Source organism: Vibrio sp. FF145 (assembly GCF_041439075.1).
GTDB classification, from domain to species: Bacteria; Pseudomonadota; Gammaproteobacteria; order Enterobacterales; family Vibrionaceae; genus Vibrio; species Vibrio tasmaniensis_A.
Genome location: NZ_JBGONH010000040.1, coordinates 1 through 48,125 on the forward strand (window position 1 = coordinate 1; position 48,125 = coordinate 48,125).

Here is a 48,125-nt window from a genome sequence, read left to right on the forward strand (position 1 = left end):
GGGGATTATCTGCTAACTGCAAGATCGTTCAAGTCTTCTTAAACGATCGGCATTAACTCGATTGAGTGGCCTTTTGTTTATTGGTTCGCAGTGCTTATAAGCGGTTATAAACGGTTAAGACTTATAGACCTTGAAGCTGAACGCTCTTTGCTTTAGAAGCTATAAGCCGTGCAGCCTATAAATCTATAGACCTACAATCCTTGAACCCTATAGACCTTGCACCCTATAAACCTTGAACGTACTGAGCATTAGTTCGAACTTCAACCATCTGTTCTAGGTTCTGTTGTGAACCATCAACACCGTTAATCAAACCTTGGAAATGTTTAATCAGCTCTGCTTTGTCTTGTACTTCTTTCGAACCCGCGCCGATGTTGGTCAGGTCAATGAAGAATTCGTCGAACAGACCTGAGAAATCCGTTACAGCGTCATGGTTTAAGAACTGTTCGTGGTTGTAAATGCTTGGGTAGCCACCCTTCTGTTTATCAACCGCGAAAGAGATGCCTTTCACGTTGGTAATCGTGGTCGCTTTCTCACACTTCAACATACAACCCGCTTCGATGCTTGGCTTGTTACAACCCACGGTTCTTTGGAAGAAACACTGGCGGCTGGTCATCATCAAGATTGGGTGGTAGATGCTGTAGAACAGTTTGAAGTTCTCTGGGCGGCGAATATGACGAATCTGACCTTTGTTGATCTCGTTCGAAATGAAAGCACCGGCACAGTTCAGCTCTTCTTTCAGCGTAACCAGTGCGTGAGAGTTTGTGGTGTTCATGAACGGGCCTGCAACCCACTCAATTCCCATCTCGTAAGCTTTGTAAGCAATACCCGTGTTGTTGGTCACGATGCGAGCTGGCTTGATCTCTTCAAGAATACGAACCGCTTCGTCGTAATCTTTACCGATCAATACTGCTGGGAACCAAGGAATCAAACGTGGGTTTGCTGCCAAGATGTCGATGTACTTGTTACAACGCTTCTTGAAGCTTTCCGGCAGTTTGAAGTAAACATCCGCGTCAGTTACGTCACACAGGTGCAAGTCTTCCACATCAGCGATAAGCATCGACATGGTTGGCTTCTCGTTAACCTTTGGTTGCTGAGGCAGTGCTGGCACTTCAACGTGCTTAATCACTTTCACAGAACCATTTAAGATGAAATCGATTTCGTCTTTTAAGACCGACACTTCTTTCAAAGGAAGAATCAGACCTTCATCTAAGTTGTCGTAGTTACAGTTTTCAAGCGTATGAACCGCACTCTTCACTGATTTGAAACGCTTCTCAAGTAACGCCTGAGTAATCGAAGTCTCTTTAGCTGTTGCCAATAAGGATTGAGATTGAACCGTAAAGTTTTCTTTTGGTGTGTTCACTGTCACCGTAAATGGTTGACCCACCTTAGCGCTAAACGACAATGACACGGGTGTTTTACGAATATCAAGGAACTCGATCTTGTCGCGCATTTCACTGCCTAGGGCATTTTTCGCTTCATAAAGATCGCTGGTCACTTCTTGAATTTGTACCACTGAGATTTCATTGTTCTCTTTCGTCGCTTTATCAACGGCGTAGTTCATGCTGTTGTCACGAGGATTATCAATGAACATGTCTTTCGTTAGGTTGCCCTTAAGGAAAGAGTTAGTGAAATCACGGTTGAATACTTTGTGCAGGTTTGAATCGTCTTCGATCAACAAACCACTTTCTACAAAGCTATCAATTTGTTTGCGCCACGTATCAACAACTGTGTATACGTAGTGTGCGCCTTTGATACGGCCTTCAACTTTCAATGAGTCGACTTTCGCGTCAACCAATTCAGGTAGGTCGTAGTACGCTGAATTATCTTTCAGGTTCAGTGGAAACTTGTTTCCTGCATCAGTGATTTCGTATTCATCACGACATGCTTGGCTACAACGACCACGGTTACCTGAGTTACCCACACTTACTGAGCTCGAGTAACATTGGCCAGAGAATGCAATACACAAAGCGCCATGTACAAACACTTCGGTTAGAACATCGTGATCGTGTGCCACTTCCGTCAGCATTTTAATTTCTGGCAGGTTCAATTCACGAGACAAGTTAACGCGTGTTGCGCCAATTTTAGACAAGAACTTAATCTGGCCTTCGTTGTGTGTCGTTAACTGAGTCGATGCGTGAACATCTAACGATGGGAAATGCTTTTTCACCAAATCGAACAAACCAAGATCTTGGACGATGATGCCATCAAGCTTAGTGTTCACAAGCTGGTTCAACAGTTTAGTGATGCTCTTAATTTCATGCTCCAGCAGCACAACGTTAAGAGTCAGAAACACTTCACAACCGTATTCATGAGCAAGGCGAATCACACCATTCAACTCATCTAACGATAGGTTAGAGGCTCTGTTACGAGCGTTGAAGGTGTCTAAACCGCAATAAACCGCATTAGCACCCGCTACGATAGCGGCTTTAATCGCCTCTACATCGCCACCTGGGGCTAATAACTCAATCTTTCTGCTCATTTTTGAAGTCGCTCACTTACTTATAATTTTTAAGCCGCGTATTCTACCTACATCACGATCTCTTTACCACCTAACAACACTTTTCAAACCAAATGACCTCAATAATGCCAAACGAATCCGATTTACCTATCCTTTATTCTTTACGTCGCTGCCCTTACGCCATGCGCGGACGAATAGGCATCGCACTATCACAGCAAAAAGTGTTACTTCGAGAAATCGTTACCAAAGACAAGCCTAGTGAACTATTGGCCAGTTCGCCAAAAGGTACCGTTCCGGTATTGGTGTTGCCAGATGGACAAATCATTGAGCAGAGCTTGGATGTGATGAACTGGGCACTTCAGCAAAACGATCCTCAAGATCTTCTGCGTTCAAGTAATCCAACACTGAGCCAACAAGTCCACCAGCTCATCAAAACCAACGATGAAGATTTTATTGCCCACTTAGAAAAGTACAGAGCGTCTGTTCGTTACCGAAACATCGATGTTGAACTACGTCGACAAGCCTGCGAAGCGTTCATTAGTCAGTTAGAAGCGCTACTCACCGATCAGCCCTACTTTTTCGGAGAAACCCCAAGCTTAGCCGACTTTGCCGTGATGCCTTTTGTCAGCCAGTTTGTGCGGGTCGAAAAGAAGTGGTTTGTGCAATCTGAATACCAAAACGTAGGACGTTGGTTAAGAGCGCACTTGGAAAGTAAGCTCTACACCCAAGTCATGAAGCAATACCCTTTGTGGAATGAAACCAAGCAAGATTGTGTTTTTGGGTAGCATTAAGTCGCTATGAATTACACGAGATAACTTCAAATTGCTGAAGATAACTCCAAATTGCTGAAGATAACTCTAAATTGCTGAAGATAACTCTAGATTCCTGGAGATGACTGTAAACAGTTCTAAATAAGCTTGATTACCTCGAGATTGTTATGAAAATCGTGACACTGAATTGCAGGTGGCGCCATTGATGGCATATTAGATATCAACGAAAATAGCCTTTCACTCAACCTCAACGTTAGTTTGAAATGCGTTATGCCAAAAAACAAAGTGAATACGTTCAACACACCTAGTCCCGATTTTAAAGGGTTCGCGAAAGTTTCACTGTTAGTGGCCGTCTCGCTTGCCCTTTCAGGCTGTAGCGCGAAAAACAAAGCAACCAACACAGGCCAATCTGCCGCGCAGCAGAATCACGCCTACACGGCGAAGAGCTTCAATAAACCCAATAGCAAAGTCACGTTAATCCTCTCTTTTTCTGGTGGCGGCACACGTGCGGCAGCGCTTTCATATGGCGTGTTGCAAGCATTGCGCGACACCAACATCCAAATCGATGGTGAAACGGTCAATCTGTTAGATGAAGTCGATATGATCAGCTCGGTATCCGGTGGCAGCTTTACCGCCGCCTATTATGGTATCTATGGCGACCAGATATTCGAAGATTACGAAGAAACGTTCCTTTATCACGAAGTCTCGAAAGATCTGTTTTCCATCCTTTTATCTCCTACTTATTGGTTCTCGTACGCCACCAGAACAGACAAAGCCACCGACTATTACAAAGCCAACATCTTCGGCGAAAGCACGTTTGCCGACATGCACCGAGAAAATGCGCCCTACATTGTGATTAACGCAACCGACATTTCAACGGGTTCGCGTTTTTCATTCACACAAGAGTACTTTGACCTGATTTGTTCAGACTTAAACAGCTATTCCGTCTCTAGCTCGGTGGCCGCCTCTTCTGCTGTCCCTTTTGTATTTACTCCTGTCGTGCTTGAGAACAAAAATAACTGCAACAAAACAGAACACATACAACCCTCATTCGACCCCACCAGTTACCGCAACCGAAATCTGATCAAGTCGTTAGAGTCATATAGCAATAAGGATGACGTGAGTTATCTCCACCTTGTGGATGGCGGGATTACTGACAACCTCGGTTTGCTGTCGGTGTATGAGATGTCTGAATACTTGCGTTACAACGACAATGAAGAGCTGAAAAACTTGTACGACACCCAGCACGCGCGTCCTATTGTCATCATTTCGGTTGATGCATCGACGAACCCAGAATCTGGCATTGGAGAGTCGATTGAAGCGCCTTCCATGAAACAAACGGTGGACGTCATCACCGATATCCAGCTGCATCGCTATAACGACACAACAAAAGATTTGATCGTCGACGAGTTGCAGTCTTGGTCGGATCTGGCCTCTCATCAAGGTCGTAAGGTTTCTCCCCACTTCATTGAGATAAGCTTGAATAAATCAGACAACAGTGCCAAGCGATACTTACTCAATCAAATTCCGACGGACTTTATGATAGACAAAGAAAACGTCGACCTATTGATTGAAGAAGGTAACAAACAACTTGTTGCCGATCCGGAATTTCAAAACTTCTTATCATTTGAATATAACAAATAATGCTAATCTAGTTGCTTATTAAAGCCCAATCTGGCAATCAAAAATCACGTCATAATTTCACCTTTACAAGGATCACTATGGAATTTGAAAACAACATCTTACATCTCGGGTCATTCTTTGCAGTGACCATGGGGATCGTGGTTCTATTTATCGGTCGGAGGCTCAATCAGGTCATCGGTTTTTTGAAAGAGTTCAGTATTCCAGAACCTGTCTCTGGCGGGATTTTGGCATCGCTTCTGTTCGCGGCTCTTTACACGACGACCTCAATTGAAGTGCAGTTTGATCTGTTTGCTCGCGATGTATTGTTGGTCTACTTCTTTACCACGATTGGTATTAACTCAAGTTTGAAAGACCTGTTCAAAGGCGGAAAGCCCTTGGTCATTTTGCTAGCAATCACTATCTTCTTCATGATCATGCAGAACATCGTCGGTATTTCTGTCGCATCAATGTTTGGCCTAGAGCCTGTCTTTGGTCTACTCAGCGGAAGTATTTCACTGATTGGCGGACATGGCACCGCGATTGCTTGGGCACCCAAGGTTGCAGAAGAATTCGGCCTAGAAAGCGCAATGGAAATTGGTATCGCCAGTGCAACGTTCGGGCTGATTTTAGCCAGCCTTATGGGCGGTCCTATTGCAAAGTTTCTCATCAAGCGTCATAACCTCAAACCTACCGATGAGCAATCAGGCTCAATCGATTCAAAGGCCAAAAAGCAACAACAAGCTCTCACATCATTTCAATTTTTGGACGCCGTATTAGCGATCCATATTTGTGTCATTGTCGGCGCGTTGCTTAATGAATTGATCAGTCAAACAGGATTACAACTTCCACTGTTCGTATCGTGTTTGTTTGCGGGTATCGTGATCACCAACGTAATGCCAGACTCCTACCCAAGAATCTCGGGCGCAAAATGGCCGACACGCTCGCCCGCTATCGACCTAATTGCTGAAATCTCCCTGGGTACATTTTTGGCGATGTCACTAATGAGCATGCAGCTTTGGACGCTCATTGACTTGGCGGGTCCTATCTTCGCGATATTGGCAATGCAGCTGCTACTCGCGGTGATAATCAATATCTTCATCGTGTTCCCATCAATGGGTAAAACCTATGATGCGGCTGTTGTATGTGCTGGGTTCGGAGGGATTTCGTTAGGTTCAACACCGACAGCCATGGCAAACATGTCGGCAGTAAGTCAGAAGTATGGGCATTCAGCACAAGCCTTCATCATCGTGCCATTGGTATGCGCGTTCTTCATTGATTTAGCGAACGCCCTGATTATTCCTTACTTCATGAGAATGATGTAGCTGACCTTTGTTAAGACGGTAGACCACAATTTGTTAAAGCGGTGTACCGCAATTTATTTAGACGGTGTACCCCAATTCATTAAAGCGGTGTACCCCAATAAAAGGAGCCGCTCGTACAGAGCGGCTCTTTTGCTAATGACTAAATTTGACTATCACTAACGACAACCCAAAGCTTATTGAATCGCTATCGAAATCTCGACTTCAGTTTCGCCTTTGTAAAATTCAAAGTCTGTCGTGTAAGTTCGAACATGTGGGCAATCTGCTGCGTTGAAGTACGCCCACACTTCGCCCCATAAATCGATGACCGCTTGAGGAAGTTCACCTTCAGCAGAAAACGTCAGATATTTACCTGCTTCAATTTCGGTTTCAACTAGCGCATCTAAATTGTTATCGGTGAGTGCGCTAGTACAAGCGACGACATCAAATTCACCCGTAAAGTCAGACTCGTAATTGGTGTAGACACCATACACTTTTGAATCTGGTGTCAGCTTAGGAAAAGCTTGATCGAAAAAACCTTGCCATAATTGACCTATCTTTGCTTTTGTTGGATCAATCTCATCGGTATTAGTGGTTCTTACTGAAAACCCGTACGCCTTTACGGCTTCAATCGTTTCTACTTTCATTCGTTTTATTCCTAAGCCAATCGACGTTTTAACTATGTAAAATCTTAACTAATCTTGTATCTCTTTGTGGCCACACTTTTCACAGACAAGATGACGAGAAAACTCATCCATTGACGCGATAAACGGGCCAAGGAACCAACCTTTTATCATGCCTGCCCAAAACTCGCTTCGCTTTTGGTTAGGTTTGTCTGCAAACGCACTGGTCTTTCTGACCAACACAACAACGTGTTGTGTGTCTTCTCTGCACGCGGTGCAATAGCATTGTTCTATGGTGTTATTCATTTGAAAGCCTATGACGTTTTGAATGAAATTTGCTGAAAATGAGGATTGTTGACACAGACTTCTAGTGTGGAAAGATCAGTGAGTACGACAAGTTGTTCTACACCTTGAATACTGACCTTAATGCACTCTTCACGGCTATCATTGCGTTGAGTATCTAATCCGACACATTCAATCTGCTCGCCAGACTTCAGCGTTAATTTGATTGGGTATCGGTGCATACACACAATCTCAATATAATCGTAATCGTTGCAACTAATCATAATACCCCTCCAATTCATCCACCACGCTAATGCGACACGCCATACTATGCAATATGCATATAATCAATCATTTACCCAAATCACATTGATGTTCGTCCGAAACTAAACTTGCTTCTAAACCTACTTCTAAACTTAGCTTAATCCAGCTTAACCCATTCACGTTTCTTCTACTCACGCCTGCTTATTCTTTCATTGTTAAATAATAATCGAGAACAAAACAATGAAAACCATGAACCATTTACACGTGTTAGCTTTTTTAGGCTTAGTCGCTTCAATGATGACGTTTAATGCAAGTGCAGCCTCAGAAATCGATGCGAGGCACTTTGCCAATGGCAAAGCCAAATACACGCAGCTTTGTCGGGTGTGTCATGGCGACAAAGGACACGGTGATGGCCCCACTGCCGCTTCATTGCCACACAAGCCCGCCAATATCGCTAATAAACTAGGCGGCTTTTTTACCAGTCCAAGTTCTTTGGCGGATGACATTTTAGAAGGTAACGTAGAACAAGGTATGCCAGCATGGCAAGGTGTTATCACAAAGCAAGACGCGTTAGATGTCTTGTCATATATAGATTCAATTCAGTAAATTTTCACTTGTTTGAGCATTCTTGTATAAACACCATGAGGGGCTACATTGTCACGCGTGGCTATATCGGGGACTGCGATTACTTGATCGCTTTCCAATAATGATAAAGCCCGTTGATATCTGAAGAGCACATCAACGACATCGCGCCTTTGATCTGTTCTTCGCTCCACTCCCACCATTTCATTTCTAACAACTGAGCAATCTCAGTGTCATCGAATCGATAACGGATATGACGTGCAGGGTTTGAACCGACAATCGAGTATGGCGCTACATCTTTGGTCACAACCGCTCTACTCGCGATAATCGCCCCGTCACCAACCTTAACACCACTCATGATCATCGCTTCTGTACCGATCCACACATCATTACCAATCACAGTATCGCCAGAGCGTTCAAAGCCGTCGATCGCACCTTCAAACTTCTCGTCGTCTTGATAGAAAAACGGGAAAGTGCTGACCCACTGATTTTGGTGGCCTTGGTTTCCCGCCATCATAAATACGGCACCTGAACCAATCGAGCAATAACTGCCGATGATCAACTTGTCGATGTCTGTTCTATCAGGTAGCAGATAACGCGCACAATCATCAAAGCTGTGATTGTGGTAATAACCTGAATAGTAGCTATGTTCGCCCACGATGATGTTTGGGTTGGTCACTTGTTCTTTCAGTGACTTTCCGACAAACGGGCTCTCAAAATAGTTTTTCATGTTTGTACTCTTAGTTTCGTTCTTTTAGTTAGGTACTTGTGTTGCGTGTTGATGGTATTAACTTGTTTATCTTAGTGCAAAGGCCAACGTGCCCTACCGACCGCCTGCAATATCAATAAACGAGCCGGTGACATACGAAGCCTCGTCCGATAATAACCACGCGATAGAGTTAGCGACTTCTTCTGGTGTGCCACCTCGTTGTAATGGTAACTGCGAAGCGAGTCTGTCTACGCGATCAGGCTCTCCGCCGTCTGCGTGCATCTCAGTATAAATACAGCCTGGCCTTACGCCATTCACTCGGATATTGCGTGAAGCCAATTCAAGCGATAAGCCTTTGGTGAGTGAATCCATCGCACCTTTCGATGCTGCGTAATCCACGTACTCAAACGGTGCGCCCGTTCGCGAAGCAGCAGATGATACATTCACAATAGAACCCGCACCGTCAGCTTGTTTAATAAAGGCTTTACTGCAAAGGAAGCAGCTTGATACGTTCGATTTCATCACCTTTTCAAAGCGATCCAATTCGATGTCAACCAAAGGTGACTGGGTAAACAAGATCCCGGCATTATTGACCAAGTGAGTCACTGGGCCTAGCTTATTACGTGCAATCTCGAATAAGGATTTCACGTCCGATTCAACAGACACATCCGCCCGAACACTGATAGCGGTTCCGCCTTGTTCACGAATATCATTAACTAGCTCTTCCGCTCGCGATTCATTGTGTATGAAGTTAACGCATACGGCATAACCTTTACTGGCCAACAATTTAGATGTCGCCGCGCCAATGCCTCGGCTCCCGCCTGTTACAATCACTACCTTGTTCAATGAAACCTCCTAATGCCACTTGTTTGTTATAACCTGATTATTCGATACGACCTGGTTTTTCGTTACAAACTGATCGTATCGACACAAACTAATTGTTCGATACAACCTGAATCCACTGCGATCGCCAAGCCGGCGCTTCGAATGGGTCTGGCCAAAACTCAGTTTGCTTTTGAATTAAGCCATCAACAACCGTGTGAAAGGTGATCACTCGGTCTTTCAATACACTGTCTGTAACCGAAACGTCCGTTACTACCGTATCACCTTCACAGACAATTGAATTGAGCGTGAACTCCCAAACACCATTGGCTGGGTATTCAGCATTGATTGCCGTGAAGTTGTCGCGCCCTACCGTCAATTCAGACGACTGAGGCCAATAACCTTTAAAATCTGTGGCTAGCCATTCACTTGCCTTTGCAAAATCGTTGGTGCGCATTGCATCCCAAAATCCTAATACCACGTCTTTTGGTGTCATTATTCTTCCTTAAAGTCATTTACGTGTGGTGATTTTTAAACGTCGGCTTCGTTATGTGTACGTTAGCTTTCTATACGTACTTAGTTTTCTATGCGTACTTACCGATGATCGTTAAAAGATCATCGACACTGTTAGCAATGTAGTCCGGCTTGGTTTGCCAATTTTCAGGTTCAGAACGGCTATAACCCGCAGCTACCGCGATCACTTTTGCGTTCTTACCCAGTGCTACTTCAATATTGCGAGCAAACTGTGTATCCGCTTCATGGTCACCGATATACATCAAACACAGTTCTTTAGAGTGAGCTTCACCAAATATGTTCTCAACACACTTCATGCCGCCAAACGGATGCGGTTTTTGATTACCATTCGATACATCGTCATAGCCAACAACTGACTTAAACACCCCACCGATACCGTAGCTATCGAGTACAGTTCGAATATTCAATTGAGAGTTTTGCGAGCAAACCCCATGAGGAAGGTGCGCGAACTGACTGATCACGGTTTCCATTCCCTCAAACAAGGCTACGGGAGTTTGATTTTGCTCTTGATGCTCTGCCCACATACCACCAGCGATCAACATTTCATCATGAGACATCCCATAATAGTCGACATACAAGGCTTGCCAGTTTTTAGCACCGTGGTTGGCTTCGTGATAGAGTGCTTCACTCAACAAATATTTGGGTAAATTATCACCTGATAAGTGTGGCGCGACCACAGAGATAATGTCTTTGGTTATTGCGATGTTTTTTGGAACTGAATTGACTAAGGTTCCATCGTAATCCCACAGGATGGCATCTAGCTTCATGGTGTATCTCGTTGTTTAAATTGACGATTTCAATTTATCACTTGAAGCCCTGTTGAGGGAAACCTTATTGTCTTGAATTTGAAAATTAGTCCAATCCGAACAATGCTAGAGAGCAAACCGTTACTAGCAAACAAAAACCAAACAGCGTTTGCTCACATCACTGCTTTATCAATTGCAATATATGCGTATAATCCCCGCTCCATTGCGCTATCGCCATTAAAAATAGCGCCATTCAACATTTTTAATGAGTACCCAATGTCGAAACTATTTTTCAAAGGCCGTATCGAAACAAGACAGAACCACGTTCTTGCTGGCTACAACGTAAACCGCGATGTAAAAGCGGGTACTGAAGAATCTCCAATCGCTGTAATGGTTCAAACTGAAGCGCGCAAAGCAGAAGTTGAAGCACTAGCCGCTGAAAATACTATCTTCGTTACTGTTACAGTCGACGCAGACAAAGAAGAGAACACCATCGAGCTTGATACTCTACTGAACAAGCCAAAAACGATGACATTTGAAAAGACCCCTAACCGTAACGACCCATGTTCTTGCGGCAGCGGTAAGAAATACAAGAAGTGTTGCGCATAAGGCTTCTCACTCAAAACTGCCAATAGCACGATGAGTTAAGTAATATCTAACGGGAAGATCATTGAGGTCTTCCCGTTTTTATTTGCCTAAGCCAAACTCACAAACTCAGTCGAGGTTGTCTGGTGTATTCAAATATGTTCCACATTGGGTACATTTGTAATCACCTGTCGCGCCCGAACCTGTAACACCAAAAGATAGAAACTCCGATAAAATTCGTTGGAGTAAACTCGGTTCTTTATCTTCAGCTTGTGGTGCCTTTTGCACTTGGCTACTGAACATCGTGTACCTATGCAGTGTAAGTTTCTTACAGTTACAGCAGAACGCTCTCGTCTTCTCACTTCCATACATAATATCTATAGCCTTAACTCAAAGCACAAATTCAACACATGGCAAATATGCCACATGTTGAGTTAAATCTATATATTTTCATAAAGTTATGAGCAAATTAGCTCGCTACTCTAAAGTAACACTATGAATTCCCGGGTTTAATTTAAACGTTGTTAGGTGAAACTTGTTTGCCATTACTTGGCAAGATAGCTAACTTTTACTTTAATAGCCCTTTGTCCGCAGCACCTTCAAGTTGCACTTCTAGTTCTTTCCATAGAGCACGACTGCCTTTAGAGATACGCTCGCCATTAAAGGTCAGTACTTTGTCTTTGGATATGTTGTAAATGATGGTGTCTCCGGCATCGATTTCCCCAAGGTCATGTATCAGTAACATCTTCATCACTCGCGTAATATCGATTTGTTCATTGGCATAGTCTTTCAACATAAGAGCGCTCAAACAGACGTGCCAACTGTGTTCGGCGGAGTTTTCATATCGATCCAATCCAACTGGTTTTGTCTGTCGATGAACATCCTTTAATTGTTCAATTTCGACCATGAATTTTAGAATGCCTTTGATTTCTTCCACGATGAGCTTCCTTTAATTGAGCTTGAGCAACACACGAATGAGCCTTAGCTTATCTACCTGTTAGCCATAGGGTGTTCAGGGTTTAACTGAAGCAGATCCCACAAGTTACCGTAAAGATCTTCAAACACAGCAACGGTACCGTAACCTTGCTCTTTAGGCTCTCGGACAAAGTTAATGCCCAAAGACGTCATGCGTTCGTAATCACGCCAGAAGTCATCGGTGTTTAAGAATAGGAATACGCGTCCACCAGCTTGGTTACCGATGAAATCGTGTTGCTCTGGCTTGGAAGCTCTAGCAAGTAACAGGCTCACACCGGTTGAATTTGGTGGAGCAACAACAACCCAGCGTTTATCTTCTTCTGGTAAATACGTGTCTTCGATGAGATCAAACTTAAGCTTGTTTACATAAAAATCAAGCGCTTCATCGTAGTCTTTTACCACGAGTGCAATGTGGACAATATTCTGTTTCATAACATACCTTGTTGGGGTTTTAGCTACGTGGAATGATGCCATGAAGCAGGCAAAGACACTAGGTGTTAACACTTAGTTTGGTGTTATGGTTAAAACAGTCCTAAGAGTACTCATGTTTTAGTTGCTAGCAAAGCACCGCAAGTCGCCAAAAAACCACCTGATAACCTGTTCAATAGCATCTTTGCTGAGCGCCCTTGAAATACAAAACGAGCTTTAGAGGCAGTGCAAGCATAGAGACTCAATACTCCACCTACAGCTACAGTTGAAATCACCAAAATCATCATCACATCTGTTGTGGTAAATGTTTTTAGGTCTATGAATGCGGGAAAGAAACCCATGTAAAACAAAATCGCCTTTGGGTTTGAAACTGTCATCAATAAGCCGATAGTCACGCTTGAGGCTTTCGTTCCTTGCTCCGAAGATGTACTCGATGATTCACTAACATCTGACGTCCATGTTGTGTAAGCCAACCAAAACAAATAGGTAACGCCTACATATTTAATTACCGTAGCAAATTCACCCATTGCGCTAGCTAAAGCTGATAAACCAGACAAAGCTAAGAATATAAAAATGTAATCCGCGATTAGTACGCCAAGCACCACTAACAAGCCTTGTTTCCAACCAAAGCTTAGAGACCTCGACAGAACTGCGAGAACGCTGGGTCCCGGTATGGCTGCAGATAGTAACATCGCAACAAATAGAGCTATTCCTGATGTAATTGACATGTTCCCTCCCTAGATCGTTTGTCGTTCGACAATTAACCTATTTATGTGACTAAACGATTTGACCGCGCATGATAAATTGCGGGCCTGCTGCGCCACCTAAATACTGTTCATTGGTATCTTCGAAGCTGCCTTTCTTATAACAGTTGAATGCTGCGGGATTTTTGCAATTCACGGTTAAGTAAATCAACTCATACGCTGAGTAATTCGCTTTTAAATATGGAAACAAAGCTTTGACCGTGCCCGTTCCTAAACCTTTACCTTGCTGGTTTTTATCAAGCACAAAAGCTCTTAAGCCAATACTTCCTTCAGGGCAGAATTCGTAGTGCTCTGCGTAAGCGATATCCAGCTTAAAGAAACCAACAACTTCGTTATCAGACTTAATCACGTGCAAGTGCGTCGTTTCACTGCCGTCTAATAAAAACTCTGCAGCTGTACCAGCGAACTTAACCTGTTCATCGGCGAGTTGGATGGCCTGAACTAACGCCACATGTGATTCTTGAAGCCTTTCAATAGTTATCATTGTTGTTCCTTCTGTATAACACGCACGAAAAACCGACTAGAGCTCATCGCTAGTGTCTCGAGAACCGTAGTTTGGGAAGTTGATATTAAGAACGTTATCATCCTCAAGTGTGAATAGAACGCTTCCATTCTCGACACCAGTTTCGTTCCTATCTGAACAACCTAGAAACAGCTCCCAATCAAACGAATATTGAAGGCGGTATTGATTCGCATTGATGTGTAGAACGTCTTTGATTTTGATACCGTTCACCACATGTGCCATATCATCGATGTATGACAGATCAGGGATTAACTTTTCTTCGAAATCACTCTTATGCTCGGTTAAGAAATTGAGCAGCTCAGAACATAACTCGGAGCCTTGAATCAATGGTTTAGACAGACTAAAAAACAACATTTCTAAATACTCCAAGGATTGTTTTGATATTGGGAAGATGCGCGCGAACCTGTTACAAATTAACGCTCAGCCAACACTAACCTTTAAGGCTAAACGTTACTATTATCCGAGCTATTAAACGAGTACATTCGAACTTCATCTCGAGGAAACCAGCCCAATTTTTCGTAAAACTGTTGAGCATTGATGTTGTCGTTATAGACAAACAAGTGGGTCTTCGGGATGCCTAACCCTGCAAGGGCGTTGACCGCCTCTGCGACAAGCTTACAACCTAACTTGTGCCCTCTGAAGTTGGCCAAGACAGCTAAGTGTTGTAAATACCCACGACGTCCATCCGTTCCGACTAACACAGCGCCAATGATCTCGTTGTTATTTTCAGCCACAAAACTCAGACCAGGGTTACGATCTAAATAGCTCGCAATGCTTTCTTTCGAATCGGCATCGCGAATACTCATGCCTTCTGTCTGGCACCACAACGCGATCACTGAGTCGTAGTCTGAAATGTCCATTTCCCGAATGTTGACCACTCTACTCTCCTTGTTTATACGGGTACTTAGTTAGCCGTGTTTCTCGTAATAAATGAGTAGCTAATAATACTTATGTGTTAACGAATATCTTGGCAGAACCTAAAGAGATAACCATCTGGAGTTTGAACGATGAACTGCTTCTGAATCGCGATCGAACCCCCACATTGATAAGACTTCGACTCTAACGCTAAGTAAATAGAATCAGCGGCGCTTTCGTTAACTCTCTGATAAAGTGGTTCGATATCGATAACATCCCATTGAAAGTTAACGCCACGCCCTAAAGGAAATTCCAGGTCACCTGAAAGCCATTTTCGACTTTTGCCCGCCATCCCTTCAAGCATCACATCAACACCATCAAGCGTTAGATAAACAAACTCTTCATCTGGGCGCTCGTATTTCACTTCAAATCCCAACACATCGACAAAGAAGGATTGGCTCACATTAATATCGAAACAATAAAGCTCAGGAACTACTCGTAATGTCATCATTGATCCTTTAGTCATTCAATTAAAGATATGAGGAGAATCTGTTTTACTAAGCTAGCTTCCCAAGGATGACCGGATCGCTCAACAGATTCGTCAGAGGAAGAAACAATGGCTCAGGTAACTCATCTAGCTTAAACCATTTCCATTGCTTACATTTGTCAGGCTCGGTCACCTGTGGTTCGCCGCTAGCATCAGAAGCAACAACAAACAGCGTTATATAATGCTTGTTCTCTTTCTCGAAAATATCATTGGTAAAAGAGAGCTTCTCAAATGCATTAACAACCAAGCCAGTCTCTTCGAGTGTTTCGCGTTTGGCACACTCTTCAATGCTCTCACCCCATTCAAGGTGTCCGCCCGGCGTAGCCCACGTATAAGCGCCGTGAGAACCAATTCGTTCTCCAAGTAACACTCGCCGTTCACGTAGAATAACCGCAGCGACACCTACTCTTACTTCCTGACTCACTTAAAACTCCTTAATTCTTACCAAGTGACAAACGTACAGCTAAGGTTTGACCAACGCTACACATGAATACGCCGACCTATCGGCATTGCTTCCAAACGCTCGCCTAATACTTCTTTCAACAGGCCATAAGCTTTCTTGCCTGTGCAGTGCCCTGTATACAGTTTATCAATGGGGTATTGAGACAGCGTCAATCCAAGCTCTCTAATGTCTTGCTTTGTGCCACCAATACTATTGAACAATGGTAAGCCCACTAGATGGAAGCCCCCGACAACCGCTTTTATTCTATCTCCTGGGAACAGAGTAACCGCTGTATCAACCATATTAAGAACGCCACTATGCGCACATCCCGTGAATATAACTAAACCATCTGGCTCTTTAATCACTAACAGTAATTCATGATCAAATGAGTCGCGCTCCCGTCGATTTTCCGACTGTGTATAAAGGTATTTATTACCCTTAGGTTGTTCGTGTTTCACGCTAATATCTGTGATAGCAAAGACATTTGGGGCGATCTCAGTAGTACGATTAACGAAGACTAACCGCTCGTTGCTGTTTTCTAGTAAGTCCGGATTGATCCCGACATCACTTTTGAAACCGAAAGCCCGGAAATGATAGCTTTTCTGTTCGCAATTTTTCAGAAACACTTTGGCTTTAGAGTTATGAGCAACAAAATCAGCGGTGCCATTACAATGATCATGATGCCTGTGTGATATGACAGCGAGGTCTACATCTTTAATATCAATACCCAGTAATGGTACGTTTTGACAAAACGTATCGCCACTTCCCATATCGAACAAGATCTTTAGCGATTCAGTTTCAATATGCAGTGATAGTCCGCGCTCAACGGCTAAATCTTTCCTGTTATCCAGTCGAGAGTTGTCAACCAGCGTCGTTATTTTCATAGTTCCCTTTTGATTCATTTACGAATCGCACATTGCCCAACGGAAATAAGGTCTTTGATCATCCATTCGCTCAACCTCTGCACCCAACCTTTTGTAGAAATCATGCGCTTTCTTATTATGTGGACTTGCCGTCCATGAGATGTGAGAGGCATATGATGACTCCGCTTGTGACTTTAAAGCCAACATAAGTTCATGGCCATACCCTTTTGATCTTTGATTTCCTGTTACCAATAGGTCGTCAAGCCAGATTGATGGCTCTCCACTGAAGGATGAATATCGATAGTGATACAGTGCGAAGCCAAAAGGCTCACAATTCCGTTCCAATATTAATGCATGGGCAAATGCGTAATCACCGAATAATGTGCGTTCGATTTTCTCTATAGTTGTCGAGATTTCACCACTAAACCCTTTCATACTCCGGTCAAAGTCAGCTTTTTGTTCAATAAACTCTAACAAGACACTTGAGTCTTCTTTCGTCGCAGTCCGTACGATCACTCTCTTCTCCATGGATGAATTTATTCGTTGTCGCCTAACGCCTGTTAATTGATGACAAATGCCACGTGTTACAAATCAGCTTGCTGCACCAATTAAGTTTTTTGTTTCGCAGACGTTATTGCTTGGGCTATTTTAGCCCTATGACTCGTTTCCCACTCAGCGAGTGTTAATGAAGCTTCGTCACTTGCTTTCTTTGAAGCCATTAGAAACACTTCGTCTTTTCTTGATTTAGGAATAACGACAATACCCTCTGCATCAGCAACAATGATATCTCCCGTAGACACCTTTGCTCCCCCGCAAGTGATCGGAGCGCCCAATTCAGAATAGATCTCTTTCTTTCCCGGTACTGGATGAACACCTTTCGCAAAAACTGGAAACTTCATATCTGAAATTTCAGTCAAATCTCGAATGACACCATCAATAATAAAACCTTTGATACCTCGACTCTTAGCGACTGCGCATACATTACCGCCGGCTACTGCATATTCGCTATCAACTCCATCCACTACAATGATGGAACCTTCTGGTGCTTCGTATATGGCTGAATGAAGCATTAAATTATCACCAGACGTTAACTGGGCAGTAAACGCTTCTCCAAAAATTGGCGGCATTCCCTGCCAAAGAGGACCAATGCTAAAGTTAATAAAGTGGTCGTTACTCAGTATGTTTCCGTAATCGGTTGTCGCAAGTTTTGAAAAATCTGACTTCATATTTTCGCTCCATGTTTGAATGAAACCTGCCGGTCTATGTATGTTGCTTTATCTGTTGAGGCTACCCGCTTAGTTTCTTAGACATATTGAAACCGGTAACCTCAAAGCCAACTTCTTTGTACAACTTAAGCGCCCGCTCATTATGATATGCGACCCTCAGTTTTATTTGATTGATACCAATAACAAGTAGTTGGGTCTCTAACGCAGAAATTGATTGAGTACCATAACCTAGGCCTCGATGTTCATTCGAGATGAAGAAGTCATAGATAAACGTAGATTTATCCCCAATATTGACTGAGTGCCAAAGGTAACCCACAAGCTTACGTTCACCATCGACTTCAGCATCAATGCATAATAGCGAATGCTCATTGCTCTCTAGTCCATTAGGGAAGCTGCGATGCAAGTCCTTCTTTGCCAATTCGACTGCAACGTCTAAAGAATGCCCATAGTTTCTAGCTATTTCCTGACTGTAATCGTCAATAAAATACTGACAATATGCTGGATATTCGTCTTGGCGCATTCCTCTAAGTACTACCATGTTCATCCTTTATAAACGTTGAATTCAATTAGTAACATAACGCCCGCTTGAGCTGATTACAACGCTACCAATGATCTCAAATTTAACACCTAACCCACTGAAGTTAAAACGAGTGGAAACACCAATGCCGCCGCATGCCAAAGGTGCCACGCGTACCGAATCACGCTTAAGTTGTTAGTGATCACAAAACACCTTCGTGTACTCGTAGCTTAACTGGATTACTGGCACTTTTTATGTCTAACGAAGGTCACAACCAAAGCAACCAACGCCAGTAGCTCAAAAAGCCAAAATAGAGGAATAAGCCCGAATGGCTCAACCAACACACCATTTTCATCTACGTATGAACCTATGGTGTTATAAGCAATGAAACACAAAAGACCACTAACGCAGAAAAGGAAACTGATTTTATACTTACGGAGAAAATTCATCGGAGCCTCGACATTTGAATATCTAAAATGTCAGACACTTTGTAAGAGAACATGGTTCACTCGGATAGGCATAATTGGATAGACGAGTTATCGCCGATTGAAGTAGCTGACATCGCGATCACCTCACTCATTGTGCCGAAAACACTAAAGTTGATTCTAGCTGGAAATGCCAATCGTTTAGCATCATTTTTATATACCGAAATGGATAATAAACACTTGTTATGTGCTTTTTTATTGAGGCTTATCTTCTGGGTTATCACGATACCAGGCTTCGAGCAGTTCCCGACCATAGATGACTTCTGTCTGCATATGCATGTAAAGAAGGAATGCAGCTAATAGAAAACTAACTCCGTTCAACCACCTTAATGCTTGTTTACGCTCTGCATCATAGAAAAACATACTGACACCAACAAGGCAGAAAGGATAACAACCTATAAGAAGTAACAACCAGCCAAGGTAGCTTGATATTGCCATATCTGTCATTTCTGCCCCCCTAAGAGCCGTTAGAAAACTCAGTGTACTTTAGAGTAACCATTCAACTATTAGCAGTTCACACAATCGAGTTTCGAGTCACTTCAAATTGGGGGTTGATGCTGGGACGTTAAGCGTGAGCAACACCTAACCGAAACCATTACACTGCAAACACAAAACTCGACGCAACTGAAAATACCGAGTGTTGGGAATTAGTCTTAAGCCAACAAAAACTAAGTGCTACTCTCCACTTTCAAAGTGGGCAAATACTTCTGCACCAGTCATATTTTGTGTTTCATTTTTAAATTCGTAGTATTCGGGCTTTTCATCAATAAATATCTGATGAGTTAGCTTGTAGTCATCCCCAGACATCAATAATCCGACAGGAAGGTGATACTGATTATTTGGCACTAAAAAGTAAAACAAATGAGTACCACATTTACTGCAGAAACCTCTTTCTGCCCAATCGGATGACTTATATCTCACTACATTTGATTCACCTGATATTTTAACTGAATCAGCGCAATCAATGGCTAACATCGGACCGCCCGACCAATTTCTACACATACTACAATGACAAGCCCCCAATTCATTACTGGCGTACTCTACTTCCAACTTAACCGAGCCACATAGGCACTTTCCTTTACCTTTCATAAATCCTCCAATCTTTGCAATGTGTGTAAAATGAATAGCAGATAACGCTTTTTATACCGATGACTTAATAACAAAGGCTATTTTTTGTTTCCCTTCTCCGACAAATACACGGCATACTTTTTAGAGATCCAGTTATGAATATGAAGCCCTGTTTTACGAACAAGATACCAATCTATAGCAACTAAAATCACCAAACCGATTACAGTTCCCATTATAAAACCTCCATGCTCATTGAATTGTCACTCTAGCAAATAGGACAGAAAAGCACCGTGAACCTAGACATACTATCAATGCAAGTTGGATGAATTAACGCGGCCTGATGTTTTCAGCCACACGCCACAGCACACCACTTGGGTCAGTGATACAAAATTCAAGCATTCCCCAAGGTTGCTCAACAACCTCGGAAACCGTAACTTCAAATTCCGACACTACATTAGAGTTTTGGATGTGTTGATACCAACTTTTTACGTCTTCAACCAGCAAGTGCATCATGTAATTGTGACAGTGCGCAGGTTCATAAAAGTTTTGCAAAAGGAAGGCGCAACTGCCGTGTCGTAGATAGGCGATATCGTGAAATTCAGACATCACTTCGAAGCCGATTGACTGGTAAAAACGCTTGGATAAATCGAAGTCTTTCGCGGGTACGAAAGACTTAATTTCTGAGACTTTGAGGTTTTCCATCCTACATCCTTATAGTGTTGATATTCTGATCCTGACACGCTTAACGCTTTAAGTGGTTACAGCGTTTATTCAGAGTCCTGCTGAAATGAGTCGACTTCGGCTTTAGTTAGATAACGCCACTGACCTGCTTCAACATCTAAACGAACATCACCAATCTGCTCACGGTGTAGTCCAACAACTCGATTCCCTACCGCAGCAAACATTCGTTTCACTTGATGAAACTTGCCTTCAGTTATGGTCAACAGCACTTCTTTACTGGTAATCACTTCAAGCTCTGCCGGACGCGTCGGCTTTTGTTCGCCCTGCAATTGAATACCCGCTTTGAACTTGTCTGCGACATCATCTTTGATATCTCGTGACAATGTCACGCGGTACACCTTCTTACATGACTTGGTTGGCAGAGTGATGTTGAATGACCATCGCCCATCATCGGTAATCAAGACTAAGCCTGTGGTGTCGGCATCTAAGCGCCCTGCTATGTGCAGTTCTGATGCTTTGTCTATCTCAATGTGGTTGAACAGCGAGGGATAAACTTCATCGATATTGGAGCAAATAGTACCCGCAGGCTTGTGCATTAGGAGGTATCGAAATTCACGCAACTTAAGCGGCGTGCCATTCAACAAGATGGTGTTGCTTTCATGAACCTGAGCTGATTCATCGGTGACCGTCTCGCTGTTTACGTTCACCTCGCCATTATGGATGCGTTCAATCGCTTCAGGCTTAGTTAGGTCAGTGCTTTTACATAGGTATTTATCAAGGCGCATTAATCGTCGGCACCACATTTTGCGCATGGCTTATAAGTACGTTCGCCTTGAGCAATCACCACATAGTCTCTAACGCAGTTATCACATAGCGCCAATTTTGGGTAAGCGTCTTTCTGTTTCTTTGCGTTGATGTCGCCTTCGGTGGTGTATACGGTTCTCATTTTTATGCCTTGTTTTAATAACTTGCTAGGCGCAAATTGTATCACTGTTTACAGCCTTGTTTGGAGTGGTGTTAGGTAGTTAAAGTAATATTAAGTACTTCTATTTTAGGCTCCCTTTCCGAAACAGTTTAACCATGAACAACAAAGTCAACGTGCCACGCCTATCAGTGGTAAAATGATAAAAACTCACCAACCAATGAAGTCACTAATGAAAAATTGTAATCAATGCGGGAAATGCTGTATCAAATACGGAGATGGTGACCTTGCCGCAACGCAAGAAGAGATTGATTTGTGGGAGTTGTTCAATCCAGACATCTTTGAATATGTTCGAGGGAACGAGATCTGGTTCGACCCTGAATCTGGTGAACGTTTAACTCGCTGCCCTTTTCTGGAGCTAGTTCCGACGAAAAACACCAAGGATCAAGCCAAGTACACATGCAGTATTTACTTAGACCGACCAGAAGATTGCAGACACTACCCAAGCCTGATTAATGAGATGGTACGAGATGAGTGTGAAATGATTGAGGTGGTGGATTTACAAGACACGCAGAAAGCTCAAAGGAAACTCGACCTATTGATGAAAGACAGCCGCCCTTCAAGCTATTCGTAAGCGATGATCTTTTGAAAATCAATCTTCAGCATTAGCTAATAGCCGCTAAAACCTTAAGCCAAATACTGGTTCGCTTCTAACCAATCAAGCGCAACCAGTGCCGCCAATGAGCATACCGCTCTGTCGTTGCCATCAACAAACTTAAGTTCTTCGATTTCAGCATCTGGAGACAGTTCGCCAGTATAATCAGCAAGATAGCAAGTCAATTGCACCGATACGCCTTCCGCTTTTCCATCAGCTTGGCCTGTAAACGTTTCAACGTATTTGATTGAATCAGGCACTAAATCTACGGAGATCTCTTCTTTTATTTCGCGAACCAGTGCTTGCTCGTCACTTTCGCCAGCTTCACGCTTACCACCCGGTAGGTAGAACAGTTCTTTGCCTTTTGATCTCACCATCAACAGCTTGCCGTCTTTGATGAATATCCAAGCCAGCTTATCAATTACCTTATGCATGTCGTTAGACCTTATGTCTGTTTTAGTTCTCGTTATTACTGAATCTAGCCACACCATTAGTCGCGACCAAACAAAGCCAAGGTATGTTACACGCTGCAATGAATATACTCTATTGAATCGAATAGGAAATATCATTGCCAAACCGAAAAATGACAGCGTTCGAGACAATGCTCGTCAACTGTCATTAGCGTTGTTTACGGATTGCTTTCTAGTTGTTCGTAGATAGAATCAATCAACTAGCCACTTAAGCGCAGAATCATGGTCTTCGAATGACTTAATCTCACCAGACACAAACCAGCTCCCTACTTTTGAAGCGAATTCTTGCCAGCTTTTATCACCATAAATCGCGATTTTGTCTATCTTCGAATTGAGCTCTAATCCCAGTTTGAAATCATCCCAAGCAGCACGTAACTCCCAACCCTTTAAGTTAGAGATATCGACCAGCATCTTGAGTTTAGATGAATCGAGTTCTTCTAGCGTGGTATTTAGAATTGGCATCATTGCTTGATAGTCATCGTGTGTGAGTTTGCCTTTCGCTTTAAACACAACGATGGTTTCACCGCTAACACGTTCAATTCCAACCGATATTCCGTGACGTTCGAAACTCATAACCTAGCCCTCATAGTGGAAACTAGACTTAGCTTAGAGGATTAGACAGCAAAGAGATGAGAGATTGGCGTCAAAACAGACAAGCGCTTTATCTGAACTTAATATCAGAGAATTAATCTCACTTCTCCAACAGTTCGCTTAGGGATTGAACTTGCACGATACGCGGATGCTCTGACTTAAGCTCAACTCCTTCCGTGTTCAACCACACCGCTTTCAAACCCGCTTCAAGTGCTGGGTAAATGTCTTTCTCTAGAGTGTCGCCAACCATGGTGATGTCTTGTGGTACAACACCGAGCTTAGAAATAATGGCAGGATAGAACCCCGACTCGAACTTAGAAAAGCCAATGCTCGCCTTACAAAAGTAACCCAAGATAGATTGAGACAGGCCAACGCGCTCAAAGGCACGAATGATGTCGTCTTTACTGGAATCACCAGCATTGGTGGCAACGTAGACTTGATGATTTTTGGAGAGTTCAGCCAGTAATGCACGAGCACCACTCACTTCTTGTACCGTTTCCCAGTCACACATCTTCCCTTGTGCGTCTGGGAAATCGACCATCAGCGTATTGCCCCAGTCGAATAAGACTATTTCTGTTAATTCGATTAGCTTTGTCATCTTGCCTCCTGCATACGATGAATTATCTAATGTTCAAGCGAGCCTATAGAAACTTCTCGATAAGGATCTCGTCAAAGTACTGATCGCCAATCTTACCGTGTTTTTTAGCCGTTCCGACGATTTCAAAGCCTTGCTTAATATAGACCGCTAAAGCGCGTTCGTTATCTGCTCTTACATAGGCAAACAGCTTTTCATAACCTTTGGCTTTGGCTGCTTTAAATGTGTAATCAAATAACTGTTTTGCAACGCCCTGCCCACGGCTATTTGCATCAACATAAGTGCCAATAATACCAACGTGGTCAAAGGCCTTAGTGTAAGTAGCAAATGGTTCTACATTCTGAAAACCAAGTAACTGGTTGGTCGTTTCGTTGACTGCAACGCTAAATACACCACGTTTTGGGAACGACTCAATGAATGTCTTTTCTTCATTAACAGTAAAAGTTTGGTCCAAGATTGTATAACGCGCTTCGATAATGATTGGATTTAATACATCAATAATGCCTTGTGCATCTTCTACCGCGACTTCTCTGATTGTTAAGCTCATACTTCTCTACCTTTTTATTGCTTTGGGCAGATTCTATCGCTATATGCCATCCCTTTGATAGGACAGAATGTTGTCGAAGGCAATATCGAAGTAGAGTTCGTAGCTATTTTGTTCAACATAGCCCAAATGTGGAGTTGCAGTGACGTTTGGTAAGGACAATAGCGGTTCGGAGTCTGTTGTTACTGGCTCACAATCGAACACATCAATAGCGGCTGTTTTGGTCGGTATCTCGCGTAGTTCATGATACAGGGCCATCGGTTCGACTAACTCGGCACGGCTGATGTTCACAAACAGTGAGTCCGGCTTCATCAAGCTTAGGTCGTGTGCCTTAACACATCCTCTGGTCGCATCATTCAAACGCAAATGCAAAGAAAACACATCAACTTCTCGGAAGAAGTCTTGTTTGGTTGCTGCTGCTTCGAAGCCATCTGCTTGTGCTTGATCGCGTGAAGCTTGGCTGCCCCACACTACGACAGACATCCCAAATGCTTGGGCATATTGTGCAATGCATTTGCCGATCTTGCCGTAGCCCCAAATACCAAGCTTCAAGCCCTTCAAAGTTCGACCTAACCCTAACGAGCCAGAATCTTGCCACTGGTTTTGCTTAAGGTTTGACGCGTAAGTAGGAATGTGGCGCGATGCAGCCATAATCAGCGCCCAGCATAGCTCGGAAGGCGCAACAGGCGAGCCTAGACCTTCTAAAACGGTAACACCAAATCGTTCGCACATTTGCGAGTCGATATGGTTACTCACTTTGCCCGTCTGGCTAATCAGTTTGAGGTTAGGGAGTTGTGATAACAGAGATTCGGTGATCTCGGTTCTTTCACGAATGAGCACAATGGCTTCAAACGAGACCAACTTAGCGACGAGATCTTGCTTCGAGTAAGTCTCGGTAAATACCGAGACATCGTGTTGTTCGAGTTTTCGGTAACAATCGAGGTCTTTAACAACGTTCTGGTAGTCATCCAATATCGCTATTTTCACATCACTCTCCTTGTGATTGTTAGTTATCTTGTATTGTTCAAATGAAGACTAAAGTGCCATGCCTCGAGATTCAACATGGCACTCACTGGGGAGTTCACTGTTGATAAACCACTTTGAAACGCTCCAACATAAGTAACATGTCTTCACTTGGTGAGATCTTGAGTTCTTCACATTCACGAGAGAAGAAGTTCCAGTGAGCTTTTCTCCACCATTCTAGTGTTTTGTCACCCTCGCCTTCTGCAGCAGCAAACTCCGCATTCACTTCGTTGTATTTGCACGACGACACCGACGTGATCTCAACAATACAGACAGGCTCACCATCCCAATCGGTGACGACTTGTAAGTGACCAACTATGGGTCTCGTCTCGCCTTCATGGGTATACCAGTGTTCAAGGCCGCAGGACGCCTGTTTTTCACCTTTTAAAATCAACTGCGCGCATAGGTTGGCGTTGTACTCGTCGGCGCAGTAATAATCAGTACTAAAGGAGGTGTATTGCGAGGCAACGTCTGCTGGCAATGTGTTGAGGTAGCTATCAAGATAAGCTTGGCTTCTTTCTTCCATGATCTTTCCAAGTTCAATATTAGGTTGAGCCGATAAATACTTATAGATTAAGCATCTGGCTGCATTGGGAGTAACCTATCAAGTCAGGTTATTGCTGTAAACCGAGTGAATATCAAAATGTGGGCTGAGAAAGAAGAATATGGGTAGGATTTCGAGGCCAGTACAAGAAGAGCCAAAAAGTAAAAAAGAGCTAAAAGCGCCTTTAGGCTGTGCTTTTCGCTCTTCGTACCTCGTTACTAGAACCTCGTAACTGAGCAGGAAATTAACGTTTTAAGAAGTCGACCGCTTTGTCCGGGAAGTCGGTAAACACACCATCGACTTTTACTTGATTGTAAAAAACATCCAACATGCCATCAAAATTATCGGCATAAGCTGGGATTCTTCCTGGATCAGCACGGAACGTGTACGGGTGAACGTCTAAACCAGCGTCTTTTGCTGACTTCATTAACGGTTTAATAATGATGTTATCTTTGGTCGATGCATCGTCCACCAGCATAGGTTTCCATGGGCCAATGCCATCAGCATAGCTAGCGACTTTTGCCATTCCGCCCCTCTCAAACATCCAGTCATAACTATACGGCGTTGCTTTGTCACCTTGGTACGTCATGGTTTCATTCCAATCTGTGTAAGCCATCAACTGAACGAGCTTAAGATCCATTTCCATAGCTGGCATTAACTCATCATTAATGCGTTGCAATTCATTGGCGTCGAAACACTGCAAATACACTTTGTCGTCTTTCGATAAATACCCATATTGTTGCAAAGTCGCGAGCACAGCTTTAGAGATGTCTTTGCCTTCGTGACGATGGAACCAAGGTGCCTTAATTTCAGGATAGATGCCCACGTCATAACCTAAGGTCTTATTTAAGCCTTGGATCAGCTCGATCTCTTCAGCAAAGGTAGCGACACGAAAATCAGACTGCCACATAGGGAAGCGTGCTGGGAACCCAGCCACTCGATTACCTTGGTCATCTAGGTTAAAGCCTTCAGTCACTTTTAATGATTTGATCTCGGCAAGCGTAAAATCAATCGCGTAATAGCGGCCATCTGCTCGTGCACGGTCTGGAAAGCGGTCAGCAACATCAGTGACGCGATCTAAATAGTGATCATGCAAAACCACCAATTGGTCATCTTTGGTCATCACTACATCTTGTTCGATATAGTCAGGTTTCATTGCGTAAGCGAGTGCTTTAGCCGGTAATGTATGCTCGGGTAGATAACCAGAAGCACCGCGATGTGCAATCACTAAAGGATCGGCGAACGCATTTGCAGATAAGCTAAGTGCTAATAAAGTCAGAGACCGTGACGTTGTTTTCATTATTGTTTCCCTTGATAAAACAGAAGCAGGATATACCTGCCTCTGTTGTTATTAGTATGGTGTGGTTCAGCTAATAAACTACTGAGTTAGCGCTTCTTTCTCTCGTTCGAGATCTTTTTGTTTATGGTGCGCACGCTCACCGAGGAAGGCGTAAAGCAGACAAATTATTGAAGCAACACAAGCACCGACCAAGATAATGAAGCCGCCATCCCAACCGTAATGGTCAACCATAAAGCCGAGTATTGCGTTCGCAGCAACCGCGCCACCTAGGTAACCAAATAGACCCGTTAAGCCAGCCGCTGTACCTGCCGCTTTCTTTGGTGCAAGTTCAAGTGCATACAAGCCTATTAGCATTACCGGACCATAAATAAGGAAGCCAATCGCAATCAGTGCCAACATATCAACCGTTGGGTTACCCGCTGGGTTCAACCAATATACCAACACAGCAACTGTTACTAGAACCATGAACAAGATACCTGCAGGTGCGCGTCGGCCTTTGAATAACTTATCTGAAATCCAACCACACAATAACGTTCCAGGAATACCTGCCCACTCGTACAGGAAGTAAGCCCAAGAGGATTTATCTACCGAGAAGTCTTTTGCTTCTTTTAAGTAAACTGGAGCCCAATCGAGTACGCCATAGCGGATAAGGTATACAAACGCGTTAGCAATCGCGATTGACCACAGTAACTTGTTAGAGAAAACGTACTTAAAGAAGATCTCTTTCGCCGTCATTTCTTTCTCGTGAGACGTATCGTAGTCGTCAGGGTAATCGTCTTTGTGTTCTTCAATCGGTGGTAGTCCACAAGATTGAGGCGTGTCTCTTACCGTAAACCAAACGAAGATAGCAACGAGAGTGGCAAAAAATGCAGGAACATAAAAAGCGGTTCGCCAATCATCGTTAAAAGCCCACAGTCCCAATAAGAACATCGGGCCAATCAAGCCGCCGCCCACGTTGTGAGCAACGTTCCATACCGATACGATCTCGCCACGCTCTTTGCGTGACCACCAGTGAACCATGGTTCGCCCACAAGCTGGCCAGCCCATGCCCTGAAACCAACCATTCAAGAACAGCAGGATAAACATCGCAGTGATGCTGCCTGTCGCCCATGGCATGAAGCCGAAGCAGAACATGACCAATGCCGACATTAACAAGCCGCCACTGAGAAAATAACGAGGATTAGAGCGATCAGAAACACTGCCCATTAAAAACTTAGATAAACCGTAAGCGATGGATACTGCGGCTAAAGCAATCCCTAGCTCTCCTCGACTGTACCCTTGCTCAATCAGGTATGGCATCGCCAAACTGAAGTTTTTGCGGACTAGGTAGTAACCGGCATAGCCAACAAAGATGCCGAGAAAAAGCTGCCATCGTAATCGTGTGTAGGTGCTATCGATCTTATCGGTAGATAAGCGATCAATATGCGCCATAGGTTTGAATATTCCAAACATAGGAACCTCATGTGTATTGGGCGATAGAAATAAAATGCTCGAACGAAAAAAATGTAGCGCTCATTCGAAAGCCTGGGAATTGTATGTGCTTCAGGATTATTTTCTGTGATAGAGATAGCCATTAACAATAAATAACCTTAAATACAGCACTTTAGTTTCATTTAATTAGACTACGCTTCATATTTTTGTTTGTTGGTTTCTTATTCGAGGAAGGCATTTGTATATAAATCATACTTTCGAGTGAGCAATTTATTATCAATTTCACTTAACAGAATGTTCGGAACTTCAGTGTGGTAGTTATCAGATCAATAGATTGGCACACACAGAGCATGCATAGTGAATGAGTCAGAATATAAGCTTGCGCAATGCATAGCACAAATAACACATAGCAGATCGTGATGTATTGTATTTCTTTTCGTTTATTTATCGAATTACCAAGGTTGTTTATTGTACATCTCAAGCGATGCAGCAATGTCTATACACAAGGCGTGTACCCGTCACCTAGTAGTGAAGTTAGTCAGTGAGCATCTTACGAATTCAATAAACGATAGGAAATATCATGAACAAATCACTTATCGCACTCGTTCTTACTGCAGTTTTAGCAGGTTGTTCATCTAGCGGTGGTTCTGAACCAGCACAACCTCAATTTGATGGTGATTATGGTTTCGAAAACATTGACCCAGGTTTTGGTAACGGGGAGCCATCTTTTGACGGTGATAATGGTTATGACAACGCAGACCCAACGTACGGCAACCCAAAAAGTATTGCCGAAAGAATTGATGAAGCTGATTTAGGTTTTGTTCATATCCCTGAATTGGGAGACATTCCTTTCTTTAACCGAGATGACAGCGATGCCCATGTCTCAGCCGTTCGAGAGCAGGTTAGCGACGAGCACACTCTCTACAGCATCTACGTGGATGATAAGCGTGTTGGTGAAGTCATCATTCGTGACAACTATGTCACGGTTAGCTCTGGTGACAAGATGATCTCAGGTGAGCAGAAGTCTTATCTTGATACTGAACATACCTTTTGGACAGTAAAAGACACTAACGGCAATGTAGTTGGTGACTTTAAGCGTCTCGACGATGGTGTTTGGGTGTTCCGTGAAGAGATGAACCGTGAAACATTTGTGGTTAAGTATCACGATGGTCAGTGGAATTTTATCCCAGTTGCGGATATTAAAAATAAGGTTAAAGACAACTTGCCTTCTCAGGCAGAAGTTACCAAAGTTCGTGCAAAGATGCAGGTCAATAAGCTGCGTACTTTAAAATAACTATTACCCCCATTCCCATATCAAATAGGCATCCTCAAATCTAAGGGATGCCGTTCAAAACATCTACGAAGAAGACACTAACAAAAAGCTCAAGGAAGATCCGGACTAGGTTACTAATCTACTGGCGTTCAATACTTTGAATTCGCCGATATTTTGTATACATAAGCGAGAGATCCAATGACCATCAAAAAGCTTCCCCTTCTGACATTAGCTGCTGTCTTGCTATTCACTATGTCTAACGCACAAGCCTATGAACAAAACCAAGAGGAAACTGCGATTACATTTGGTCTCTCGGCTGAGCGTGGATGGAGAGATTGGTCTGCTTCTTACATAAAATATCGCGGCCCGGGTAGCATAGGTTATGGTATTGAGTTTACTCGTTCGGCTTATAACGAAGACGAAGAATCGTACGAATACAAACAACGTGACAACGAATATCAGTTTCACGCCCCTATTGGAATCACCGAAAACTTGTACATCACTCCCGGTTACGGGATTAAGCGAACACATACAGACGTAACTTTGGATAGCCGCGAGTTCTCTGACAGCTCAACCAAACAAGTCGGAGGCTTAGATGCCACCTATATTATGGACAGTGGCTTTGTAGTGACAGCAGGATTCGATAAAGCAGAAGGTGAAGACTTGGAATTCTCAATTAGTGCTGGTATCGCCTGGTAAAGGTAATAAGCCTAATAGATTTAGCAAACAAAAAGGGCCTAGATTTCTCTAGACCCTTTCAAGTAACAACTCTTAGTGACTTTATGTTTGCTAATTAGGCAAAACATTTGCTAACTACACGAAGTATTAGCTCGTCACACAAAGCGATTATTCTTCGATGTAAAAAGCTTCTACAGAGCCTTTTAGAGTAATAAGCATTGGCTGACCACGGCGGTCTAGCGCTTTTGGAGAAGGGATCTTAACCCAACCTTCGCTGATGCAGTATTCTTCAACATCAGTACGCTCTTTACCATTTAGACGAATGCCGATTGGGTATTCGAAACACTCAGCCACGTGGTGTGGGCTGCGTGGGTTACCTGCTAGATGATCTGGTAAAGCTGGTTTTGAATTAGTATCGCTCATGTTCATTACCTGTATGTACGTAAATAAAAAAAGTGCGCCATTCTAGTCAATATAGGCTTTGTGCTCAACAACTGCTGCAATAAATCGTAGTGATCGTTTTATTCAGCGTCTAGTTGTTTGATTTAAAGGCGATATAGGTATCATTTCAAACGAAAATTTAACAGGATTATACGTTGTTGATAAAGAGATAGGTTCAATACTCGATAGGTAGATAACCTAATAGTCGGCTTTGCTCTGAGCTTATCGAATAAGCTCTATACTCATCACTTTATGGTTTGCTTCTGAGTCGATATCGACGACTGACCAACCTAATCCTTGGTAGAGTTCCATTACATTGGTGTACACGTACAGTTGAGTTTGTACTGTAGAAGAAAACTGTTTTACACCACGATTAATCAATTCACTTGCAATACCTTGGCCACGCCATTGAGCATCAACATAAACAGCATTAATCCAAACCACATCTCTTACTTGATGAGGTTCCTGAAAATGGGAATACGCCAAGCCACCAATGACCACATTATCGCGAAGCGCTACTATTACTGGAGGGAGTTGTACGCAGTCTTTATAGATATCTTTAAACTTAAAATCCGACCATTCACTTTGAAACAAGCGCTCTAATTCACTCCAATATGGCGAACTTTCATCGCAATTTCTAAAGATTACTTTCTGCATGTTTCCGTCCTTTGAAGGGCTAATACGGCCATCCTAACCTTGGTTTATATCAGTGTAGGTAAAATTACTCTTCTTCGTCGTAATCGTCTGCAGGGTCTTGATTGATTTCTTCGCCACACCCTAAGCATTCGGCTTGCAAATCTGTTGGCATCACAATAATCAAACCACAATGCGGGCATAAATCACCTTGTTGAAACATCCTGTTATTCCTTCTACTTCACAGCTATTGCTTCGGATACTTTTGCTTACTCGCTTCTAACCAATCATGAATCACTTGGCGAGCAGACTCGGATGGCGGTGCATTTCGTTTCCCACAAATCTGGTCAATTTCAAACGGAAAGGCTTTGCTTGGAACACGACGTAGGCCAATGGTTAAGCGCTGAGGCTTGAGCATTCGAAACACCACATAGCGGTCGCTCATGATTCGATTGTGATAGACGCCAATACAATGTTTTTGTTCCACGCCCTCTTGTTCAAGGTCGTAGTAATCAGTAAGCGGATGAATATTGTCGTTACCTAGCAAAGGAACCGGGTAAGGAATGTCTTTATCCATTGGGCGGTTACCTTCTAAACGACGCAGTTGACGTTGCTCTGTCCATCTATCGTGAAGTTGTTCGAACATCGCAAATGAGTTCTGGCTGGTAATGGCGCGTAATGGATCATCCATCTCCAAATCTAGTCCTAACAATATCGCATCTTGGAACATCGCCATTTTTGAAGGCGCATTAAGCCTGCCCTCTTCCACCATCGCAATGCCCAATCGACTGCCGGTTAGAAATGGATGAACTTGGTCCAAACGAAGCGCTGTGTAGCCAACTTTGGAATAGTGCTTGAATTTAAGAACACGTCTTTGTAGCGGTTCAAGAATTCGTACAATGTGGTCGAGCTCATCACCGACGTTGTAGTTAAGCTCTAGCTTATCGATGGATTTTAGGGTCGCTTTACTGCCATCTAAGCCCAGTTTGGCTAAGATTCTCTTTTGCCCTAAACGACTCAGTTCCAATGCTTTCTTGTTATCAACACTGTGTTTCATGCAGATTAACGCCAAGATAACCGGCCTTAATTCAAGCAGTTGAGCCGCCTCATAAGTGTTCGCCGCGAGCCAAAGCATCTGGTATTGATACTCTGGAAAATCATCGGTGATCTCACGATAACGAGCTGGCAATGAATCCAACCAACGACCATTCACATCAAACTGCTCAACGAGGTTTAAGCTCAAGCCAATACCACCATCGAGCGGTCGTCTACCATCTTCAAATACGTGAAAACCGACAAGCTTTTGAGACCAATCTCGGATCTCAATATCGTAGTCGAAACCTAACGTCCTAGTGGGAATGGTGAGTAGTGCTGTCATTGATGCCTCTTCGTTATTGGCGCATTAAACCGTAAAGCCTATCTAACAGAATAAGCTAGCGCTTCAACCACTATAACAACCTTTTGTAAATTTCTTATCAATCAAAGCGATATAAATACGATAGTGCTTAGAAGATCATTGAATGATGAATTTATGCAATATGAGATCTCTTCGATATCATTTGTGCTAACAAAAACTATGCTTGTTATATAACTGATAACACGAGGCTTTAATTATGGAATACCGACATATTCTGGTCGCTGTTGAAATGTCCGACGACACTAAGATTCTGATTGATCGAGCGACCTTCTTCGCAAACAAACTAGAGGCTGGCATTTCGTTTGTTTATATCGACGGCACGCATGGAGAGATTTACCCTGAACTCGTTGATATTCAGGGAAATGAAGGCGATCTACCCATCAATGAAGATTCCGTTAAACATTTGAAAGAGTTTGAGGCCTACGCTAAACACCCAATCAAGCACATATTCGTGGGAACGGGAGATTTGAATGATAAGCTCAAAAATACCATCGAGGTAAATGGCGTTGACCTACTACTATGTGGCCATCACCACGATTTTTGGCATAAAATCATTTCCCATTCGAAACAGATCATCGACACATCTCCGGTCGATATTCTAATCGTTCCAATGGATTAGATACTGCCGTTCGAACTTTAAAAACTTCTGCATTGCCAATCTCTATCGGTATTATTGGTTGGCTTCATACTCTCCTTAACATCCCTCTTTGCGCTTAGTTCAGTCATTACCTTTTCAAAACAATCATTTGTGATCTTGTCAGCTTATCAACTCGTAAGCGTCTAATAATTAAAAAATTACGAGTGTAAGTAATGAAAAAGATTGGTCTCTATCTTTTTACAAACGACTTAAGAATCAACGACAATCAATTGCTCCATTGCGCTGCACAGAGGGTCGAAAAACTCATTTGCGTGATTGTCGAACCCACTTTGGTTCGTTTCTCTGCTGATTTAGCGCAAGAGCAAAGTTATGGCGCACATCGCCAGGCTTTTGTTTCACAATCGATAGCCAATTTAGAATCGAATTTAGTAAAGCTAGGGCAGCAAGTTGTCATGATTCGCAGTAATCATTTAGAACCCGACACAACCGAGCAAACACTCAGCCAAATTATTGCTACACAGCACGTCACCCACTTTTTCGCCAATGCACACTGCGGTTACGATGAGCGACGATTGATTCATTCAGTACACCGTCGTCACCCTGACTTAATAACATGCTTGCCACATCACTCGACCTTGATTGACTCACATGAGCTGCCGTTTGAATTATCAAAAGTCCCGAGCTCGTTTACCAAATTTAGAAAGCTAGTCGAACACTTAGACGTTAATCGCCGTGAGACGGTTATTTCAGCTCTACCACCAGCAGTGAGACTAGCATCGACATCGACAATCTCATTATTCAGTTCACCAAATGATGAAAGCGCAGTAATAAGCGATTATTTGGGTGGCGAAGATGCCGGACTAGCGCATTTAGAAAACTACTTTTCACATGATTACGCTCTTAATTACAAGCAGACTCGAAACGCATTTGACGGCATCGTAAACTCAACCAAGTTCTCGCCGTGGTTGGCACTCGGCTGCGTTTCGCCTAAAACGATTTATCGACATTTGAAGCAGTTCGAAACCGAACATGGCAGTAACGATTCAACCTATTGGATCTATTTTGAGTTGTTATGGCGCGAATATTTCTATTGGACGTGTTTGTCACTGGGTTCCTCGTTGTTCGGTGAAACCTCAAACCATAAACTCGACTCTTCAAACTCCTCAGCGACGTTGAACCTGAATTTAGCCAAATGGAAAAGTGGCAATACCAACTACCCGATTGTCGATGCGTGTATGCGCCAACTTAACGAAACAGGCTACATGTCTAATCGAGGAAGGCAGCTGGCCGCTAGCTGTTTGATCTACGAACTAGGGATCGATTGGCGACACGGCGCAGCCTATTTTGAGAGCCAACTTATCGACTATGACGTGGCATCAAACTGGGGTAATTGGGCATATATAGCCGGAGCCCTGAACTCTCAGGTAAACACCCAAGCCAATAAGCAAAATAATGCTAAGCAACCTAAATCACGACATTTTGATTTGGCTATGCAAACGGATATGTACGATCCAGACCATGCGTTCATCAACAAGTGGAATGCGAGCAGCAAAGAACCTTTCTTAACCAACAATCAGGATATGTTATGAACTTCAAAACCGTGCGCCTTGTCTTAGGCGACCAACTCAATGTCCAGCACTCTTGGTTTCAACAGGTTGATGACGAGGTCACTTACATCATTGCCGAACTTAAGCAAGAGACTGACTACGTTGCATCGCACATCCAAAAGGTGGCGGCTTTTTTCTCGGCGATGGGCTATTTTGCCGACGAACTCAAACAACAAGGTCATCAGGTACTCCACTTAACTCTTGATGACACGACTCAATTTGAAAATCTTGATGCGCTATTGCAGCACTATGTCCACGAATTCGGCGCTGAGAAATTCGAATATCAAAGGCCAGATGAATATCGACTTCTCCAACAACTGGCAAAGCTGAAGTTAACCGGAGTAACCAAAGGCTGTAGCGATTCTGAGCACTTCCTGTTTCCGTTTGACGAGATTGAAACCCAATTTCCAAAAGACAAACACATCATGATGGAACACTTCTATCGTCGAATGAGAAAGCGTTTCGACATCCTGCTCGACGATGGCAAACCGGTTTGCGGAAAATGGAATTACGATGCAAACAATCGCAAGAAGCTGAAGAAACAAGACATCGAGAACCTGCCGCAACCGTTAATGTTTGCCAACGACATTTCTGCGATCTTAAAACGCATCGAGCATCATCAAGTTCAAACCATTGGTGAAGTTGGCGACCAATTATTATGGCCAGTTAACCGCGCACAAAGCTTGTCTTTACTCGCGCACTTCTGCCAAGTCTGTTTACCGCTGTTCGGTCAGTTTCAAGATGCGATGACGACAGAACACGACTCAAAATGGAGCTTGTACCATAGCCGCCTCTCCTTTTCGATGAACAGCAAACTGCTAAGCCCCCAAGAAGTGATTGATGCTGCGCTGTCGGCTTATCAAGCCTCTTCTAAGATAAACACACCCACTATCGACATTGCACAAGTCGAAGGGTTTGTACGCCAAATACTGGGGTGGCGAGAGTACATACGCGCCGTCTATTGGGCAAACATGCCTGCGTACGCCAATAAAAACCATTATTCAGCAACCAATAAGCTGCCTCATTACTTTTGGGATGGACAAACCAAAATGAATTGCATGAAGCATGCGATTGACCAGTCCCTTGAATTTGCTTACGCGCATCACATCCAAAGGTTAATGATCACTGGCAACTTCTGCTTAATTACGGGCATAGATCCCGACCAAGTCGACAGTTGGTACCTTGGTATATACGTCGATGCGATTGAGTGGGTCGAAATGCCAAATACGCGAGGTATGGCACTGTTTGCGGATGGCGGGATCGTCGGAACCAAACCATACTCTGCCAGCGGTTCTTACATCAACCGTATGAGTGACTACTGCAAAGGTTGTCACTACAAGATAAAAGAACGCAGCGGAGAGCAATCATGCCCTTTCAATAGCTTGTACTGGCGCTTTATGAACCAGCACCGCGATGCGTTAAACCGTAACCCACGTATGGGAATGTTATATCGCTCTTGGGACAACATGGACGAGCAATCACAACAAGCGATTCTCGATACTGCTGAACAACGAATCACAAACTTGGAGAACTTATAATGGTGGAACAACTCAGATTACACATATTGGTCATTGGTGGCAGCGGCGGTATTGGTTTCGCCGTGGTTAAGCACCTATTGTCTGAGCTGTCTCGCTTTGATTTTCTCGATGTACATGTCGACGCGACTTATCATTCACAACGACCAGAATTGGAAGATAACCGTTTAAATTGGCACCAAGTCGATGCCACCAACGAAGCTGATATTGAACGACTAAGCACTCAATTCGAGCGATTGGATTGGTTAATAAATTGCGTGGGTATGCTTCATACGCCAGACCTTGGTCCAGAAAAGAATTTGTCCTTTATCGACCCAGAATTCTTCCTGAAAAACATCTCGGTAAACACCCTACCTAGCTTATTACTGGCCAAGCACTTCACGCCGATCCTCAAATCCAGTGACAATCCAAAATTTGCTGTGGTATCAGCCAAAGTCGGCAGCATTTCAGACAACCGATTAGGTGGATGGTATAGCTATCGCTCATCCAAAGCCGCACTCAACATGTTCATTAAAACCATGTCGATTGAATGGCAACGCACATTGAAAAAAGGCACAGTGTTAGCGCTCCACCCTGGTACAACCGACACAGCTCTATCTAAGCCATTTCAGACCAATGTACCGCAAGGTAAGTTGTTTGAGTCTAGTTATGTAGCTCATCAGTTGGTGGACATCATTCGAACGGCCACGCCGGATAAAAGCGGGCATTTCTACGCGTATGATGGTGAGCAATTGACTTGGTAGGGAGGAATACCAATCGCTGGCTTTGATGAATAGTAAAATTTGATGAGTGGTAAGAATAGAAAACCCAACAAAGCTATGACTCTGTTGGGTTTAGTAGTAAACGTGAAGCTGTTGGTTGAAACTAAAAATATGATCTCAACGAAGGGCACTCTAAGGGGTCAGTAATGACCAAAACTGATCATTACTATCACCGCTATTCAGCCCAGTTGAACTTGCTATCGTCGACACCTTCTTTTTCTTCCTTAACGCGCTCGCGGCGGCTTTGCTCTTCAGCACGGGCTGCGTCAATTTCTTGCATGATGGCATCAATATCTGCCAAGGCGTCACTTTCGGTAAACTCACCCGTTAGCTTGCTGTCTGGCTTCAAATCACCCTTCTCAAACAGTGCCCACATTTCTTTAGCATACTCAGTGGTCGCCAGTTCAGGGGCAAATTGCGCATAATAGTCACGGATGTTATTAACATCACGAGTCAGCATCCACTCAGCATTGTTGTTCGCAGATGCATCGACCGCTTGCGGCAAATCGATAATCACAGGACCATATTCATCAACCAATACGTTGAACTCAGACAAGTCGCCATGAATTAAACCAACGCAAAGCATCTTAACGACATAAGTCATCATCACCGCATGATCTTCAATCGCTTGTTCAGGCGGCATCACCACATCATTCAATCTTGGCGCGACATAACCTTCGTCATCAGTGACCAACTCCATCAGAAGTACGCCATCAAAGCAGCCATAAGGGACAGGCACGCGAACGCCTGCTTCTGCCAGCTTATACAAGGCATCCACTTCTGCACTTTGCCATACTTTTTCTTGTTGCTCGCGACCGAAACCAGAGCCTTTTTCCATCGCTCTAGCGCGGCGGCTATTGCGGACTTTTCGCCCTTCTCGATATGCCGTTGCTTTTTTAAAGCTACGTTGGCTTATTTCCTTGTACACCTTGGCACAACGGATCGTATCACCACAGCGTACTATGTACACTGACGCTTCTTTGCCACTCATGAGTTGGCTTTTCACCTCGTCGACTAAACCATCGTCAACTAAGGGCTGTATTCTTTTAGGTATCTTCATGTCGTCTTTATACATGAGTTACCTGACAGATAAAATATTAACTCGTTAAATGAGTGGTTATTCTCAATAGATTCTTAAATGAAGGGAGATTATGTGGGTTTTGTCTTGTGGCGACGACAACGTTCAGAGCAATAAATCACCTCTTCCCAACAACGTTGCCATTTTTTACGCCATGAGAATGGTTTGAGGCAAACGGGACATGTCTTGGTGGGTAGATGTTGTTTCTTGTGCATGACCGCTTCCTTGTCGATGAATCCATTAACCTATTCGTTGAAGAGAGATTCCCTATTACGCTCGTTCCTGACTTTAGCGAGTGACGACGATGTGATTGATAACAACCCCGACTCCGTCATCCTCGAGAAGGAGGAACGACCGAGTCGGGGATCTGATTCATCTAGCTCTGCTTCTATTTCTGCGCTGATAAATATAGCAAGAACCTAAGCGACAACCTTGTACTGTTTCTCCATCTCGCTCACGCCAAGGCCTGAATGTTTCGTCACTTTAAGTTGCACAGGCACACGCTCTTTCAGTGCTTCAACGTGGCTGATTACGCCTATCATCTTGCCTGACGCATTCAAGTTATCCAGCGCGTTTAGAGCAATGTCTAATGTGTCACTATCGAGCGTGCCGAAACCTTCATCTAAGAACAGAGAATCAATACTGGTTTTGTAGCTCACAAGATCAGAAAGCGCTAATGCCAGCGCCAAGCTCACCAAAAAGCTTTCGCCACCTGATAACGTCTTGGTGTCACGCATCACATCGCCCTGCCATGTGTCGAGCACTTGCAGTTCTAAACCATCGTCGGCTTTACGTTTTAGCTCGTAACGACCATGCAAACGCTGTAGCTGCTTGTTGGCCAAGTACACCAAGTTTTCCAGTGTTAGACCTTGAGCAAACTTACGGAACTTGTCGCCGTTCTTAGAACCAATAAGTGAATTCAGACGTGAGATATCATCGAACTCGATCTGTTGCTCGTCGATTTTCTTGAACAGATCTTGCTGATTGCTGCGGTTCTGGCTATCCGTTTCAAGATTGGCAGAAATTGCACCGATCTTTGTCGCATGGCTTTGCTGTGCGTTTTGACACTCAGTAGTCGCTTCTTCAACTTGCTGTTGGTCTTGCTCTTGCCATGCTTTCGCATTTTCGTGATTTTGTAGCTCCACTTGTGTCGCTTTGGCGGTGTTCAACCTAGCTTGCGCACTGACAATCGCTTCGTCTAAAGACTTCTTCAGGCTTTGAAGTTGAATTCTAATCTCTTCGTCTAACAACGCCGCTTCAAAATCAGACTCAACTTCGAAAGGACTAGCTTTCAGTGCTTGTAACCAAACATTCAACGCTTGTGTATGACTTGACTGCTTGCTGATCAACTCGCCAGAGAAGCTGGTGTGTTTGGTTTGCTCAGTTCGATGCTCCAGTTCACAACGGTTAAGCACCAACTGCGCAGCATCAAATGCATTTACCGCGTCAGTGACTTTTTGCTTCATCGCATTGCTGGTGGCTTGAATGTCTTTGTCACCAAACAACTCAGTTCTTTCAGCCGTTACACGAGTGAGCTCTGACACTAAAGACTCATGCTCTTGCGTCAGTGTCGCAAGCTCTTTCTCAACACTGCTTAGCTTGTCATCTAAAGTTTTCAGTTCGGCATTTTGAGTAATCAGCTGCTTTTCAATATCGGCCTGTTGCTGTTTAGTTTGCTGCCAAGTGCTTGATGCCTGTGATTTTGCAGTAAACCAATCATCGATATGTTCAAGTTCAGTCGCTTCGATAGCCGTTTGAACAATGCTCTCTTTCAAAGCGTTCCATTGCTGCTCTTTCGCTTGAGCAATCTGAGTCACTTGCTCGTTTGCGACTTGGTTTTGCTTATTCAGATCCGCTAAGCGTTGCTCGGCCAACTCGAGATTAGACTTCGCCTTGTCAGCCATAACACTTACCGACAAGCGTTGTTTCTCAGCTTCGGCATAATGTGCTTTAGCATCACCCAACGCTTTGAGTTGCTGCGAGAACTGACTTAGTTGAAGTTCACACTGCTGAGCAAAAATCGCAACCGTAGCTTCATTACCTAAATCGTGAATCGTTAGCAGCGCCAGTTCAGGAGCCATGCCAACGAAATCCGATAAGCTCTGTTGAAGCTTGCCGACAACACCTTGCCAATTCAGCTGAGCTTGTTGAATATCCGCTTGCGCACGTTGAATTTCATCGTTGAGTGCGGCAATCATAGGGGCAAGAGAATCTAACTGCTGACGATGCTCTTGGCCTTCTTTCTGAATCGCTGCTAATTCTTGTTCCTCAAGCTCTTTCTGGGCATTCAAATCCTTCGAACTTTGTGATTGTTCGATCGCATGGTCTGTTGAGCCACACAATGGGCAATCCATTCCCAGCTTCAATGCCGCACGATACTTCGCTAATTCGCCTTCTTGATCAATCAAACGTGTCAATCGCTCAAGCGAAGTCTTTTTTTCTTGATATCGATCCGCCAGCACTTCACGCTCTTTCGAAAGCTTCCCACGCAGCTCCGTATTAGTTTGATGTGCCTGTGTTTTTGCGTGCAGCTGTTGTTGGGCATTTAGGAAACCACGATTGATCTCGAGTAATGAGTGCGTATTGCGATTCCAAAACTCCAACAGATCTTTTTGCGAATTCAACACTTGCTCACTGGTGTTGCCTTGAAATGCTTCCCACTGTTGCTTTGCACTATTCTCTAGCACCACCAATTCAGCTAAGGTCTTATCTTGCGTTGCTTTAGCGTCTTGCGCAGATTTGATGATCGTTTGCTGTGCATCAACCGCACACAAAGCTTGCTTCGCTGAGTTTAGTTGTTCTGAATACTGACCCTCTAAAGTACGAACTTGCTCTACCTTTGCTTGCCACTGACCTAAGTATTTTTCCAGATGTTGGTCAGCTTGATGCGTATTTAGGTACTCAGTGCTGAGTTGATCTTGTTGCTTCAGTGCATCTATTTTTTGGACTAAAACGACCTGTTGATTACGCTGCTGCGTATGTTGCTCGTTTAGCGTGTTCGCTGCATTAACGGCCGCAATTTGTTTATCTTTGAGTACGGTAATTTGGTTGTCTAGCGGACGCACGAGATCGATGATCTTCTCTTGATCTTGTTGCTCGGTTTTTACCTGTTCGACAATCACACTGCTTTGAGTCAGTTGAATTTGCGCGTCTTTCTTCTCTGCATCACGAACCGCCAGTAACTTGGTGCTGTTATCTAAGTGAGCTTGAGTGGTATTCACCTCTAGTTCGCAACGCTTTAAATCTTTGTGCACTGGGCGTAACTTTTCAGCCGGCTCACTGTTTGCCAAGCGCTCTAGTGACGGTTGGTTACGGTCTAGTTCATCTTGAGCGGTTTTCAGATCGAGCTCACTAGCCGCTATAGTTTGCTCAGCTTTGGTCACGTCTTTCCACCAGCTAAGATGCGCTTGCCACTCTTTTAATTGCTCCGCTAAACGCTTCTGTTCCGCTTCTAACGTTTCTCGTTCTGCGGTTAGCTCTTGGATTTGCTCTTCAGACAGTAAGCTCACACCTTCTGCTTTGGCTTTAAGGTGATTAAGCGACTCTTCACTCGACTTGAAATGATCGTAGATGCGCTCAGAGATCAAGCTATAAACTTCGGTTCCCGTCAGCTCTTCAAGTAGCTCGGCACGGTCGTTAGCATTGGCATTTAAGAACGCCGCAAACTCACCCTGAGACAACATGATGGATTTAGTGAAGCGTGAGAAATCGAGACCTGTTACCTGCTCCACTAACTTTGTCTTCTTGGTCAACATGGTTTCTAAGACTTTGTCAGTGTCCGCATCGGCAAATTCACACGTTGGCGTTTGTAATGCGCCATCGTGTTTTCCGCGCGCTCGCTTTTGGTGGAAGTTAGAGCGATACGTTTTGCCCTGTACTTCAAACTCCAGTTCAGCAAAACACTCACCCGTGCCACGCGTCATTAATTCGTTGTTGCCTTTGGCGATACTTTTCAAACGCGGCGTGCGGTGGAACAATGCCAAACAAATCGCGTCAAGAATGGTGGTTTTACCCGCCCCTGTTGGGCCAGTAATCGCAAACAAGCCATTTTCCGCAAACGGTGATTGGGTAAAATCGAGCTTCCAACGTCCTTTCAAAGAGTTCAGGTTTTCAAATTCTAGGCTTAAAATCTTCATACTGGTTACTCTTCTACTTTGTTTGGCGCTTGAGCGCTCTCAGACACTTCAACCATCACTTGTTTAAACTTCACCGTCATGCGCTCTAAACGCGCTTTTTCAGAATCGGTTTCAAATTCTTCTAAGGCAATACGCTTCGTAAACACGTCCATCGGGCTCAATTCTGACAGCGTTTCTGCCGACTCTTGCTCTAATGCTTGATTGCGACGCTCTCTTGCTCTGCGCAATTGAAGCACTTCCACATTCAAACCTTCGGTTAGTGTGCGCATACGCTCTTGAAGATCCGACAAGTAATCTTGCGCTTGCACTTCTATCGATAACCACACGCTTTGGTCGCTATCTAAGCCTATATATTGATTCAGTTGAGATTCGATCTCGCTCAAGTCGCCTTTGATTTCAGCTAGGGGTTGGAACGTTGGAACTGGCAATTGAGAAATGGTGCGCTCGCCTTCAACAAACTCAACCACACATACCTGCTTTTGAGATTTAAGTTCATCAAAGCTTAATGGTATTGGTGAGCCGCAGTAACGAATGTATTCACGCTTTGCCACCACTTGTGGACGGTGGATATGACCAAGTGCAATATAGTCTGCGTCTGGGAAGCCATCAGCGGCAAAACCATCAAGGTTGCCGACATAGATGTCGCGTACAGAATCCGATTGTTGAACACCCATCGCCGTTAAATGACCAGTAGCGATAATCGGCATGTGCTCTCTGTTTTCAAACGTCGCACGTTTTTCTATAGCGGCATCATAAACACTTTGGTAGTGCTGTTTAATCGCTTCGCCGAGTTGTTTTTGGCGTTCAACACCGGTGACACCCGCCTGGCTGGTCAACACATCGCGAGGGCGAATAAAAGGAATGGCACAAACCAGCGCTTCTACATCGCCGTTCTTGCCTTTTAGTTCAACAACCTGAGTCGCATGATCTTCATTGGTATTAGGAATCACGTCTGCGCCCATGTATTTGAGCAGCTGTTGTGTCTCTTTTAGCACAGACACCGAATCGTGATTTCCACCTAACAACACCAATTGACAGCCGATCTTGTTCGAGTCGACCACGAACTTGTTATACATCTCACGAGCGTAACTCGGCGGTGTGCTGGTATCGAAAATGTCGCCAGCAACAATGATCGCGTCGATGTCGTGCTCTGTAACTTGCTCAAGTAACCATTGTAAAAACCGTTCATGTTCATTCTTACGGCTTTTATTGTAGAAGTTTTGGCCAAGATGCCAATCGGACGTGTGAAGAATCTTCATTGCTGCTCACTGGAAGTCTGTAATCCCTTTAATTTATCAAAATACCGATCAACTACCAAACGAGTTAGCATTATTTACCGTTTATAAGCTTGTGAAAACCAACTAATTTCAGGCTTTGGATCAACTATGCCCATAGCGTGACCAATCATTATTTTTGACATAAAAAAACCGCTCAACGTTAGAGCGGTTTTAGTTGTCTCTGGCCTAAACTATACGCCGTAAATTACTTAATCTTTATTTAGCGAGATTCAGCGAGACTAGCCAAGTAGTTATTCGTTAAATAAAATCCGCTGAACTTGTCAATAAAGTCCGCTGGAACGGTTTTATCGGTCAATCCAGATTCAATCAGAGCCGCTTGCCAACTCTGTACTTTCGGGAAGCTTTCTAGCATATCGAAGCCTGAACGCTCTTTAATTACAAATGCTCGGTGTAACAGTGGTAACCAAGCGATGTCGACGTTAGAGATGTAGTCCCCTTTAAAGAACTCAGTATCACCCAGTTTTTTCTCTGCCTTTAGGAACGCCTTTTGTAAATTGGCTAAGCGTGTTTCAAATGTCTCTTTGTCTTTACTCGCCATGGTGCCGCACTGTGGCATGTAATGTTTGCTCGCTTGATAAGACCAAGCACGGTCGAGTGCTTTCTGCTCGGGTGAAACCTCTTCAATAGGCGTATATTTATCGTCTAGATATTCAACAATTGCATCAGATTCAAAAAGGACGGTGTCGTTCTCTGTAATTAATACAGGTACCTGCCCGTTCGGTGAGATATCCAAAAACCACTGTGGTTTGTTATTCAGTTCAATGTACTCAATTTCAAACGGGACGTTTTTCATTACTAGTGAACCCATTACACGTTGAACAAATGGGCAGTTTTTAAAGCTAATCAATTTAGTCATTTTTGGCTCCGAATCGGGTTAATAATTTCTTGTTACACCCCTAAGACGAACCCAAAATTCAAAAGACGAAGAATAATTCGTTATTTCACGAAATAATTTAATTTGTTGTTATCAGGGCGTTTAAAACCAACAAAGAAATGCGAAATCTTTGCAAAGAATAGTTAATAGCTAGGGAGGCGAGACGGAGGGATACAGTACTAATTACTAATTAACGAGCTAACAAGCTAACAAGCCGTACTTTCCCCCACCAGCATTCAACTGATGAGGAGAAGTTAACGAAAGCAGAGCAAAACTAAACAACCAAAGATAGTGCAATTGATGCCATGATCACTCCTACAACAAACTCCAACATCTTCCATGATCTCGGGTTTTTAAACATTGGAGCTAAGAAGCGAGCACCATAGCCAAGTGAAAAAAAGAACACGAATGAAGCCGATACTGCACCTGCACCAAACAACATTTGATTTGGTTGATATTGTGTAGAGATAGAACCCAGCAATACCACAGTATCCAGATACACATGCGGATTAAGCCAAGTAAACGCTAAGCACATGGTAACTGCTTTGGTTAAAGAGTTTTTGGTTTCGACACCGGCTTCTAAGGCATGATTTTCGGTAAATGCTGAGCGAAAGCTCAAGAATGAGTAAACCCCTAAAAAGATAGCCCCACCGTAACGAGCAAACTGCTCAATTTGTGGAAACTGATCAACGATTGCACCAAAGCCCATCACACCAAAACTGATCAGTAATGCATCTGAAATCGCGCAGACAGCACAAATAGCAAACACATGCTGATTCTTTAAGCCCTGTTTAAGAACGAACGCATTTTGAGAACCGATCGCGAGAATAAGCGAAAGCCCGAGAGTAAAACCTGCAAAATAAGTCGGCATCAAAGGTTAGCCTCTTAACGTAACTCAATACTCATGAAATGACTGTGCGGGTCTAACACATAATTAGCAAAAGGTTCACAGTAACCAAAGCCAAATTTTTGATACAAATTACGCGCTGGCTTAAAGTAGTCTTCCGATCCCGTTTCTAGGCTAATACGTCGATATTGGCGAGCGGTTGCCGTATCCAAAACGTGCTGCAATAGCTTGCTTGCGACACCGGACTTTCTTGCAAACTGCGAGGTTCTCATTGACTTCAGTTCAGCGTGTTGTGTATCAAGCTCTTTAATGGCGACACACCCAAGCAGTTGGCTGTCTTTCCAAGCACTGAAAAAAGTAATCTCTGGCGACTTGAGCCCCTCTAGATCCAGTGCATGAACGCTTTCGACTGGCGATGTCGCATACATATCAGCTAAATGCTCTTCGAGTAGCTCAATAACCTCTCCACCCGACAAATCATCAATTTTTATTTCCATAACTCTTTAATTATCCTTAATAATTTTTTTATCCGTTTTAGATACAGTAAAATTACGCTACCCTCAAAAAGTTGCGTACGGCACACTTTAATCACATAGTCTCGTGACGCTTGCCGTGTTAGGTATCTGATAGCTTTGTCGATATACAGCAGTCACAATTTATTTACGACACCACCATTTATTTAAAGCACCTGTTTTTGGTGAGAGGATATGTAGTCAGATCTATATGAGCATCCAACTAGATTTAACCACAGCCACCCCTAGGCAGAATTTCGACTCTGCACAGGGCTATATTACGCTGCAAGACCACCGTGTCATCGATGTCGACGAAAACATTGCAAAAATCTTCGGTTACAGTTGCCGTGAAGCACTTCTCAACAACGTCGATTTTGTCTACTCATTAATACCCAAAGATTATCACGGCTCTGTCCGTGAACGTTACCTTTCTGCGATTAAAGGCCAACTGGGAAAGGGAAAGCTCTATAAAGATATTCCGGTGAATAACCGCCTTCTCTCGCTGTTTAGCCTTGCTCAAGCGGTCAGAGTCAACGACCGCCCCGCTCTTCGTGTAATGATCATAGATATTACCTCAGTTGTTGCTTCAGAGCGTAAACATCAAGAAAAAGATCGTATGTACCGGACTTTACTCAATAGTTCGAAACAGGGCGTGCTCGTCCACCAAAATTTCAAGCCTCTAATGGTTAATCAAGCCTGGGTTGAAATGCAGGGTGCCAAATCGATAGAAGCAGTGCTCGCCATGGACTCAATCATTTCAATTATTCCGCCGGACAGTCGTATCAATGCCATGAGACGCAGCCAGAGTATTCTTGCCGGTGATACACCAAGCTTCAGTTCTGTGGTTGAAAACCAATGCTTTGACGGGAGTAAAAAACACTTCAACATCTACGACAACATCATTAATTGGGAAGGCGAGAAAGCGATTCAAGTGGTGATAGAAGACGTTTCCGACAAGGTGATATTAGAACAAGAGCTACTGCACCGCGCACTTCACGACGATCTAACACAAGTGTTCAGCCGCAGTGCCATTTACGATTGGTTAAAAAAGCCGTTAAAAGAACAAACTGAGATGTCTTGTTTACTATTGGATATTGATGACTTCAAAAAGATTAATGACCAATTTGGACACAGTGTTGGTGACGATGTGATTCGCACTCTCGCGAATACCATTAAGAAGCACGTCAAAGCCTTGAACGGCGTGGTTGGCCGCTGGGGAGGTGAAGAGTTTATCGTCTTCTTTCCAAAAAACCGAACGACTCATGGAACCATTCTCAACACGGCATACTCACAAGCAAAAATTGTTGGTCAACGTATTTGCGAAGAATTTCGAACCCATCAATTCTTGGGATTTAATCGCACCAAGTTTCAATCAAGCGTCAGTATTGGCATTACCGACAGCTGCATCGTTCGTACCAACAACTCCCTAGATACGTTGATTCGAGTTACAGACGACGCGCTCTATCGTGCTAAATCCAACGGAAAAAATAGAGTCTCAGTAAACCACGAAGGTGCATGTATAGAGTGTGGCTCGTGAAACAATTGCTAAGCATCAAGAAAAGGTCATTTAAGCCTATAAGTTGACCCAAGATTTTCTTGTTATTTTTAAGTTCTAGTTTACTATGCGCCACCCCAATTTTTTGGTTCATCGCGGATTAGCGGGAACTTAAAACAAAAACGGTAGTAAGTGA

The 48,125-nt window shown here is 43.6% G+C and carries 59 protein-coding genes; 13 read left to right on the forward strand and 46 right to left on the reverse strand.

Features of this window, described 5'->3' with window-relative positions; translation table 11 throughout:
• Nucleotides 1-223: 223 nt before the first annotated feature.
• Nucleotides 224-2,479 carry a peptidase U32 family protein gene (locus ACED42_RS15185; RefSeq protein WP_371703167.1) on the reverse strand — a complete coding sequence of 752 codons (2,256 nt, stop codon included), beginning with the start codon at nucleotides 2,477-2,479 and terminating at the stop codon, nucleotides 224-226.
• 173 nt (nucleotides 2,480-2,652) lie between these two features.
• Here ACED42_RS15185 and ACED42_RS15190 point away from each other — a divergent pair, with 173 nt between their 5' ends.
• The 3 genes from ACED42_RS15190 (at nucleotide 2,653) to gltS (ending at nucleotide 6,173) form a co-directional block, all read left to right on the forward strand.
• Complete coding sequence (locus ACED42_RS15190; RefSeq protein ID WP_029224552.1) at nucleotides 2,653-3,243, forward strand: glutathione S-transferase; 591 nt, start codon at nucleotides 2,653-2,655, stop codon at nucleotides 3,241-3,243.
• Between the two features lie 255 nt (nucleotides 3,244-3,498).
• A complete protein-coding gene (locus ACED42_RS15195; protein ID WP_371703169.1) occupies nucleotides 3,499-4,872 on the forward strand; it encodes a patatin-like phospholipase family protein in 1,374 nt (457 codons plus the stop codon).
• A gap of 77 nt (nucleotides 4,873-4,949) precedes the next feature.
• Nucleotides 4,950-6,173, forward strand: coding sequence for a sodium/glutamate symporter (gene gltS, locus ACED42_RS15200; protein ID WP_371703171.1), 1,224 nt, complete (start codon nucleotides 4,950-4,952; stop codon nucleotides 6,171-6,173).
• 173 nt (nucleotides 6,174-6,346) lie between these two features.
• Here gltS and ACED42_RS15205 read toward each other — a convergent pair whose 3' ends face one another.
• Genes ACED42_RS15205 through ACED42_RS15215 form a run of 3 tightly spaced genes read right to left on the reverse strand, consistent with a single transcriptional unit; the run spans nucleotide 6,347 to nucleotide 7,338 of the window.
• A complete protein-coding gene (locus ACED42_RS15205) occupies nucleotides 6,347-6,796 on the reverse strand; it encodes a GyrI-like domain-containing protein (RefSeq protein ID WP_371703173.1) in 450 nt (149 codons plus the stop codon).
• A gap of 48 nt (nucleotides 6,797-6,844) precedes the next feature.
• Complete coding sequence (locus tag ACED42_RS15210; RefSeq protein WP_004733848.1) at nucleotides 6,845-7,078, reverse strand: hypothetical protein; 234 nt, start codon at nucleotides 7,076-7,078, stop codon at nucleotides 6,845-6,847.
• An 8-nt stretch (nucleotides 7,079-7,086) separates the two neighbouring features.
• Nucleotides 7,087-7,338 carry a Rho-binding antiterminator gene (locus tag ACED42_RS15215; RefSeq protein ID WP_029223861.1) on the reverse strand — a complete coding sequence of 84 codons (252 nt, stop codon included), beginning with the start codon at nucleotides 7,336-7,338 and terminating at the stop codon, nucleotides 7,087-7,089.
• Nucleotides 7,339-7,558: 220 nt separating this feature from the next.
• Between ACED42_RS15215 and ACED42_RS15220 the strand changes: the two genes are divergently transcribed.
• Nucleotides 7,559-7,924, forward strand: coding sequence for a cytochrome c (locus tag ACED42_RS15220; RefSeq protein ID WP_102258491.1), 366 nt, complete (start codon nucleotides 7,559-7,561; stop codon nucleotides 7,922-7,924).
• 79 nt (nucleotides 7,925-8,003) lie between these two features.
• Here the strand turns inward: ACED42_RS15220 and catB are convergent, their stop codons facing one another.
• The 4 genes from catB to ACED42_RS15240 all read right to left on the reverse strand — a co-directional run bounded on the left by catB (nucleotide 8,004) and on the right by ACED42_RS15240 (nucleotide 10,732).
• The gene (catB, locus tag ACED42_RS15225) at nucleotides 8,004-8,630 is read right to left on the reverse strand and encodes a type B chloramphenicol O-acetyltransferase (RefSeq protein WP_017099903.1); all 627 of its coding nucleotides are present in this window, start codon (nucleotides 8,628-8,630) and stop codon (nucleotides 8,004-8,006) included.
• A 93-nt stretch (nucleotides 8,631-8,723) separates the two neighbouring features.
• Nucleotides 8,724-9,455 (reverse strand): glucose 1-dehydrogenase, encoded by a 732-nt coding sequence (locus ACED42_RS15230; RefSeq protein ID WP_012604011.1) that lies wholly within the window; start codon nucleotides 9,453-9,455, stop codon nucleotides 8,724-8,726.
• Nucleotides 9,456-9,543: 88 nt separating this feature from the next.
• Nucleotides 9,544-9,927 carry a nuclear transport factor 2 family protein gene (locus ACED42_RS15235; protein ID WP_269337719.1) on the reverse strand — a complete coding sequence of 128 codons (384 nt, stop codon included), beginning with the start codon at nucleotides 9,925-9,927 and terminating at the stop codon, nucleotides 9,544-9,546.
• A gap of 88 nt (nucleotides 9,928-10,015) precedes the next feature.
• Nucleotides 10,016-10,732: an HAD family hydrolase gene (locus tag ACED42_RS15240; RefSeq protein ID WP_269337718.1), complete on the reverse strand. Its 717-nt coding sequence runs from the start codon at nucleotides 10,730-10,732 to the stop codon at nucleotides 10,016-10,018.
• Between the two features lie 255 nt (nucleotides 10,733-10,987).
• On the opposite strand from ACED42_RS15240, the gene ACED42_RS15245 reads away from it, so the two are divergent.
• Nucleotides 10,988-11,320: a PBPRA1643 family SWIM/SEC-C metal-binding motif protein gene (locus tag ACED42_RS15245; RefSeq protein ID WP_017068336.1), complete on the forward strand. Its 333-nt coding sequence runs from the start codon at nucleotides 10,988-10,990 to the stop codon at nucleotides 11,318-11,320.
• A 105-nt stretch (nucleotides 11,321-11,425) separates the two neighbouring features.
• Here the strand turns inward: ACED42_RS15245 and ACED42_RS15250 are convergent, their stop codons facing one another.
• The 19 genes from ACED42_RS15250 to ACED42_RS15340 all read right to left on the reverse strand — a co-directional run bounded on the left by ACED42_RS15250 (nucleotide 11,426) and on the right by ACED42_RS15340 (nucleotide 21,617).
• Nucleotides 11,426-11,668: a hypothetical protein gene (locus ACED42_RS15250; protein ID WP_029223182.1), complete on the reverse strand. Its 243-nt coding sequence runs from the start codon at nucleotides 11,666-11,668 to the stop codon at nucleotides 11,426-11,428.
• Nucleotides 11,669-11,864: 196 nt separating this feature from the next.
• Nucleotides 11,865-12,233 carry an HD family hydrolase gene (locus tag ACED42_RS15255; protein WP_371703177.1) on the reverse strand — a complete coding sequence of 123 codons (369 nt, stop codon included), beginning with the start codon at nucleotides 12,231-12,233 and terminating at the stop codon, nucleotides 11,865-11,867.
• 53 nt (nucleotides 12,234-12,286) lie between these two features.
• A complete protein-coding gene (locus ACED42_RS15260) occupies nucleotides 12,287-12,703 on the reverse strand; it encodes a VOC family protein (protein ID WP_009846821.1) in 417 nt (138 codons plus the stop codon).
• A 110-nt stretch (nucleotides 12,704-12,813) separates the two neighbouring features.
• The gene (locus tag ACED42_RS15265; RefSeq protein WP_012604019.1) at nucleotides 12,814-13,428 is read right to left on the reverse strand and encodes a LysE family translocator; all 615 of its coding nucleotides are present in this window, start codon (nucleotides 13,426-13,428) and stop codon (nucleotides 12,814-12,816) included.
• 49 nt (nucleotides 13,429-13,477) lie between these two features.
• On the reverse strand, nucleotides 13,478-13,948 hold the full coding sequence (locus ACED42_RS15270) for a GNAT family N-acetyltransferase (protein WP_017099895.1): 471 nt from the start codon (nucleotides 13,946-13,948) through the stop codon (nucleotides 13,478-13,480).
• A 36-nt stretch (nucleotides 13,949-13,984) separates the two neighbouring features.
• Nucleotides 13,985-14,341, reverse strand: coding sequence for a hypothetical protein (locus tag ACED42_RS15275; RefSeq protein WP_371703179.1), 357 nt, complete (start codon nucleotides 14,339-14,341; stop codon nucleotides 13,985-13,987).
• A gap of 89 nt (nucleotides 14,342-14,430) precedes the next feature.
• Nucleotides 14,431-14,865, reverse strand: coding sequence for a GNAT family N-acetyltransferase (locus tag ACED42_RS15280; RefSeq protein WP_371703181.1), 435 nt, complete (start codon nucleotides 14,863-14,865; stop codon nucleotides 14,431-14,433).
• 77 nt (nucleotides 14,866-14,942) lie between these two features.
• Nucleotides 14,943-15,350, reverse strand: coding sequence for a bleomycin resistance protein (locus ACED42_RS15285; RefSeq protein WP_371703183.1), 408 nt, complete (start codon nucleotides 15,348-15,350; stop codon nucleotides 14,943-14,945).
• Between the two features lie 49 nt (nucleotides 15,351-15,399).
• The gene (locus tag ACED42_RS15290) at nucleotides 15,400-15,813 is read right to left on the reverse strand and encodes an NUDIX hydrolase (protein ID WP_371703185.1); all 414 of its coding nucleotides are present in this window, start codon (nucleotides 15,811-15,813) and stop codon (nucleotides 15,400-15,402) included.
• Between the two features lie 56 nt (nucleotides 15,814-15,869).
• On the reverse strand, nucleotides 15,870-16,715 hold the full coding sequence (locus tag ACED42_RS15295; RefSeq protein ID WP_371703186.1) for an MBL fold metallo-hydrolase: 846 nt from the start codon (nucleotides 16,713-16,715) through the stop codon (nucleotides 15,870-15,872).
• Between the two features lie 18 nt (nucleotides 16,716-16,733).
• Nucleotides 16,734-17,222, reverse strand: a complete 489-nt coding sequence (locus tag ACED42_RS15300) for an N-acetyltransferase family protein (RefSeq protein WP_371703188.1) — start codon at nucleotides 17,220-17,222, stop codon at nucleotides 16,734-16,736.
• An 80-nt stretch (nucleotides 17,223-17,302) separates the two neighbouring features.
• Nucleotides 17,303-17,920, reverse strand: coding sequence for an RraA family protein (locus ACED42_RS15305; RefSeq protein WP_371703189.1), 618 nt, complete (start codon nucleotides 17,918-17,920; stop codon nucleotides 17,303-17,305).
• Between the two features lie 61 nt (nucleotides 17,921-17,981).
• Entirely contained in the window at nucleotides 17,982-18,458 is a 477-nt protein-coding gene (locus tag ACED42_RS15310) for a GNAT family N-acetyltransferase (RefSeq protein ID WP_371703191.1), read from the reverse strand.
• A 218-nt stretch (nucleotides 18,459-18,676) separates the two neighbouring features.
• Complete coding sequence (locus ACED42_RS15315) at nucleotides 18,677-18,886, reverse strand: DUF3955 domain-containing protein (protein WP_108085663.1); 210 nt, start codon at nucleotides 18,884-18,886, stop codon at nucleotides 18,677-18,679.
• Nucleotides 18,887-19,117: 231 nt separating this feature from the next.
• A complete protein-coding gene (locus ACED42_RS15320; protein WP_371703194.1) occupies nucleotides 19,118-19,369 on the reverse strand; it encodes a hypothetical protein in 252 nt (83 codons plus the stop codon).
• Between the two features lie 228 nt (nucleotides 19,370-19,597).
• Complete coding sequence (locus ACED42_RS15325; RefSeq protein ID WP_017104354.1) at nucleotides 19,598-20,011, reverse strand: GFA family protein; 414 nt, start codon at nucleotides 20,009-20,011, stop codon at nucleotides 19,598-19,600.
• 306 nt (nucleotides 20,012-20,317) lie between these two features.
• On the reverse strand, nucleotides 20,318-20,692 hold the full coding sequence (locus ACED42_RS15330) for a VOC family protein (RefSeq protein WP_017059214.1): 375 nt from the start codon (nucleotides 20,690-20,692) through the stop codon (nucleotides 20,318-20,320).
• A gap of 65 nt (nucleotides 20,693-20,757) precedes the next feature.
• Nucleotides 20,758-21,483, reverse strand: a complete 726-nt coding sequence (locus ACED42_RS15335; RefSeq protein WP_371703195.1) for a pseudouridine synthase — start codon at nucleotides 21,481-21,483, stop codon at nucleotides 20,758-20,760.
• Entirely contained in the window at nucleotides 21,456-21,617 is a 162-nt protein-coding gene (locus ACED42_RS15340) for a hypothetical protein (RefSeq protein ID WP_012604036.1), read from the reverse strand. Before ACED42_RS15340 ends, ACED42_RS15335 begins: the two co-directional genes overlap by 28 nt.
• Nucleotides 21,618-21,825: 208 nt before the next feature.
• On the opposite strand from ACED42_RS15340, the gene ACED42_RS15345 reads away from it, so the two are divergent.
• Nucleotides 21,826-22,227: a YkgJ family cysteine cluster protein gene (locus ACED42_RS15345; protein ID WP_371703197.1), complete on the forward strand. Its 402-nt coding sequence runs from the start codon at nucleotides 21,826-21,828 to the stop codon at nucleotides 22,225-22,227.
• Between the two features lie 53 nt (nucleotides 22,228-22,280).
• Here the strand turns inward: ACED42_RS15345 and ACED42_RS15350 are convergent, their stop codons facing one another.
• The 8 genes from ACED42_RS15350 to glpT all read right to left on the reverse strand — a co-directional run bounded on the left by ACED42_RS15350 (nucleotide 22,281) and on the right by glpT (nucleotide 28,767).
• Nucleotides 22,281-22,682, reverse strand: a complete 402-nt coding sequence (locus tag ACED42_RS15350; RefSeq protein ID WP_017059210.1) for an NUDIX domain-containing protein — start codon at nucleotides 22,680-22,682, stop codon at nucleotides 22,281-22,283.
• A 228-nt stretch (nucleotides 22,683-22,910) separates the two neighbouring features.
• Nucleotides 22,911-23,291: an STAS/SEC14 domain-containing protein gene (locus ACED42_RS15355; protein ID WP_371703199.1), complete on the reverse strand. Its 381-nt coding sequence runs from the start codon at nucleotides 23,289-23,291 to the stop codon at nucleotides 22,911-22,913.
• Nucleotides 23,292-23,409: 118 nt separating this feature from the next.
• Entirely contained in the window at nucleotides 23,410-23,907 is a 498-nt protein-coding gene (locus tag ACED42_RS15360) for an HAD family hydrolase (RefSeq protein WP_371703201.1), read from the reverse strand.
• A gap of 43 nt (nucleotides 23,908-23,950) precedes the next feature.
• Nucleotides 23,951-24,451, reverse strand: coding sequence for an N-acetyltransferase family protein (locus tag ACED42_RS15365; RefSeq protein ID WP_371703203.1), 501 nt, complete (start codon nucleotides 24,449-24,451; stop codon nucleotides 23,951-23,953).
• A gap of 39 nt (nucleotides 24,452-24,490) precedes the next feature.
• Entirely contained in the window at nucleotides 24,491-25,435 is a 945-nt protein-coding gene (locus ACED42_RS15370) for a D-2-hydroxyacid dehydrogenase family protein (protein WP_371703205.1), read from the reverse strand.
• A 94-nt stretch (nucleotides 25,436-25,529) separates the two neighbouring features.
• Entirely contained in the window at nucleotides 25,530-25,997 is a 468-nt protein-coding gene (locus tag ACED42_RS15375) for an ASCH domain-containing protein (protein ID WP_371703207.1), read from the reverse strand.
• Nucleotides 25,998-26,259: 262 nt separating this feature from the next.
• A complete protein-coding gene (gene glpQ, locus ACED42_RS15380) occupies nucleotides 26,260-27,315 on the reverse strand; it encodes a glycerophosphodiester phosphodiesterase (RefSeq protein WP_108208561.1) in 1,056 nt (351 codons plus the stop codon).
• 78 nt (nucleotides 27,316-27,393) lie between these two features.
• Nucleotides 27,394-28,767: a glycerol-3-phosphate transporter gene (gene glpT / locus ACED42_RS15385; protein WP_371703209.1), complete on the reverse strand. Its 1,374-nt coding sequence runs from the start codon at nucleotides 28,765-28,767 to the stop codon at nucleotides 27,394-27,396.
• A gap of 559 nt (nucleotides 28,768-29,326) precedes the next feature.
• Here glpT and ACED42_RS15390 point away from each other — a divergent pair.
• Both ACED42_RS15390 and ACED42_RS15395 read left to right on the forward strand, forming a co-directional pair.
• A complete protein-coding gene (locus ACED42_RS15390; protein ID WP_371703210.1) occupies nucleotides 29,327-30,040 on the forward strand; it encodes a membrane lipoprotein lipid attachment site-containing protein in 714 nt (237 codons plus the stop codon).
• Between the two features lie 177 nt (nucleotides 30,041-30,217).
• Nucleotides 30,218-30,718, forward strand: a complete 501-nt coding sequence (locus ACED42_RS15395) for a hypothetical protein (protein ID WP_371703212.1) — start codon at nucleotides 30,218-30,220, stop codon at nucleotides 30,716-30,718.
• Between the two features lie 147 nt (nucleotides 30,719-30,865).
• Here ACED42_RS15395 and ACED42_RS15400 read toward each other — a convergent pair whose 3' ends face one another.
• The 4 genes from ACED42_RS15400 to ACED42_RS15415 all read right to left on the reverse strand — a co-directional run bounded on the left by ACED42_RS15400 (nucleotide 30,866) and on the right by ACED42_RS15415 (nucleotide 33,149).
• Nucleotides 30,866-31,120 (reverse strand): DUF3297 family protein, encoded by a 255-nt coding sequence (locus ACED42_RS15400; protein WP_004733911.1) that lies wholly within the window; start codon nucleotides 31,118-31,120, stop codon nucleotides 30,866-30,868.
• A gap of 240 nt (nucleotides 31,121-31,360) precedes the next feature.
• A complete protein-coding gene (locus ACED42_RS15405; protein ID WP_371703214.1) occupies nucleotides 31,361-31,795 on the reverse strand; it encodes a GNAT family N-acetyltransferase in 435 nt (144 codons plus the stop codon).
• A 64-nt stretch (nucleotides 31,796-31,859) separates the two neighbouring features.
• Nucleotides 31,860-31,994, reverse strand: a complete 135-nt coding sequence (locus ACED42_RS15410) for a hypothetical protein (protein WP_009846853.1) — start codon at nucleotides 31,992-31,994, stop codon at nucleotides 31,860-31,862.
• A gap of 24 nt (nucleotides 31,995-32,018) precedes the next feature.
• On the reverse strand, nucleotides 32,019-33,149 hold the full coding sequence (locus ACED42_RS15415; protein WP_371703216.1) for a PcfJ domain-containing protein: 1,131 nt from the start codon (nucleotides 33,147-33,149) through the stop codon (nucleotides 32,019-32,021).
• 235 nt (nucleotides 33,150-33,384) lie between these two features.
• Here ACED42_RS15415 and ACED42_RS15420 point away from each other — a divergent pair, with 235 nt between their 5' ends.
• The 4 genes from ACED42_RS15420 (at nucleotide 33,385) to ACED42_RS15435 (ending at nucleotide 37,671) form a co-directional block, all read left to right on the forward strand.
• Nucleotides 33,385-33,807, forward strand: a complete 423-nt coding sequence (locus ACED42_RS15420) for a universal stress protein (RefSeq protein ID WP_012604051.1) — start codon at nucleotides 33,385-33,387, stop codon at nucleotides 33,805-33,807.
• 191 nt (nucleotides 33,808-33,998) lie between these two features.
• Nucleotides 33,999-35,375: a DASH family cryptochrome gene (locus ACED42_RS15425; RefSeq protein WP_371703218.1), complete on the forward strand. Its 1,377-nt coding sequence runs from the start codon at nucleotides 33,999-34,001 to the stop codon at nucleotides 35,373-35,375.
• Complete coding sequence (locus ACED42_RS15430) at nucleotides 35,372-36,931, forward strand: cryptochrome/photolyase family protein (RefSeq protein WP_371703220.1); 1,560 nt, start codon at nucleotides 35,372-35,374, stop codon at nucleotides 36,929-36,931. Before ACED42_RS15425 ends, ACED42_RS15430 begins: the two co-directional genes overlap by 4 nt.
• Nucleotides 36,931-37,671 carry an SDR family oxidoreductase gene (locus ACED42_RS15435; RefSeq protein WP_371703222.1) on the forward strand — a complete coding sequence of 247 codons (741 nt, stop codon included), beginning with the start codon at nucleotides 36,931-36,933 and terminating at the stop codon, nucleotides 37,669-37,671. Before ACED42_RS15430 ends, ACED42_RS15435 begins: the two co-directional genes overlap by 1 nt.
• A 193-nt stretch (nucleotides 37,672-37,864) precedes the next feature.
• On the opposite strand, the gene ACED42_RS15440 is transcribed toward ACED42_RS15435, so the two are convergent.
• The 7 genes from ACED42_RS15440 to ACED42_RS15470 all read right to left on the reverse strand — a co-directional run bounded on the left by ACED42_RS15440 (nucleotide 37,865) and on the right by ACED42_RS15470 (nucleotide 46,419).
• Nucleotides 37,865-38,749 (reverse strand): PA4780 family RIO1-like protein kinase, encoded by an 885-nt coding sequence (locus ACED42_RS15440; protein WP_371703227.1) that lies wholly within the window; start codon nucleotides 38,747-38,749, stop codon nucleotides 37,865-37,867.
• Between the two features lie 89 nt (nucleotides 38,750-38,838).
• Nucleotides 38,839-38,982: a DUF2256 domain-containing protein gene (locus ACED42_RS15445; protein ID WP_102307268.1), complete on the reverse strand. Its 144-nt coding sequence runs from the start codon at nucleotides 38,980-38,982 to the stop codon at nucleotides 38,839-38,841.
• Nucleotides 38,983-39,186: 204 nt separating this feature from the next.
• A complete protein-coding gene (locus ACED42_RS15450; RefSeq protein WP_371703224.1) occupies nucleotides 39,187-42,903 on the reverse strand; it encodes an AAA family ATPase in 3,717 nt (1,238 codons plus the stop codon).
• A gap of 5 nt (nucleotides 42,904-42,908) precedes the next feature.
• Nucleotides 42,909-44,162 (reverse strand): exonuclease subunit SbcD, encoded by a 1,254-nt coding sequence (sbcD, locus tag ACED42_RS15455; RefSeq protein WP_371703225.1) that lies wholly within the window; start codon nucleotides 44,160-44,162, stop codon nucleotides 42,909-42,911.
• Nucleotides 44,163-44,400: 238 nt separating this feature from the next.
• On the reverse strand, nucleotides 44,401-45,057 hold the full coding sequence (locus tag ACED42_RS15460) for a glutathione S-transferase family protein (RefSeq protein ID WP_017097440.1): 657 nt from the start codon (nucleotides 45,055-45,057) through the stop codon (nucleotides 44,401-44,403).
• Between the two features lie 292 nt (nucleotides 45,058-45,349).
• Nucleotides 45,350-45,946, reverse strand: a complete 597-nt coding sequence (locus tag ACED42_RS15465) for a LysE/ArgO family amino acid transporter (RefSeq protein ID WP_029223870.1) — start codon at nucleotides 45,944-45,946, stop codon at nucleotides 45,350-45,352.
• Nucleotides 45,947-45,960: 14 nt separating this feature from the next.
• Nucleotides 45,961-46,419, reverse strand: coding sequence for a GNAT family N-acetyltransferase (locus ACED42_RS15470; RefSeq protein WP_017097442.1), 459 nt, complete (start codon nucleotides 46,417-46,419; stop codon nucleotides 45,961-45,963).
• 226 nt (nucleotides 46,420-46,645) lie between these two features.
• On the opposite strand from ACED42_RS15470, the gene ACED42_RS15475 reads away from it, so the two are divergent.
• Nucleotides 46,646-47,971 carry a sensor domain-containing diguanylate cyclase gene (locus tag ACED42_RS15475; RefSeq protein WP_017097443.1) on the forward strand — a complete coding sequence of 442 codons (1,326 nt, stop codon included), beginning with the start codon at nucleotides 46,646-46,648 and terminating at the stop codon, nucleotides 47,969-47,971.
• Nucleotides 47,972-48,125 lie beyond the last annotated feature (154 nt).

Bases quoted from the DNA above. Each gene is read 5' to 3' on its own strand.
- ACED42_RS15405 (WP_371703214.1), bottom strand. From the start codon at position 31,795: ATGCAGAAAGTAATCTTTAGAAATTGCGATGAAAGTTCGCCATATTGG.
- ACED42_RS15260 (WP_009846821.1), bottom strand. From the start codon at position 12,703: ATGAAACAGAATATTGTCCACATTGCACTCGTGGTAAAAGACTACGAT.
- ACED42_RS15415 (WP_371703216.1), bottom strand. From the start codon at position 33,149: ATGACAGCACTACTCACCATTCCCACTAGGACGTTAGGTTTCGACTAC.
- ACED42_RS15445 (WP_102307268.1), bottom strand. From the start codon at position 38,982: ATGCACAAGAAACAACATCTACCCACCAAGACATGTCCCGTTTGCCTC.
- ACED42_RS15185 (WP_371703167.1), bottom strand. From the start codon at position 2,479: ATGAGCAGAAAGATTGAGTTATTAGCCCCAGGTGGCGATGTAGAGGCG.
- ACED42_RS15450 (WP_371703224.1), bottom strand. From the start codon at position 42,903: ATGAAGATTTTAAGCCTAGAATTTGAAAACCTGAACTCTTTGAAAGGA.
- ACED42_RS15195 (WP_371703169.1), top strand. From the start codon at position 3,499: ATGCCAAAAAACAAAGTGAATACGTTCAACACACCTAGTCCCGATTTT.
- ACED42_RS15460 (WP_017097440.1), bottom strand. From the start codon at position 45,057: ATGACTAAATTGATTAGCTTTAAAAACTGCCCATTTGTTCAACGTGTA.
- ACED42_RS15465 (WP_029223870.1), bottom strand. From the start codon at position 45,946: ATGCCGACTTATTTTGCAGGTTTTACTCTCGGGCTTTCGCTTATTCTC.
- ACED42_RS15390 (WP_371703210.1), top strand. From the start codon at position 29,327: ATGAACAAATCACTTATCGCACTCGTTCTTACTGCAGTTTTAGCAGGT.
- ACED42_RS15235 (WP_269337719.1), bottom strand. From the start codon at position 9,927: ATGACACCAAAAGACGTGGTATTAGGATTTTGGGATGCAATGCGCACC.
- ACED42_RS15475 (WP_017097443.1), top strand. From the start codon at position 46,646: ATGAGCATCCAACTAGATTTAACCACAGCCACCCCTAGGCAGAATTTC.
- ACED42_RS15295 (WP_371703186.1), bottom strand. From the start codon at position 16,715: ATGAAAATAACGACGCTGGTTGACAACTCTCGACTGGATAACAGGAAA.
- ACED42_RS15315 (WP_108085663.1), bottom strand. From the start codon at position 18,886: ATGAATTTTCTCCGTAAGTATAAAATCAGTTTCCTTTTCTGCGTTAGT.
- gltS (WP_371703171.1), top strand. From the start codon at position 4,950: ATGGAATTTGAAAACAACATCTTACATCTCGGGTCATTCTTTGCAGTG.
- ACED42_RS15335 (WP_371703195.1), bottom strand. From the start codon at position 21,483: ATGCGCAAAATGTGGTGCCGACGATTAATGCGCCTTGATAAATACCTA.
- ACED42_RS15300 (WP_371703188.1), bottom strand. From the start codon at position 17,222: ATGGAGAAGAGAGTGATCGTACGGACTGCGACGAAAGAAGACTCAAGT.
- ACED42_RS15205 (WP_371703173.1), bottom strand. From the start codon at position 6,796: ATGAAAGTAGAAACGATTGAAGCCGTAAAGGCGTACGGGTTTTCAGTA.
- ACED42_RS15210 (WP_004733848.1), bottom strand. From the start codon at position 7,078: ATGAATAACACCATAGAACAATGCTATTGCACCGCGTGCAGAGAAGAC.
- ACED42_RS15355 (WP_371703199.1), bottom strand. From the start codon at position 23,291: ATGAGTTTCGAACGTCACGGAATATCGGTTGGAATTGAACGTGTTAGC.
- ACED42_RS15340 (WP_012604036.1), bottom strand. From the start codon at position 21,617: ATGAGAACCGTATACACCACCGAAGGCGACATCAACGCAAAGAAACAG.
- ACED42_RS15245 (WP_017068336.1), top strand. From the start codon at position 10,988: ATGTCGAAACTATTTTTCAAAGGCCGTATCGAAACAAGACAGAACCAC.
- ACED42_RS15410 (WP_009846853.1), bottom strand. From the start codon at position 31,994: ATGTTTCAACAAGGTGATTTATGCCCGCATTGTGGTTTGATTATTGTG.
- ACED42_RS15345 (WP_371703197.1), top strand. From the start codon at position 21,826: ATGAAAAATTGTAATCAATGCGGGAAATGCTGTATCAAATACGGAGAT.
- ACED42_RS15275 (WP_371703179.1), bottom strand. From the start codon at position 14,341: ATGTTGTTTTTTAGTCTGTCTAAACCATTGATTCAAGGCTCCGAGTTA.
- ACED42_RS15265 (WP_012604019.1), bottom strand. From the start codon at position 13,428: ATGTCAATTACATCAGGAATAGCTCTATTTGTTGCGATGTTACTATCT.
- ACED42_RS15220 (WP_102258491.1), top strand. From the start codon at position 7,559: ATGAAAACCATGAACCATTTACACGTGTTAGCTTTTTTAGGCTTAGTC.
- ACED42_RS15215 (WP_029223861.1), bottom strand. From the start codon at position 7,338: ATGATTAGTTGCAACGATTACGATTATATTGAGATTGTGTGTATGCAC.
- ACED42_RS15425 (WP_371703218.1), top strand. From the start codon at position 33,999: ATGAAAAAGATTGGTCTCTATCTTTTTACAAACGACTTAAGAATCAAC.
- ACED42_RS15330 (WP_017059214.1), bottom strand. From the start codon at position 20,692: ATGGAAAACCTCAAAGTCTCAGAAATTAAGTCTTTCGTACCCGCGAAA.
- ACED42_RS15285 (WP_371703183.1), bottom strand. From the start codon at position 15,350: ATGACATTACGAGTAGTTCCTGAGCTTTATTGTTTCGATATTAATGTG.
- ACED42_RS15365 (WP_371703203.1), bottom strand. From the start codon at position 24,451: ATGAGCTTAACAATCAGAGAAGTCGCGGTAGAAGATGCACAAGGCATT.
- ACED42_RS15400 (WP_004733911.1), bottom strand. From the start codon at position 31,120: ATGAGCGATACTAATTCAAAACCAGCTTTACCAGATCATCTAGCAGGT.
- ACED42_RS15325 (WP_017104354.1), bottom strand. From the start codon at position 20,011: ATGAAAGGTAAAGGAAAGTGCCTATGTGGCTCGGTTAAGTTGGAAGTA.
- ACED42_RS15240 (WP_269337718.1), bottom strand. From the start codon at position 10,732: ATGAAGCTAGATGCCATCCTGTGGGATTACGATGGAACCTTAGTCAAT.
- ACED42_RS15270 (WP_017099895.1), bottom strand. From the start codon at position 13,948: ATGATAACTATTGAAAGGCTTCAAGAATCACATGTGGCGTTAGTTCAG.
- sbcD (WP_371703225.1), bottom strand. From the start codon at position 44,162: ATGAAGATTCTTCACACGTCCGATTGGCATCTTGGCCAAAACTTCTAC.
- ACED42_RS15350 (WP_017059210.1), bottom strand. From the start codon at position 22,682: ATGCATAAGGTAATTGATAAGCTGGCTTGGATATTCATCAAAGACGGC.
- ACED42_RS15430 (WP_371703220.1), top strand. From the start codon at position 35,372: ATGAACTTCAAAACCGTGCGCCTTGTCTTAGGCGACCAACTCAATGTC.
- ACED42_RS15305 (WP_371703189.1), bottom strand. From the start codon at position 17,920: ATGAAGTCAGATTTTTCAAAACTTGCGACAACCGATTACGGAAACATA.
- ACED42_RS15360 (WP_371703201.1), bottom strand. From the start codon at position 23,907: ATGACAAAGCTAATCGAATTAACAGAAATAGTCTTATTCGACTGGGGC.
- ACED42_RS15420 (WP_012604051.1), top strand. From the start codon at position 33,385: ATGGAATACCGACATATTCTGGTCGCTGTTGAAATGTCCGACGACACT.
- ACED42_RS15440 (WP_371703227.1), bottom strand. From the start codon at position 38,749: ATGAAGATACCTAAAAGAATACAGCCCTTAGTTGACGATGGTTTAGTC.
- ACED42_RS15375 (WP_371703207.1), bottom strand. From the start codon at position 25,997: ATGGAAGAAAGAAGCCAAGCTTATCTTGATAGCTACCTCAACACATTG.
- catB (WP_017099903.1), bottom strand. From the start codon at position 8,630: ATGAAAAACTATTTTGAGAGCCCGTTTGTCGGAAAGTCACTGAAAGAA.
- glpQ (WP_108208561.1), bottom strand. From the start codon at position 27,315: ATGAAAACAACGTCACGGTCTCTGACTTTATTAGCACTTAGCTTATCT.
- ACED42_RS15435 (WP_371703222.1), top strand. From the start codon at position 36,931: ATGGTGGAACAACTCAGATTACACATATTGGTCATTGGTGGCAGCGGC.
- ACED42_RS15470 (WP_017097442.1), bottom strand. From the start codon at position 46,419: ATGGAAATAAAAATTGATGATTTGTCGGGTGGAGAGGTTATTGAGCTA.
- ACED42_RS15310 (WP_371703191.1), bottom strand. From the start codon at position 18,458: ATGGTAGTACTTAGAGGAATGCGCCAAGACGAATATCCAGCATATTGT.
- ACED42_RS15395 (WP_371703212.1), top strand. From the start codon at position 30,218: ATGACCATCAAAAAGCTTCCCCTTCTGACATTAGCTGCTGTCTTGCTA.
- ACED42_RS15320 (WP_371703194.1), bottom strand. From the start codon at position 19,369: ATGACAGATATGGCAATATCAAGCTACCTTGGCTGGTTGTTACTTCTT.
- ACED42_RS15250 (WP_029223182.1), bottom strand. From the start codon at position 11,668: ATGTATGGAAGTGAGAAGACGAGAGCGTTCTGCTGTAACTGTAAGAAA.
- glpT (WP_371703209.1), bottom strand. From the start codon at position 28,767: ATGTTTGGAATATTCAAACCTATGGCGCATATTGATCGCTTATCTACC.